Raw genomic sequence first — 57,065 nt, forward strand, 5'->3', positions numbered from 1 at the left:
GAATCTTGATTTCATATGAAACCGGGCTTCTTTTGGACATTACAAAAACTCCCATCATGGTAGAAGTAGAGTTTTGTTTTTTCTACTGTCTACTGTGATGGGAGCATATCAGACCACATGTGGTCTGTTTTTTTTGTGTTATAGGAAGTGGATCAAAAGGTCCGCTGTTGCTTACGAATCATCTGAAAGAAGAGCGAGATCGTTCTTTTCTCACTTGTCGTTAAAATTATTTTCACGGAGGTATTGATTTTTGCATAACTTACGTTAAAATAAAATTAACATGAAAAATATTTTAACGTTAGGGAGTGGAAAGCCATGAACGATAGCACAGCAGTTGGCAAACAAGGTATAGGTGAATTAATACGAATCAGGCCGTATATGCAGTTTATGCTTAGTAAAGTTGTATCCAGATTTGGTGACTCCATTGATTCGATTGCATACAGCTGGATGGTATATATGCTGACCGGTTCGAAAGTGCTGATGGGTACGCTGCTGGCGGTGAATTTCTTGCCCAATATCCTCCTGGGTCTGTTCGCCGGTGCTTTGGTTGATCGCATGTCTCCCAAAAAAGTGATTGTGATTACCAATACTGGTCGCGGGTTGTTCGTGGGTATTACAGCCCTGTTGTTCGGACTGGGGCAACTCGAAGTGTGGCATCTGTTTGTCATCACGATTCTGAATTCTTTGCTGGAATGTTTCACTGTTCCTGCTGAAGTGTCCAGTGTGCCCAGATTGCTTCCCCAATCGATGCTGCTCTCCGGTAATGCCATGTCGTCTTCCGCAACCAGAGTGGCAGAGCTCGCAGGACTTGCAGTGGCCGGTGCACTCATTGCTACAATAGGCATTGCCTGGACGATCCTGATTGATGCTGGTTTGTTTGCACTAAGTGCTTTCATTATGAGCAGAGTAGGCTACCCTGAAGTCTTAACATCTGCTAACAATGAAAATAAAACATCAAATGAAATAGATTCTCTTCCATCCCCAAAAAGTAGTATATTCTCCGAAATGGCTGAAGCTTTTCATTTTCTCCGTAAACATGCCTTATTGTTAATCGTCTCCATCCTGTTTGCCTTCGTTAATTTCTGCCTGATGCCGTTCAATGTTCTCCGTACACCCTATGTCATTGAAACGCTGCATGCAGGTGCGTGGGGATTAAGTCTGCTCAGTGGGTTGATGGTGGGAGGTATGTTGCTTAGTGGTGTATGGTTGACACAAAGGGGAGCGAATTATCGTAAAAGTGTGCTGGTCATCAGTGGGGTAGTCATGTTGGGCCTCAGTTATGCGATGACGGCACTCCCGGCGTATATGACGTCCTTCCAATTGCCGGTTGCCGCTACCTTTTGTTTGCTGATGGGGATGGGCATTCCACTGGCTACGACACCGCTGGCTACCTATCTTATGGAGGTTACCCCTTCCGAAATGCTGGGTAGAGTATATGCCCTTCAGAGTATGCTTGTCTTGAGTGTCGCACCACTTGGGAGTTTGGCTTCGGGAGCGCTTGCAGATTGGATGACCATGCCTGTTCTTTTTATCGTCTTTGGTATTATGCTTGCCATGTCAGCAGGTATGCTGCTTCTAAGCAAAAGTTTTCGAACGGCTTTGTAAAGTACATTCAGAAGCGATTATTATCCGATTTTATGTAGCATGTCAGCTCCGGCTTGTTTTGACCGAAGCCCTGATGCAGCGGTATAATAGAGGCATCGATGGGCAACAGGTACCCCGGAAATGAGGATACAGGGATGCAGCACAAAGTTCTTTCCACAATTGAAGAAATTAAAATCTACTCCGATCCGTATCGGATACAGATTATGAATATGTTTAATAAGCAGGGCAGGGCCTCTACGGTCAAAGAGATCGCCGATCAGATGGGTGAGGTGCCCGCCAAAGTGCACTATCATGTGAAAAAGTTGGAGAAAATTGGTCTGCTCACTATCGTTTCCACACGTGAGATTAATGGGATTATTGCGAAATACTACGAACCATTCACCGGAGAGATCCATCTTCGTCACGAAGATGAAGACAAGGAAAACTCACCATTGAAACAGGTGTTTCGGTCCGAAACGCTCAAGTTATTGAATGAGATGTTCGAACAGAGTCGTCAGCGATTCATGCATCAGGCGGAAAACGAAGATCGGATGTTTCTCTCGGACATCACGCTGTATGCAACCCGTGAGGAAGTAGAGCAGTTGTATAAAAATATCATTAAACTCTGTGAACCCTATACAGCGAAAGAGAACCATCAAGGGGAACATGAGGTCTTTCAGTTATTTTCTGCTCTCTCTAAACCGTTAGAGAAAATACCTGCATCTAAGACAGATGCAAAAGAGAAAAAGAAAGCGACGACCGGTAAGGCCAAATCAACTCCCAAAGTGTCCCGATCTGTTTCTAAACGGCAGGAATCTGCATCATCTGGTAGTGAGTCAGAAGAATAAAGGGACAGAATATGTGTGTTCAGCGTTATCGCTGGAAGCAAGTAACGGCAAATGTGAGAGAATGCTTTGGAGAAAACTAGAAAAAGCCGCCAATGGCGGCTTTTTAATGCGTGACAAGAAAGGCTAACAGTGGAGCATCCTAATGAATCGAATTCAATTTTGACGCTTACCGTTTCAGTTCATAACGATGTTACATATTCTCATCATAGTCTTTCACATCACGTTTGGCTGCGGTTGCGGGGGAGTTGGATGTACCATATTCTTCGACTGCTTCCCAAGCATCCGCGTTGTCGAATTTGCCGGCGTTCTGCTGTCTTCCTTCTCCAGCACCACTTGGAGGCATGGTCATTACTTCTTCTTCAACGGGCCGATCGTTGTTGATCTCCCGGTTAGGCGTGTCGTCAATACAGTAAGCCGTATATGGGATTGCCTCAAGTCGTTCGAAAGGAATATCTTCTCCGCACGTTACACAGGTTCCGTATGTACCTTGTTCCATACGTTCCAATGCGTCGGTCACTTGATTGAATTCGTCTGTTAATGTATCGTCGATCGCCAGATCACGGCTGCGTTCAAATGTTTCCGTACCGGCATCGGCCGGATGATTATCATAGGAGGACAGCTCACCGGTTGAATCTTTCAGTGACTCGACTGGAGCACCGTCTTCCATGCTGGATTCAAAATGACGCTGCAAGTTTTCACGTTGCTCCAAAAGGGCGTTTTTCAGTATTTGATGTTGATCTTTAGTTAATGTACTCATAAGGACATGCTCCTTTCCCGTTGTGGGGTGTAGTGTGTCTTTACCCGAATTGGAAGAAAAGCAATCATTTTCGTGAGGAATAGGGCTGTATCGTTTTATATCTGACGGATTATGTGTTATAAAAAATAGAGAGAGAAATTGCCGTGTGTTCTTCCCAGGAAATAGAACTACGGCTTGGCTTATAATGGAGGTTGTCAATATGGATGAACATATGAAACGAAGATTGGATAAACAAAGACAATTGTTCAAACAATTGGGTGTGCAGCTAGATGCGTTATCGATTCATGAAAAACAATTTAATTATAAACTTCGTGGTTATGATCCGGATGAGGTAGATGCTTATCTTGATCTGGTCATCAAAGATTACGAACGTTTCTATGCCAATATTGCAGATCTGATGGACAAATGGCAAGAACAGCAGTTAACGATCCGGGATCTTAAGTCGTCCGCGAAACCGGTGGAAGATCCAACCAAGATTGATCGTAAACAGCTGGATGATATTGTGAAGCAACTGGAATACAGTGTGCGACAACTCAAGATCAGAGCACGTCCCGAACAGGATCTGTTCTCTGAATAACGTTAGTATGTCTTTGATGATATTAAATAAAGGTGGTTAATCATGAGTACTCATTTTTCGGTCAGTGTGCATTGTCTGTTGTTATTGTCACTCAGCGCGCCTGAACGAATCACGTCTGCACATATCGCAGGTAGCGTGAATACCAACCCTGTCGTCGTCAGACGTATTCTGGGCGGGCTGAAAAAGGCAGGATTAGTGAACTCTTCTCCTGGAACAAGAGGCTTCTATCTGGCGAAGCCATCAAGTGAAATCACATTAGCCATGATCTATCAGGCTGCCAAGGATGAAGGGCCACTGTTCCCGATTCATGGTAATTGTAACCCGGATTGTGAGGTGGGCTTGCATATTGACAGCCTGCTGACTAATCTGTATCAGGTTGCCGAGGCCAAGGTAGAGCAGTTCTTCGCATCCATTACGCTTGAAGATATGGAGCGTTCCAGTTCCCAGATGCAAGCTGTCTCATCGCAGACAGAGTAAATTGTAGTAAACCGTAAAGGAAAGGTGGGTTGTTATATGAAAATTGTAGTCATCTCCGACACGCATTGTTCACGAAAATCACGCAAGTTACCTGCGCGGCTTCTTGATGTACTGCCGAGTGCCAATCTCATTCTTCATGCTGGTGACTGGTCGGATTGGAGTGTACACCCATTGCTTAGTGAGTATGCACCGGTTGAAGGGGTAGCAGGTAATACGGACCCGTCTGAAATCGCTGAAAAACTCGGGTATTCCCGCATTGTTGAAGTAGAGGGACTTCGTCTGGGTCTTGTTCATGGTCATCAAGGATCAAAGGGTACGGAGCAGAATGCGATTCATACCTTTGCAGGCCAACGGGTGGATGCTGTGATCTATGGACATTCACACATTCCGGTGATGCATACCGTAGACAACATGTTGGTATTTAATCCTGGATCGCCTACGGATCGGCGTTTTCAGAAACAATATTCATTCGGGATTATGACGATCGATCAGGGTAAAATACAGGCTGAGCATGTGTTCTTTGACCGGGATTAGAGAAATTTGCGGGTTGCTAACTATAAACGTTTAAAAGGCATCTTTGAACAGAAGCGGATTCTGTTTCAGGGGTGTCTTTTTGGCTTTATGGTCATTTCATCTCTTGGGAGTTATCTCTGAATGGGGAATATGCTCTGTTCGTTATCTGTCATTCATCTGTTGGCGTTTTCCCCTATGGTCACGTTCAATGTGGTGATACAATGCCTTTACGACATGAAATGAATACGTTTACATAAGGAGATGAACATAGATGAAATTGTCTGTATTCACCGTAGCTACCCCAGATTTGAATGCAGAAGAGTTGGCATCAGCTGCAGCAGCAGCCGGGATCGATGGAATCGAGTGGCGTTTTCGCGGAGTTCCTGAAGAAGCGATATCCGAGGAACCTTCTTACTGGAGAAATAATCGCTGCTCGGTAGATCCAAGTCGCTGGCAGGAACAGATTCCTGTTTTCCGTGAAGCGGCGGTAAGCCAAGGTAGAAGATCCATTGCACTTGTACCGTATCTGAACTGTGGAGATCTGTCTGCTACAGAGCAGGCGTTTCAGGCTGCGGCTGGCTTAGGAGCATCTATGATGCGTGTAGGGGTTCCCGGATATGATCGCAAGACCAGCTATCCTGAGTTGTATCGTAAAGCCGTTCATTATCTGAGTGAAGTACAGGACCTAGCCAAACAGTATAAGATCAAGGCCCTTGTAGAGACGCATCATCAGACAATAGCACCGACCGCATCGTTGTCCTATCGGCTTGTGCAATCGCTCGACCCGCAGCATGTGGGTGTATTGTACGATCCAGGCAACATGGTGCATGAAGGATATGAGAATCATCGAATGGGACTTGAGTTGCTGGGGCCTTATCTGGCTCATGTACATGTAAAAAATGCCGGGTGGTTTGAAGCAGAAGCGAATGATTCGCAAAAGGCTAATGTGACTGAACATAGCAACGGAATGGCTCTGAATACATCCTGGAAATGTCACTGGACACCGTTGACTGAAGGCATGGTGGATTGGGTGCAGATGTTCCGGGATCTGAAAGCCGTCGGATATGACGGATACTACGGAATTGAGGACTTTAGTGGTGCTTTGGACTCCAAGGCGATGTTACAGCATTTTGCAGATGTATTCACTGAAATTAAGCGTCGTGTGGAAGAGGGGGAGCAGGCATGAGTATCGTACGAGTAGCCGTGATTGGTATTGGAAATATGGGAGCATCACATGCCAGAACATTGGTGGCCGGAGAGGTACCTGGCGCAGAACTGGTCGCCGTATGTGATGTAAGAAGAGAGATGGAAAGCTGGGTGTCCAGTCATCTTCCAGCTACGGTCACCTATTGGCAGGATGCAGAGCAGATGATGTCTTCGGGTACGATTGATGGGGTTATTATTGCAACGCCGCACTATGACCATCCAGAGCAGGCCATTCAGGCTTTCCAGCATGGCTTGCATGTCATGATCGAGAAGCCAGCTGGTGTGTATACGAAGCAGGTACGCAAGATGAATGAAGCGGCCGCAGCCAGCGGTAAAGTCTTTTCCATGATGTACAACCAGCGGACCAACCCACTCTACATTAAGCTGAGAGACTTAATCGCTTCGGGAGAACTGGGCGAGGTACGGCGTACCAATTGGATTATTACGAACTGGTATCGATCCCAGAGTTATTATGATTCCGGCGGTTGGCGTGCGACATGGGCAGGGGAAGGCGGCGGTGTGTTGATTAACCAGGACCCGCATCAACTGGATCTGTGGCAGTGGACCATTGGCATGATGCCGGTACGAATGCGTGCTTTCTGTTCGTTTGGCAAGTATCGGAACATTGAAGTGGAAGATGATGTAACGGCTTATGTGGAGTATGAAAATGGAGCAACAGGTGTCTTCGTAACGACTACTGGAGAAGCACCAGGTACCAATCGATTCGAGGTCAACGGAGACCGAGGTAAAATCGTCATTGAAGATGGCAAACTTACTTTCTGGCGACTTCGGGAATCTGAGCCTGAATTCAATCAGCGGTTCACCGGGGGTTTTGGACAGCCAGAATGTTGGAAATGTGAGGTTCCGATTACGGGTGTGGAGACGGGTCACCCTGGCCTAATTCGCAACTGGGTGGATGCAATTCGTACAGGCGCACCACTTATTGCTCCCGGTGAGGATGGTATACACGGATTAACATTGTCGAATGCGATGTTGCTGTCCACCTGGACGGATAACTGGGTGGATCTGCCGATCGATGAGGATCTGTTCTACGAACATCTGCAGGAACGCATTGCTGGTTCAACGACGAAGAAAGACAAGGCATTCAGTGGCAGTCAACCTGCTGATCTGAGTCAGACGTTTAAATAGGAACTAATTGAATAAATTTGGATCGAATCTGATTCGACTAAGAGGGTTAACTATTTTACAAAAAGGATGGGATGACATGGCTAAAGACGGGATGTTTTATGCACCGAAAAGTGTCACAAAAGAGGTCGTATGTGGTCCGGGTGAGTTCACCATTGCTGCTGTTGCACTGGATCATGGACACATCTACGGCATGGTTGGGGGATTGTTGGAGGCTGGAGCTACCCTCAAGTGGGTGTATGATCCGGACCCGGCGAAGGTAGAGGCATTTCGGAAGCAGTTCCCACAGGCTCAAGTTGCTGGATCTGAAGCAGAGGTGCTTGCAGATGATGAGGTGTTATTGGTGGCAAGTGCAGCGATCACTTCAGATCGTGCGCCGCTTGGCATGAGAGTTCTGGCCGCAGGCAAGGATTATTTTACAGACAAAGCCCCATTTACCACGCTGGAGCAATTAAAGCTGGCACGAGAAGAAGTGAAGCGAACGGGCAAAAAGTACATGGTGTATTACAGTGAACGACTGCATGTAGAAAGTGCGATCTATGCGGGGCAGCTCATTGAACAAGGGGCAATCGGCAAAGTAGTGCAAGTTATGGGTACAGGCCCGCATCGCTTAAATGCCGGAGGAAGACCCGACTGGTTCTTCAAGCATGAGCAGTATGGCGGCATTCTCTGTGATATCGGGAGTCACCAGATCGAACAATTTCTGACGTTTGCATCATGTACGGACGCTGAGGTAGGGTTCAGTCGTGTGCATAACTTCAATCACCCACAGTTCCCGGAACTGGAAGACTTCGGCGAAGCTTCTCTGATTGGTGACAACGGAGCGTCCGGTTACTTCCGAGTGGACTGGTTCACACCGGATGGTCTGGGCACATGGGGCGATGGGCGTACAGTTATTCTGGGAACGGACGGTTATATCGAGCTGCGGAAGTATATCGATGTAGCGAGAGAACCGGAAGGAGATCAGGTCTATCTGGTAAACCATGAAGGCGAGTTTCGCTACAGCGTGAAGGGCAAGGTCGGTTATCCGTTCTTTGGTCAACTGATTCGCGATTGTCTGGATCGCACCGAGACAGCCATGACACAGGAACATGCATTCAAAGCGGCAGAACTCTGTCTGATTGCACAGCATAAAGCGATGAGCGAACGCGTGGTGTGGAGTAGCGGAGCGAAGTAAATGTTTTAGGTGAAGGGGAGCAAAGGTTGATTACTATAGATTATCCGTAAATCTTCTTTTGTTGAGTGAAGAAAGAGCAGCCCAAATGTTAAACTGCATCCAATAGGTTAGACTTTTCTAACGAATGGAGCGGTTTGCACTGGGGCTGCTTTTTTAAGTATGTTCGTGACTTCGCAGATGGATTAATATGGGTTATATTATATGTAGTTCGGATATTCGTTAAAAAGAGAGGTATTTACGAAGTTCGTAGATATGATGTTATGCGTAATATCTGGAAAATGAAAATTATATTAGAATGAGAGATACTTAATGAATGTATTTTCTATAGATATGCAGACAAGTAAATATGTCAATGTAGAACATCCTGTAATAACGATTGATGGAATTCCGTTTGATTTATATCTTCACAATTTGTATCCAGATAATTTATATTTAGGTTTAATTCCGACAATTACTGATTGGATTGGACTGAAGGAAGAAGCAGAGTTAGTACTAAGACGTTTTATTTCAGAAGAAGAGATTGTTATTTTACCAATATTAATGTGTCCAGATGATTGCGATTTAACATGTACACTAATTGTTGCTGAAGTTTTAAAATCAGATGATCAAGTGATTTGGAGACGGATTGGAGTGGATTCTAGTAATCTAGGAATACCATATAATTATGAGCTAGTCGGGAAAGAAGTTACCTGGTTAGATTTAGTGCCCGAAATGAAATTTAGCAAGGATAAATATATTGAGAATCTTAAAACCATTTATAAACCAATAGAATGATTTTAAGAGTATTTAGTATCTCGTAGAAGTCAGGTACTACGCATAACAAAATATTCACGCTTTGGCTCCGTTGGAGCCTTGGTCTGCGAGATGGATTTCGGAGAGTTATTTCAGCAGACAACCCTTTCGGGGTTCGTGAATACAGAAACGTTATACAACAATACTGCAGAATAGGCTTAGAGAGTTTAATCAAAGGAGACGGGATGATGAGTATTAAAGCAATATTTCTGGACTTTTATGGAACCTTGGTTCATGAGGATGACGATATCATCCCATTGATCTGTAAGGAAATACAAGAAAATAGTATGGAAGAATGCGAAGTAAGTGATATAGGGAGATACTGGTGGAAGATGTTTTCGAGTATGTTTAAAAACAGCTATGGTGAGACATTTAAATCCCAGCGCGAACTCGGGATCCTATCATTATCTGAGACGATTTCTAAATATAGATCAAACTGTGATGTAAATGAGATCATCCAGAAGCAATTCGATCACTGGAGTGAGCCTAAAATATTTAGTGATACAATTCCATTTCTAGAAACTCTTCAAGGATATGAAGTCTACATATTATCGAATATTGACACAGCCGATGTAAAAGCCGCAATAGCTTATCATGGGATAAAGGTAAATGAAATAATTACAAGTGAAGACGTTAAATCATATAAACCAAGACCAGAATTATTTATTGAAGCCCTAGAAAGACACAATCTGTCTCCTAAAGAGGTGTTACATATCGGGGATTCTTTAATGAGCGATGTCGGTGGAGCAGGTATTTTAGGAATAGCGACAGTCTGGTTAAATCGGTTAAATAAGATTGAAACAGATATTGCAGAACCCAACTTTATATGTAGAGATCTAAAAGAAGTAAGAGATATTATTAGTGGAATCGAAGAAGGTAGTATCGTCGTATAACAACGCATTTCTACTGCGGGCAACGCCCTTGATCGTTTAGAAGAATTTCAAAGAAGCGGTATCAGGCGATACATTCAACTGTCTATCGACCCGTTCCCTTCGGTCATTTAAGCCGCTTGAACGTCAGGAATGCACAAACGTTATATGTAATCCCTGCAAGAGCATGAAGATCAATTACCATGGGGTGAATTATATTATGGGATCCAGAATCATGCATTTGATTATCGGCCATAAAATTGCTGAGAGATTGAATATCGAAGACAGAACTTCGTTTTTGCTAGGCAGTATTGCTCCAGATGCGGTTGTTACAAAAGATGAATCTCATTTCTATAGAGGGGAACATCAGAACTTCACAAGACACATAGACTATCGAGAATTTTTAAATAAATATGAATCATATTCTAATAACCTGTATGTGCTGGGATATTTTGCACATTTAATTGCAGATGAGCAGTGGATGAAGGGATTTTATATGCCTTGGTTGAGGAATCAAATGGAAGCAGATGTTGGAGTGTATCCGCTGTATCATAATGATTTTAAATTACTGAACGGAAAGCTGTTAGAGTACTACGATTTTACTGATGAAATGAGGAATGCAATCAATAATAAAGCTGGTGAAGTCATTGATCTGGATGAGGTAAAGTCTCGTGATGTACTAGAATTCGTTCCTCATGTATTAGGAGATATGGAGTATGAAGAACAAGTAATAAATGAACCGCTGAATGTCTTTAGTTTTATACAGATCAAAGGATATATCGAAACATCAGTAAATGTGGGAATAATGAATTTAGAACAATTATTAAGAAAGAAGAATAGAGTAAATTAGCCGATTCAGAGAAGGCAGGGACAACATATAACATAATATTCACGCTGCGGGCATACGCCCTTGGCCCGACGTTCGCCGGACACCCGACATGCGTCGGGTCGTGAATACAGGAACGTTATCTAACATAAAACTATTACATTTTAGGAGCAAATAATGAATATCACTTTCTCGAAATGGGTGCAATATTTTCGAAGAAATAATCAAAACCTCAAATATATTCATTGGGATGACAACTATAAATTAACAACTAATGAAAGAGAAATAATCATTAAGTCAATTCAACAGTTTCAATTAGGAGAAAACTCTGAAGGTAAACATCTAATTAAACGTGCGCAAGAATATGTACATCAGACACAAGATCAGGATTACTATGAAGCGCTTATAGAATTCATTAAAGAAGAACAGAGACACGCTAAAGATCTAGGCAGATTTATGAAGGTACAGGGAATCCCACTCCTTCGTAAACATTGGGTGGACAATGTATTTAGAAGATTACGTCGATATGCAAGTCTAGAACAATCAGTCATTGTTCTATTAACTGCTGAGCTCATTGCTAAGTTGTACTATAAAGCCTTGCAAAAATCTACTAAGTCTGAAGTATTAATAGATTTATGTAATCAGATTTTAAGTGATGAGGAGAAACATGTTCAGTTTCAATCCGAAACACTTCATAAATTTGCTCATAATAGAAACGTTCTCTTTAACAGAATAGTTTATATCCTTCGTAGAATCCTTTTTGAAGGAACGCTAATTATAGTGTGGTATCAACATAAGCCTGTATTTAAAGCTGGGGGATATAAACTCAAAAGTTACTACTATGAATGCCGTCATGAGTTTAACTTAACAAAGAAGATTATAGCTAATTCACAGTAGAGGTTTACGTCAGATAACATTATTCCATGCTTTAGGTCCTGACGCTCCCTCGGTCAGCCCGAAGGGAATTGGCAGGGAAGTGGAATCAGGCGGACGCATCCGCACCGACTAACCGCATCGCGGTCGCCCCAAACGTGGCTTAAGTCGGTGGGGCGTCGTGGATACAGTAACGTTATAGGAAATCAGCGTATAAAAATACAAAATAAATTATTCAAACTCTGAATAGGAGTGAAATCATGCTGGAAGCGGTTATTTTCGATATGGATGGTACACTATTTCAAACAAACAAAATCTTAGAGTTATCGTTAGAAGAAACGTTTTCTGTCTTGAGGTCTCGTAATGAATGGTCGAGTGAAACTCCAACTCAAAAATATCGTGAAATTATGGGAGTTCCTCTACCAGTAGTTTGGGAAACGTTATTACCGAACCATTCAAACGAAATCAGACGAATTGTAGACGAAATCTTCTTGGAGAAGTTAATTGCAAATATTAATAATGGCAATGGCGCCCTATATCCACATGTCAACGAAATCTTTGATTACTTGAAACATGAAGGCTATTTCATTTTTATTGCAAGTAATGGACTAAACGAATACCTCAATGCCATCGTTAACTGCTACAAATTAGATAAGTGGGTGGCAGAAACTTATAGCATCCAACAAATAGGAACTCAAAATAAGGATGACTTAGTCGGTCATATTCTTAAAAAACATCACATCAGCAATGCAACTGTAGTTGGGGACAGGATTTCTGATTTCAATGCCGCAAAAAACAATGGATTGAAGGCTTTTGGTTGTCGATTTGACTTTGCCCAAGAATGGGAGCTTAAACAAGCGGATTATATTATTGATGATTTACTTGAATTGAAAAGATATATTTAACATCATGGGTAGTGGAGTATTTGTGTAAGTATTTTCGAAGAAGACGCTGACGTCCTATAACATCATATTCAAGTAGCGGCTCCTCACGGAGCCTTGGCCTGCAAGGATTTCGGAGAGGAATTTCGGCAGACACCCCCTTCGGGGTTCATGAATACAGGAACGTTATGTCCCTAAGAGCTTTAAAACATAATGACACTTTTTGGAGGTTAATTGATGGGAGCATGGGGAACTGGAATTTTCGAGAACGATGATGTATTAGATTGGAAGGCAGATTTACTTGATTCTGATGACATCGAATTAATTGAAGAGACGATTGAAGAAGTATTAGAAGAAGATTATATTGAGTCAGATTTAGCTTCCAATGCTTTAGGCGCAATTGAGATCCTTGTAGCATTACAAGGTAATCCTGGGAAAGAAATTTTGAATAATCAAAGTAATACAGAGGATCTATATGACTGGATCGATAAACATAAAGGTAAAGGAAAAAAACTCATTTCAAAAGCTAAACGAGCAGTTAAGAAAATTAAGAAAGATTCAGAACTAAAAGAGCTATGGGAAGAATCAGAAGAATACCCAATCTGGTTAAATACAATAAATGACTTAGAAAATCGATTGTAAAGAAATTGATAGCTTTTCGAGAAGAGGGAACTTCACATAACAAAATATTCAAGCAGCGGCTCCGTTGGAGCCTTGGTCTGCTGGAAGGATTCCGATGAGGCAATTTCGGCAGACAACCCCTTTGGGGTTCATGAATAAAGAAACGTTAGCAGAAATCAGGGGAATGCTTAATTAAATTATAAAGATTAGATAAACTATTAGTTAAAGGACGGGGATTTCAATGAGTAGCTTGTTACTAACCTCTTGTGGTTTTTATACTGAAGATATTAAAAATCAATTTCTGGATTTTATTGATGGAGATATTTCTCAATTAAAAGTCTCAATTATTACAACAGCATCCCCTAGAAAAGAAACTAATAGATATGCACAAAGAGCAATGCAAGAGTTTAAGGACATGGGATTTCAGCATATCAATTTTGTAGATATTGAATTTGATGACCCGCATATTCTCAAGCATAGAGATGTTATATATATCAATGGTGGAAATCCATTTACATTATTGTATTACGCTAAGAAAAGTGGTGCTGATGAAATTATTAAAACACTGGCCGCACAGAATGTAATTATAGTTGGAGTAAGTGCTGGAACGTTATTATTGGGGCCGAATATTAACATTGTCGATTTCTTTACTCCACAGATGAACACAATGAATTTAACGGATTTTAAGGCATTAGGTGTAACCGACAAGCTTATTTTTCCTCACTATGATCGAGAGGACATATTTAAAGATAGTACTAATAAAACAATTGAAGAGAGAATAGTAGAATTTGAATCCAATGAGAACTGTAAGGTGACAAGGCTTAAAGATGAAGAATATATCTCAATCTTAATGAACCAAGCACATTGAAAGTTGTAAATTCATCGAAAGTAGCTCGGGAAGCCCCTGAAATTTGCTAACACCGTATTCAAGCTGCGGGGCTACGCCCCTTGGTCTGCCAGAGGGATTTCGAGGAAGTAGTATCCAGCAGACAACTCCTGTGAGGCTAAGTCTTCGACCCACTCGCTCCTGTAAGTCTCTCGGTTTCGTGAATACAACAACGTTAGCCGTAAGAAGTTCTTATTTTAGGAGGAGTCTATATGATATTAGAAAAAGTTATAAATAGAATTGCAATACAAAGTGAATATAAGGATTTGGTTGATAAGTATATAGATCATATACTTAACGAATTTATAGGTAAGATTCATAGCATTTATATGTGTGGCTCGATTCCAAAAGGAACAGCTAAACCTTTTAAGTCAGATGCAGACTTTACTATTGTATGTGCAAATCCCGAAGATATTGATTACGAAAGATTGTCAATGATTAAAGACAGGCTTTTGGAAGAATATCCATTCGTCACTAAGATGGATACGATCATTTGCTCGATTGATGATGTATTAAGTAGACCGAATGATTGGGGTTTTTGGATTAAGATCATTTGTGTTTGTATGCATGGGGAGGACATTGGTGAAAAAGTACCCCCGATCATAATTTCTCCAGAATTCATTTTAGACTTAAATACAGATACCAAGGAGGAAGTAGATCGTGTACATCGTTCACTTTCTAATGTTAGTGATCACTCAATGAAAACTAGATATATTAAAGGTTACTCTAAGAGATTAATTCGTGCATTATACTCTTTGGTTTTAGAAGATACAGGGGTATGGGAAGATGAAATCATTAAGATGAAGAATGCCATATTAAACTATTGTGAGATTAACTCCGCTTTAGTTGAGTATCTATATGCTTGTTACTTGGATAGTAGCAATGTACTTGTTGAAGAGTTTTTGAGAATTGCAGATGAAGTATATCGCTATTTTGAGAACGCTTTAAATACAATGGCTGCTTCCAGAAATTCATTTGGCTAACAATATATTAACGATCGTAATCACCTTGAGAAGCGAGTGACCACATCCGGCCCCTAAGCCCGTCGGGACATCGCCAATACAAAACGTTATCTGAAACTGGCAAGATTGAAAGGAGAAAATATGATACTTGGGTTGTATGAAGCACATTTACCAGTGAGTAACTTACATCAATCTATTGAATTTTATTCTAAATTAGGATTAGAGCTGGCCTGGAGAGATGAAGATACAGCGTTCTTCTGGATTGAAAAAGAAAAGAGTTGGGTCGGTCTATGGCAAGGTGAAGAGTATCTCACTTCTTATCATCCATCATTAAGGCATATAGATGGAAGCGCTTCAGCAGACACATTGAACTACGTTGGACGATGAATATAGAAACGTTAAGCGAAATAATTGCTAGTGGAAGGAGATTTAAATGCATATTAGAGGAATAATTCTTGAAGGATACTCAAATGCCGGGAAGACTTCAGTATTAAAAGCAATTAAACGTTATCAATCACAAGAAGAATCCTCAGAACGGAGCGTAGTTATTCTTGGAGAACATTATTCTCAAATTTTGAATAATAAACATGGAAAATATGTAAGTCTGACCCGAGAAGGACACATTGAGTTACTTAAAGAGCGGGTTGAAATGCTAAAGAAACTTAACGAATGGGCAATTCAACTTGGTCCTGCATCTAGAGGATCTAGGGGACTATTTTATGTTCTGGAGAGGTTTCACTTAAATCATAGAGCTGCATTTGTAGATTCGGATTTGGATGAGATAAATAAAATAGAAGAACAGCTTGAGTCTTTAAACGCTAGGTGTATTTTGCTTACAATCTCGCCCGAAGTCGTAGAAGAAAGAATTAAAAGTAGACAACCAGAAGAATGGATCTATAAAACAGAAGAAGAAGTAAGATCGTCGGTAAGTGAATTATTAAAAATCCAAAATGTATTAAGACATCAAGCTCAAATCTCAAGAGTGCCAACAATAGAAATCAATACAGATGGTAAGGATTGGGATGAGTATGTAAGGGTAATCATGGAGGGCAACGACATCGCCTAACCAGATGTTCAAGCATCGTCGCTAGTGCTCCTCGGTCTGGTAGAAGCTATAAGCAGAAGAATGTATCTAGCCAGACGTATCAGGTATTCGCCGGTCGTCGTGAACACAAAATGTTAGATGAAATCAGTTGAAATCAAAATCAATATCAATATGAGGTGCGTAATGGATCGTAAGATTATTCAAACCGCAAAAGAGATTGCAATAAGAATTATTCGCGAAGGAGGTCTAATCTCTAGAGAGAAGTTTGATAACTTTGTTGAACTGAGATCTAAAGATGAATTTGGGGATGTGGTTACTGAAGTAGATCATATCTGTGAAGAAATCATCATCAAACAAATACAAGACGTATTTCCAAATCATCAGATACACAGTGAAGAGGCAGGGCTTATCGGAACTAAGCACGATTGGTTATGGTTAATTGATCCTTTAGATGGAACTAATAATTTTGCGATTGGTTTACCTGTTTTTTCGATATCAATTACCTTAATGTACAAAAGAGAGCCTGTGCTTGGAGTGGTCTATGAACCTCTAACAGAACGTTTATTTGTATCTGTTATTGGTGAAGGGACAAGCTGCAATAATCGACGAATACAAATTAAGAGTAACCCGAATATTTTCAAAGGAAATATAGGTTGGATTCAAGGTCACAGAGTACAAAACGACCTACAAGCAGTAAAACTAAGACAATACATTGATATTAGATTTAAGCGAATGTTAAGATTATGGGCTCCAACGCTTCAATGGTGTATGTTGGCCAAAGGAGATATTGATGGAATTGTTCTGTACAATTCTGAAGGTGATGACTTGTATTCAGGTATCTTAATGGTTAAGGAAGCAGGGGGACTTGTTATAGATTTTGATGGAAATAAGTTTAATGGAATGAAAGAAGAACCTTATTTAATTGCATGTCACCCAGACCACAAAGCAGAATTATTGCAAATTGTAAGAGAAGGATTGAGTTAACGCTAGAAGCAACTGATTTCATCTAACATTATACGCTTCGGAGCTTGACAGCTCCTCGGTCTGCGAGAAGCAATCGGCAGGGAAGAGAATCAGCGGACACATCCGTACGACTAACCGCATCGCGGCCGCTCCAATTGGCGCTTAAGTTGGTGGGAGGGTCGTGGATACAGTAACGTTATAAGACAATCTCTAATTATATTTATGTTGGCTAATTGCATAGAAGCAGGAGGACATATTAATGATTAGAACAGTTTCACTTTGTGTTATCCGAAGAGGGGAAGAACTACTGTTAGAAGAGTTTTTTGATGAGGATCTAGGCATAACTTATTATCGACCTATAGGGGGAACCGTTGAATATGGAGAAAGTAGCAAAATCACCGTAATTCGTGAAGTCAAAGAAGAAATTGATGCAGATATTTCAGAACCTATCTTGATTGGTATAATTGAGAATATATTCAACTACCAGGATCAAATTGGGCATGAAAATGATTTTATTTATGAGGCTGAGCTTATGAATAGATCACTTTACGATTTGGAAGAAATAGATGGTATAGAAGGAAGTAAACCCTATAAAGCAGTATGGAAACCACTAAATTATTTTAAGGGGAATTTGACAGTAAAACTGGTACCAGATGGGTTACTAGAGTTGCTTCAAGACGGAACAGATGGAAGATATATTAAACACTTAAGTAAACGATAGCTTGAGGGATTTGAAGAAGGTGGGGCGTATAACAACGTATTAACGCTGCGTGCTAACACCTTAGGCCCGGCCGAAGTTATGATCAGGGAAGTAAACAGCCGGACAACCCTGCGAGCCTAAGTCTTGCGACCCGTTCCCTTCGGTAACTTAAGGCTCTCGGGTTCGTAGATACAGGAATGTTATCGGAAATATTCTTAAATACTTTATTTTTTGGAGGCATCGAAAGGGTGAGTAAAAAAACAATAATTATTGAAGATTACAACAATGAATGGTCTGAAATGTTTTCTGATCTGAAATCCATCATAGAACAAAGACTCGGGGATCTAGTACTTAGAATTGAGCACGTTGGTAGTACCGCAGTACCTGGACTAGCGGCAAAACCTATTTTAGATATTGATGTAGTAATTGATTCTATGGACTTGCTTCCAGATGTAATTCAAGGATTAGAAAGTTTAGGTTACTATCATGAAGGGAATTTGGGTGTTGAGAACAGAGAAGCTTTTGCAAGAAAAGATGCAAATGTTCCTTATAGTATAGTAAAACTACAGAAACCTGAACATCATTTATATGTTTGTAATAAAGAGAGCAAAGAGTTATTAAGACATATATCCTTCAGAGATGCATTAATTAGCAATCCCGAATTTGTAGTCGAATATGCCAATCTAAAGAAAGAACTTGCTATTAAATATAGAGAAAATCGCCAGTCTTATACGGATGGGAAGACCGAATTCGTATATAAAGTACTTAATGAATGTGGAAAGAATTTGTAGGTAGTTCAATGGGACTAAGACATCCGATAACAAATTATTCACGCTGCGGGGCTAACGCCCCCTGGTCTGCCAGAGATATTTCGAGGAAGTCGTATCAGACAGACAACTCCTACGATGCTAAGTCTTCGACCCAGTCGCTGATGCCCTTTAAGCCTCTCGGGTTTGTGAATACAACAACGTTATTGGAAATCTCACAAAGGATATGAAAACGTGAATACTAAAGATTTTAGAAAGCTAATCAGGGTGTATTTTGCTCCAAAACTACATGAGGTTGGGTTTATTGGAACCGATCATCATTTTGTTAATACAACTGATAATCACTTTATTTATACTCTGGTGATTCAGGCAGATAAATCCGGTGGATCTTGTGTTATGGAGATGGGGGTGCATCTAGATTTCCTCCCTAATTCTATTGGTGAACTTAAGTCTTCAAATGAAATCACGACCTATGATTGTGAATTCAGAAAACGTCTTAATAAAAAAGAAAATTGGTTTAAGAGATTTTTTACAGTGGAGCGTGAAAGATGGTTTCAATACGGAGAAACAGAGGAGGATGCAATAGTTACTATAAATGAAATGAAACAGTTATTTTTGGATCAAGGAATGAGTTATTTTTCTCAATTCAATGATTTTCCTAGGGTGATTACATCAATTTCATTAGCTGAGATAATAGCTAGATCTAAGAAGATTGAAGATTTTGGAGCTCCACTTGATTTAAGGTTGGCTTTGTTAATTGCTCGAACGCATAAATTTCTAGGTAATGATAGGGACTCGAAAGAATATGCTCAATGGGGATTAAATAATATTGGGAAAGAAAAAGGACTCATTAAGGACTTTGAGGGCATAGTTCGAGGGAGTTTGTGAGACATCATCTAACATCATATCCGTGCTTCGGAGCCTAACGGCTCCTCGGTCCCGAAGGGGAATGGCAGTGAAGTGTATTAAGCGGACACATCCTTACCGACTAACCGCATCGTGGCCGCTCCCATTGGTCGCTTAAGTCGGTGGGACGTTGTGGATACAGTAACGTTCGCGCCATTAAAGGAGATTAATTTATGAAAGGTAAGATACTCTTATTATTATTTATTACGGTTGTGTTTTCATCTTGCCAAAATAGTAGTCAGTTGACCACCTTGAACAATGAAACTAAATCAATAATGAATTCTGAACTGCCTCCTGATGTAGTGAGTACAGGTAATCGAACAGAATCGAAAGAAATAACTGAAGGTCAATCAGATGCTTCTAACAATGAAGTGTTATCCATGAGCATTGGGAACTATGAATTGACTGGAGATTTTTATGATGAAATGCTTCGAAATCCTATAGATTATGATTATGAAGTGGAATTTGATGAGGCTCAAAATTCAAAAGAGATTATTACTACAATGGGATGGGGGCGTTGGAAAGCAAATATACCGAGATTTGGGATAAAGAGATGAATCAAATATATAAAAAGCTGCGTTCTAAGTTGGATAGAGAACCAAGAGAAGCACTAATCGAATCACAGAAAGAATGGTTACAGTATCACTTAAGGGAAACAAAATTTGTAGAGAAGACATTTATTAATAATGGTTACCTAGGATCACAAGGATCGGTAAGCCTAGGCATGGTTATACGGGAGAGAATTAGGGAAAGAACAATGCAATTATTTGAATATCGATATTTGTTAGATGGTGAAGTTGAGTTTTTATACCAAAGCAAAAAATAGAGTTGAAATCTGGATCAAAAGTTTTAGATGATGCTTCGAAGTGAGTAACGGCAGCACATAACAATGTATTCAAGCTGTGGGATGGATTACGAAGAGGAATTTCAGCAGACAACCCTTCGGGTTCATGAATACAGGAACGTTAAAACGAAGAAATTATATTGGGAGTTGATTCATTGAAGTATTCAACTGTAGTTCTTGACTTGGACGGAACATTATTAAATTCAAAAAAAGAAGTATCTAAGAGAAACTTAGATGCTGTCTTATCTTGTTATCAAAAAGGAATGAGAATAATATTCGCAACAGCTCGACCGCCCAGGGCGGTTAATTGGTTTCTTCCACAAGAACTAGTAGATATCGGGGCATTTGTATATTACAACGGAGCTCAAGTGATATGTAAGGAAACTAAGATAGAAATTAATGAATCAATCCCTGCTAATGTAACTACAGAAATTCTTGATTACTGTTTGAAGTGTGACCCTCAAATTGAGCTGACGATGGAAGTGAAAGATGAGTGGTTTAGTTTAAGAGAGCTTGATTATATTACCTCAATGAACACACAATCAAACCCCATAGTAAAACCCTTAAAAGAATTAAAACAATATGATGCTACGAAGATACTCCTTTCTGGCAATAATCACAGTTCTGGATTGTTTGAAAAATTCGAGGGTAGAGTGAATATACTAATTACGGATAATAATCAATTAATACAAATCATGCCTCTTCTGGCATCTAAGGAAATGGCAATTACTAAGCTCTGTGAATTGTATAATGTAGAATTGGATTCCGTTATTGCATTTGGTGATGACCATAATGATGTAGGCCTCTTTAAGAAGGTAGGATATTCTGTTGCTATGGGGAATGCGATTAGAGAATTGAAGGAAATTGCTGATGAAATAACCGCTAATAATGATGACAACGGTGTAGCTGTAAGTTTAGAAAAATTTTCAAGCAGAAAGAGGAGAAGTCGGTGATAGAAATTTCTCAATTAGCACCATCAAAACCGATTAAAATTATTATAGGTGCTTCTTCACAAAGTTATAAAGGATGGGTACAAACACAAGAAAAAGATCTAAACTTATTAAGAGCAGAAGATTGGGAACAAAGCTTCAAAGATCGGAGAATTGATGCCATACTATCAGAACATGTTTGGGAGCATTTGACTTATGAAGAAGGCATTCAAGCTGCAAAGATTTGCTACAAATATTTGAATAGGGGAGGCTATATTCGTTGCGCAGTTCCTGATGGATATTTTCCAAATGATGAGTATCAGACCATCGTAAAGGTGGGTGGGCCAGGGCCATTAGAGCATCCTGCAGCAGGTCATAAGATAGTACATAACTATAAAACAATAACGAATATGTTTAAGGAAGCTGGCTTTGAAGTAGAGTTATTAGAGTATTGTGATGAAGAAGGAAAATTTCATTTTAAAGATTGGAATCCAGAGAATGGATTTATCTATAGGTCTAAAAGATTCGACCATCGCAACCAGAAAGGGAGCTTAGGATTTGTATCATTAATTGTAGACGCAAAAAAGGCATAATATATAGAGTATTTCGAAGAAGACAGGGACATCATCTAGTACATTATTCACCCTACGAATATTCGTCCTGGGTTCGGCATTCAGTGGACACCCACATGCAATGGGTCGTGAATACAAAAACGTTAGATGATATCTTGAATTAAATAATAATATCCAGTAATTTGCTCCAGGAGGCTGAAAAACATTGGGAATTAAAAAGACTAAGATCATTGCTATTGCAGCAGTATCAGGGGGAGGGAAAACCACTATTACATCACGTCTAACCCAAGTGCTAAATAATTCAACGACCTTATATTTCGATGTTATGACTTAGAAGGTCCCGACGATATTATTAACTGGGTTGAGCGAGGCGCTGACTGTAATGAGTGGAACCTAGAGCCACTAATTTTTGATTTGAGGAATCTTATTACTTCAGAACATTTGGAATTTATACTGTTGGATTATCCCTTTGCGAGATTACACGACAAATTGAAAAACATTGATCTGACTATTTTCATAGATACACCTCTTGATATAGCAATGGCAAGAAGAATATTAAGAGATTATAGTAACAAGAATGCAGAAGCTATTTTAGATGATTTAAGTCATTATTTATCTGGCGGGAGAAGCGGATATGAAAGTATGTTGAAGACAATAAAACCGAATTCGGATTTGATTATTGATGGTTTACTACCTACAGAAGAAATAGTTAACATCATATGTGATAGGATAAAGAGCTGATATCAAATATATTCGAGCATGCCAAAAGAATCATCTCACAATCTATCTACGCAGCGTCACTGATACTCCTTTATGCTGTCCGTGGATCTGCGAAGGAGCGGAATAAGACAGGTAACCCTGCACTACCTAATTACGTTGCGGCTACCCCTTTGTCTGTTTAAGGCAGTGAGGACTCGTGGATGCACGAACGTTGTGAAATCACAGTAATATCATACGATAGCATTTCAAGGAGGAATATATGAAGACGACCATCTACATGGTTAGACATGCTGAATCACCTTACAATGAAGGAAACGAAATTACTAGAGGACTCACCGCTAAGGGCAAGGACGATGTTGAAAAAGTTACAGAGATACTTAAAGAAGAAGGAATAGATGTTATTATATCCAGCCCGTATAACCGGGCAATCCTTAGCGTTGAGGGATTGGCACATTACTTGGAATTAGATATCAAAACATTTGAAGATCTTAGGGAAAGGTTTTTTGCTGAAGAAATTATTGAAAGTGCGGATTTAATGTCAGTTATTAGAGACAAATTTAATGATTTTGATTATTCTTTACCTGGCGGGGAGTCTAATGCTGATTGTCAGAATAGATCGATATCAGTGATTAAAAACATATTAAAAGAACACGCTGGGGAAAAAATAGCTATTGGAACACATGGACTTGTAATGACTTTGATGATGAATTATTTTGATTCAAGTTACGGTTTGAATTTTTTAGAATTAAAGAAACCAGATATTTATAAATTGTGTTTTAAAAATTTTGAATTAAAAGATGTAATAAGACTGTGGAATGAATAGAGATATTGTCAGGGAGACGATAGCAACAGGACACATTTTTATGGTTAACGAGATGTGGAAAGGAAGAAGAATATGAATATTAGAACAATCAACACGAATGGAATCGAGATTGCTTACGTCACTAGTAGTGACAAGTTAATCAATGATGTTCAGTCCGCTTTAGATCTTCTGGCGACGGTTAGTTATCGAGCGGATAGTAATCATATTATTATAAACAAATCTGAAGTATGTGATGAATTCTTTGATTTGATAACACGTCTTGCCGGAGAAGTCCTTCAAAAGTTCATTAACTACCAGACCAAGATTGCAATCATTGGTGATTTCTCGAGTTATTCGAGTAAGAGTCTTAAGGATTTTATATATGAAAGCAATGATGGTAAAGATATATTCTTCCTGCCCAATGAAGATCTGGCTATTGAAAAACTGAGCAAGTCTTAAGCTAATTCACACGATGTATTCTGAAAGCGTTCTTAGAATGATCCATGATCATGAACGATTAAAACAAAGTGAGGTGCAGCATGAGTTATAAAGCTATTCTCATAGACCAATTAAATGCCTGTTATCATGACAAGAGCTGGTTTATACCGCTTCATGATATTTTGACAGACCTCAATGCTGCGGAAGCCGCTTATGTAAAGAATGAGGGGGAGCATTCCATTTGGGCGATCGTCAATCATCTTATTTTCTGGAATGAGAAGTGGCTTGAGAGATATATTGCCGAACAGGTCGATGGGCAGAATTCAGTGAATAATGAGGATACATTCGACATAGATACGTCTAACTTGAATGATGTGGAGTGGAGCAAGACATTACATAGACTGAAAACCGTCTTTAGTGATTGGAACAGGGCACTCGTAGATAGCGAAGAACATAAATTGACCCGTGAAATCCCTTCCTACTTCAATGCGCCATGGTGGGGAGTTGTATCAAATCTATGTATTCATAATGCCTATCATATTGGCCAGATTATGCTGCTCAAAAAATCAATGAAACACACGTAATACACGCTGTATTACATTTATAAAATTATACTTAAGCAAAGGAAGATGGCTATCATGGAAAAAGGAAAAATTATATTTTTGAACGGTGTGACCAGCTCTGGTAAAACTTCAATTGTAGAGGCGATGCAATCATACGATGATCCGTTTTTCTATGTTGTGGCTAATGATTTATTTGAAAATACGATCGGTGATAAACATCTTCAGACGGACTACTGGAAGTATCTGAGTGAAGCGATTGTAATGATGTATCATACGGCAAAAGTATTTTCAGACCATGGCAAGCATGTACTGATCGATGGCATACTTGTGGAAAGACCAGAGCTCGCGCCGCATTATGAACAAGTCAAACAGATTTTTGAAGGGTATCCACTGGATATCGTTGAGTTATATTGCCCCCTCGACATCTGTCGTCAGCGTAACATTGAGCGTGGTGATCGCAGAGAAGATCAATCGGATGAGCAGCATCGAATCATGGCCAAACACATCTACTATAGCTACTCGATTGATACAAGTATGAACACACCGGAAGAATGTGCAGAGAGGATTATTGCAGCGCTGTTCAAGCCCCATCATGAACCATTGAACAATATGTAAAGATGATACAACGAAGCCGGACATTCATGAGCATGGTACAGCTTCCTGTCTATCTAAGAGAACATATCGAGCAGTGAATCATTTCAAAAAAGGAAGAAGGGAGAATGTAATCATGACCAAAGAGATTGAACATTTGCTTCAAACTTTTGAAGAATGGGCGTTGTTTGTCAAGACGATGAATCATCTCGAGGAGAAGACCTGGAATTCCTGCATGGAAGAAGGGAAATGGACGATAAAATCCATCGTCAGCCATGTGATGTTATGGGACCGATATTTTTACAAGGAAGCGATTGAGAAGATTGCTCTGAAGCAAACAGTTACGTTGAAACACATGAATTTTGAAGAGTTTAATCGCAAAGCTATTGAGTATGGGAACCGCACTGAGACGTCCGAAATCGTAAATAAGGCTATCACGTACCGCCATAAAATTATGAATGACATTCGAGGGTTATCGGAAGATGGGCTTCATCAGACGTATTTGGACGCCGATGGGAACGTATTTTATATTCCCCAATATCTTAAAGATTTTATTTGGCATGACCAGCATCATATGGAACCGTTGAAGAAATATCTTGCCAACCTTGAAGCGTAAAGGATTTAGCAGGCAGGAGACGGCACGGAATGCAGCATGTGGCTTGCTTTGAATATAATATGTATCCCAAACCAGGGAGGGATTGTAGTGAGTACTCATACAATTGAATTAACTCAGGATAATCTGATTGGTTCATTTACCAATGAGGTGACTCCCATTTTTGAGCGTGAAATCTGGTGACTCTATTCGTTTTCAGACGCTGGATGCGGGCTGGGGAATAGGTGTGAGTTATGAGGAACGCATGAAACCTTCTGATCGACAAGGTGAAAAAGATGGAGGTCATGCATTAATCGGTCTGATCTATATCGATGAGGCGAAGCAAGGACAAACGTTGGAGATTGTTTTCAATGAGATCGTACCCGGGAGTTACGGGTTTACTTCCGCTGGCGGATATCCGAACTGGCAGAATCAGAAGTTACATCTAACAGAGGTTGAAGAACTGTCGCTGAATTGGACACTTGATCGTCAAACGATGAGTGGAACCTGTGAAATACACGGGAAGTCCTTTAAGGTGTCTCTCTCGCCGTTCATGGGAGTAGTGGGAATGCCACCAGAGTCAGGAGGAATTCATACGACTTGGCCGCCTCGCTATTGTGGAGGAAACATCGACTGCAAGGAACTGGTGCAGGGAAGTATTATATTTACCTATCCCCGTAGACGGAGGTTATCTCGCGATTGGTGATGGTCATGCACGGCAGGGAGACGGTGAAGTCAGCTGTCAGGCCATTGAATGTCTGATGAAAGTGGTGGATGTCACGCTTAATGTGATTGATGATATGATTTTGACCAATCCTCGTGCACATACGCCATCCGGCTGGATTACCTTCGGTTTTCATGAAGATCTGAATGAGGCTACGGTTCAAGCATTAGACGGGATGCTCAATCTGATGGGTGAGTTGTACGGACTAGATCGAGTGGAGGCGATTGCACTTGGAAGCGCGGTAATTGACCTGCGTATCACCCAAATTGTGAATGGCGTGAAGGGTGTGCATGCTGTCCTTCCACATGATGCTTTTAAGTAACTTGAGGCCTGTTATACGTCGTATTAGATGAACTTGGGGGTCGATAAAATGAAAGGCAGACCACAGATCGTTTTAGATATCGCAGGTGTTTTGTTAAGTAATATGTCGTTGACGTGCTGGAAAGATATGAGTCAGGAAACCAACCTATCGGCAGAATCTTTGAAAGTACATTTTGCAGGAATCAAACGAAACCTCTGGACAGGAATGATGAGGGAAGAAGAGTTCTGGCAATCGTTGAAGGAGATGTATCCCGAATTATCAATAAGCCGAGCGAAAGACATTTTATACAATTCAATTGTTCCCTTACCAGCCGCTCAATATCTTGAGCGATGGAGTGAGTCCGCCGATATCCATCTGGTCAGCAATCATTGTAAGGAATGGATTGAGCCGAATCTGGGCCGTTTAAGCTCATTTACCAAAAGTGTAACCATCTCTAATCAAGTGGGTTTATGCAAACCTGAGATTGAGATATACCAACGGGTCGAAACCTTCCTGGCAGCTGGAGAAGAGGTTCTATTTATAGATGATCAAGAGAAAAATTTACATTCGGCTAAGCTACTCGGTTGGAAGACTTTACTGGCTGACGAAGAAGGAGATTGGGTTAATGAAGTTGAGTCATTACTAGGGAAGTTCATCAATGAATAACAAGTATACATGTAGTTCGTCTACGAATTACACTCCAAATTGCTTTAGATGATGATCTAAATGTTTATAGATGCCTATACCCCATTGCTCAGGAGTTAATCTTCCGAAAAAAGGATGGGGGTGAGAGGAGCATTTTTCTGGACCACCACGTTGAAAAGTTGCAATCTTTTGTTTCAGTTTCTCTTTTTCTACCCTAAACTCTCTATTGTCTTCTATGATAATTGTTGGGATGGTCGACATATTATGCGGTAATGGCTTTTCATTATAAAACATCGATTTGGCAAACCTGCCAACGAACCTCCCCAGCAATCCTCTAGGTGGAAAAGCATTCCCCATGGGAATGTCTTGAAATGCCGAGCAGTGAGCCAGCATTTGAGCAGCCTGCATCCTTCCCCATTCAGGTTTGGTATTCGCTCGGAGTCGATCAATACGCTCCACGACTTCTTCAGCATGCGTTTTATTGTAGATACTTTTCATAAGAACACCCCAATCATCATTTTGGAAAACATTGAACCGAGGAAAAAGCGCCTATTTTACAAACTTATCACTAAATTGTGTTATTTCCTTTTCTAAAATTCGTCCAACATGGCCAAGAGCATTCGCTATCTCTTCTAATTGGTTGGGATCAAGATGGGCCAAAATATACTGGTTCCATTCAGCATACTGTGCATAGATCGCTTCCAGCACATGTTCTCCTTTCACGGTTAGTTCAAGTAATTTGGTTCGTCGGTCAGTGGGATGATCGTTGTAGACTGCGAGTCCTTCATTGGCTAGTACATCTGCAATTCGCTGCACGCTTTGACGGGCTAGTCCCAGATCACGGGCAATTTTGGCCACCGTTGGTGTGCCATGTCCAATGCGACCAAGTATCTGCCATTTGGCACTGCTTAGATCCAGTGGGCGTGTAATCATGTCTCCTGAACGCATTAATAGCCCATTGATGTGGAAGATATGAAGAGAAAACTTACCCAGAGGATCTTCTATATTTTGGTTATATTTCATATGTTTATCTTAATTTGTTGACAGCATGCTGTCAATTTATTTTTATTATCATCTATCATTGGTGGATGGAAGGTTTTTAGAGTTAAAAACAAGAATAAAAGGAGATGGAAAGTTTCACTAAGTTAAATAAATCAAATAGGTCTTAGGTTTATAATAGATCAAATGGACGTAACGATCTGTATTAAAAAGGAGACGAACTGTGTATGACAAAATTTTATGTCCGTAAAGCTGTTCAAACAGATGCGAGAGCTTTAGTAGAGTTGAATTACCTATTCAATGCAGTTCGGCGAAATGTAGATGAGGTACAACAAGAACTACTACATACAAGAGAAACAATCGTAGTTGCAGTAATGGAAGAGCAGGTGGTTGGATTTGCCTGTGGGCAAGTTGTTAAGTCGTTTTGTTACAAGGAATCTATGGCTGAAATAACCGAAATGTATATTTTAGAATCTGCACGCAGGAACGGATTGGCTGTTCGGATGATCGCGCTGCTGGAGAACATATTCAAGAACGCTGGTGTAAAAAGTGTCAAAATTCTTACGGGACAAGAGAATATGCAAGCGATCAACACATATGAAAAGGCAGGGTATTGCAAGGAAGACGATTTAGTATTGGATAAGAAACTGGAAAATATATAAACACAGCTGACTTGCGAGGTTTTGAAATGGAGGTTAAGGAAACGTTTATCATAGTAATATATGATATGACATAAAAAAAGGAAGGGGCAGATATACATGATTACATTTCAATATTTTGAACCAAAAGATTTTGATCAACTGATCGAATGGAGTGGGGATGAAGCATTTCTGCTCCAGTGGGCTGGGCCTGGGTTCCAATATCCACTTTCCAGAGAACAGCTATCTGATTATTTGGATGGTGCGAATGATAAGAACTCTTCGAATAAGTTCATATATAAAGTGATGGATGAATCGACTCAGGAGATTGTGGGACATATTGCACTTGGGGGTATCGATCGATATAATCGCTCAGGGCGCATTGGTAAGGTGCTCCTTGGCAAGCCATATCAGGGTAAAGGCTATGGGAAGCAAATGATCGATGAGGCACTTCGAATTGGATTCGAAGAGGAGAATTTGCATCGGATCAGTCTTGGCGTTTTTGATTTTAATGTCTCAGCCATCCGATGTTATGAAAAAGCGGGCTTCGTGCAAGAAGGACTTATTCGCGATGCCAGAAGATATGAAGATACATTCTGGAATCTAATCGAGATGAGCATTTTAGAAGATGAATGGAAAAAAATAAGCCCCACTTAATGCAGAAGGAGCATACCCTTGCGAGTAAAAGCTCGACTCCATGGTTATGTTCTTAGATATGAAAAATTTGGAAAAGTGCGGTGAAACGATCTAGTAAAGGAAGTGATGAGATGATCATTATGATTAACGGAGCGTTTGGTTCCGGAAAAACTTCGGCAGCAGAAGCACTTCAGCCTTTGATTGCAAACAGCATGATCTATGATCCTGAAGAAATTGGTTATATGCTCAGAAAACTTCTCCCGGAGAATTGTAGAGAGGAGAGGGAACGGACGGATGATTTCCAAGATATCGAACTATGGAGAGTTCTAACGGTAAAGACGGCTAAAGAAGTAAAGCAGAAATACAACAAACACTTAATCATCCCCATGACCATCTATAAAGAGGAAAACTTTCATTACATCTGTAACGGGTTGAAAGAGATTGATCGGGACATTCACCATTTTTGCCTAACGGCTACAGAAGAGACGATTTATCAACGTTTGGCTAAACGCGGAGATGAATTTGGAGGCTGGCAGTATCAACAAGCACCAAAGTGTATTGAGGCTTTCAAGGATGATAAATTTCAAACCCGCATTGTTACCGATCATCTGGAGACCCGTGAAATCATAGATATCATATGGAAGAAGGTCCTATCCAAGTAACTACCATTTGTTTGTAATAGGAGGGTTTTATGATGATGATTGTACATGTACTCTTAAGAAAAGAGTGGGAAGTCGCGTTGATCAATGGGGACTCGGTACTTCATACATATGATTTTGAGCCTAATGAAGGAGGGGGATTTTCGCTACCTCCTGATTTAGAGAAAATGCGGTGAGTTAGGATTACTTGGATAGACGCTGGTATCGTTGAAGAAAATGAACAGAAGAGGATGGATCGTAATTGACGATAGTGACTTTTGAAGAGGTAACCGAGCAGCACCTCCCTGAAATTAGAGCGATTTATAACTATTATGTTTTGAATACAACGATTTCGTTTCATACGGAGGAATTAGATCTTGATCAGATTAAAACCTCTGTGATGAACAAGGATACACGGTATAAAACTTACGTAATCCTTGAAAACAATCAAATGATGGGCTATGTACTGATCACCCAATATAAGAGTAAACAGGCATATGACATTTGCGGAGAAGTCACTATATATCTAAAGCCCGACATTTTGGGAAAAGGCTTGGGAAAACAAGCATTAAGTTTTATTGAAAAGGTTGCAAAAGAACAAGGATTCCATACGTTAATTGCGACGATTTGTATGGAGAATACAAGAAGTAAATCATTATTCGAGAGAAATGGTTATGAACAATGTGCTCTATTTAAAGAGATCGGATATAAATTTGATAGAAAACTGGATATTGGAAGTTTCCAAAAGATATTGTAAGGAGAATACAGAATGAGTAAAAACCTATATATTATATCTGGACCCCCTGGAACTAATCATTTTACAGAAGAACAACTACCAGAAATAATAAGTGAAATTGTAAATAATGAGAAATATCGAGTGAAATAATCCTTCACTCTTCACTTGGTATACTTGATTATAAAAGAGACAGCGAAAAAGCTGTCTCTTTTATTCTTCTAAACCAATTTATGTACAACTTTATACAAACCTATCGAAGTTACTCTTCTTCATTTAGAAAAATAAAACCACTGTCAATAAGCCCCTGTAAATACTCGTCAAAGCTGTTTGCAATCACTACGTATTCGTCAGGATCGTGCAAAAAGCGAACAATTTGACCGTGTACACCTTCATCAGTAGGGTTAAAATCAATATAAAGTCTCGATGTTCCACCATTATTCATACAGTCTGAAAAGTGAATGATTTCCCTGGAAGAAGCCCCTCACGATTGATCTTAGAGTCAACGGCATACTCTTCATCTTCGTATTCTAAAAGATAAGAGACGTCTTCTTCATTTTTTGAACTTTCGAGCATTTGTTGGGTAGAGAGTAAGTAATATGGATATCTACCTTCTTCAACATCTGAGCCAAGAATACAAACCGTAATTTCTTTTCCTCCGTACTTCCTCCAATATGTACCATCAATATTTTCTAGTATACCGATGAGTGATTCTGGACAATTTGGATATTTTGATCTTAAAGTAGTTATATCTTCTTTTGTAGCACCGCTCGCTGTATTCAGTTCCTCAAGTTCTTCTGGTGATAATGCTGCTCTTAATCCATTTAAAAATTTGTTTACCAAATCCATTATGATGACCTCCCAATCATAAAATATAAACCAAATATACGCAGATAAAGTAAAGGTACTGCGTTGGTGTGAAAAATCTTTCCCCCTACAATATGTTCTGTATACTAAGATCAGTTTATCATTTTTCTCTAGTTTATTGGCAACTACAAGTATTAACTATCGGTCTGGTGATAAAGGTGCATGGGATTAACTGCTAAGGTTAGATAGACCCTCCCATGCTTTCGTAGTACAATTATGTAAGTAATTGGAATGCTTAGTTTTATAGTAACGATATAGAGGAGCGGAATACATTGTCATTACATATGTTCTTAGGAATTGGCCTTGCTTTATCATTATTGTTCCCCACAAATTCAGTTAATGCACCCTCGTCCGTTCAACTCATCCACTCTACCAATCATAGTAGTTATGCATCTTATGAAAAGACCTTTACAATGGACCCTGATAACGGTGAAGATGCGCATCTGTGGATTGAAAATACCAGTAAGAGCAATCTTTATATGAAAATTACCGTGGGTAATAACACTCCACTTGAAGTTCCGATTGATAAAGGAACTCAAAAAAAAGTGAATTTGGCTGTGGGGGTAACAACCGACTTCAAAGTTTATGTTTTCAGCAGTACAGGACATAAAGTTGATATAACGATCAGTGCACGGCAATTTTAATAAATATGATAGGCGTTTTATGAGAGTTTTGCTCACTAGCTCCATAACCAGGATGTGAGTGAGTGAAAATCTCCTATAATATTTGATATTTATGAATACGATTACATCATATGAAGGGGAAGATAATGATATATCGGAGAAAAACCTATACTATTGCGACTTCTTTTGTAGAAGAATTTAACGCTTTATTTAATGATATTTTGCTGCCATCACAGTTGAAATACGGATCAAGACTGATTGGGAGATGGCACACGCCTATCGATGATGAAACCAGTGAAATTTTTGCGATGTGGGAATACGATACCCTTGAACAATACGAAGAGATTGAGAAAAAGATACAATCAGATACAGAACACGTAAAGCGAGTTCAAGCGCGTTTTGATCAGATTGGAAGACATCGGTATAAAGAAGTATTTCGAGAAGAGATTAGACAAGCGTTTTTCACATCGACAGTAGATCGAGAACAAACGATTTTGAAGTGAAGTAAATGCATAAGGAGCTGAGAGAATGATGGAGACAGAAAAACTCATATTTCGGAAATATACCAAAAATGATTTCGATTTACTTTTTGATATGACAAGTAAGCCGAATATGATGAAATTTATAAGACATGGAGGACCTTGGACGAAGGAAGAAACCATGCAAAGTCTGGAAAAGTTCATCAACTGGAATAAAGACGATAAAGGGCTGTTCCTCGCATTCAATAAAGAGGATAACAAGTTAATTGGAACCTCTGGACTGATTCCTCAAATCATTGAAGGCACTGATGAGCTAGAAGTTGGTTACTGGGTTGTAGAGCAATACTGGGGAATGGGTTACGGATACGAACAAGCAAAAGCATGGAAAGAATACGGCATAGATCACTTGAAACAGAGACGATTGATATCTTTAATTCAACATGGCAATGTGGGTTCTAAGAAAGTCGCGCAAAAGAATGGCATGAAACACGAGAAGGATGTAGACATTATAGGGAAAAATGTAGCGGTTTACTCAATTGAGGTGAAGTGAATATGACTTTATTTCCTGAACTAGAAACCAAAAGATTGCTACTAAGAGAGATTAGACAGAGTGATTCCCAAGACATATTTCATATTTTTTCTTCAGATGAAGTTACAAGATTCTACGATGTAGAAAGTTTTACGAATACGAAACAAGCAGAAGATCTCATACAAAGGTGGAATGAACGATTCGAAAATGGTCAGGTTATCCGCTGGGGGATTGCTTTGAAGTCGGACAACAGAATTATTGGAACATGCGGATTTCATGGTTGGATGAAACAACATCATAAAGCTGTGTTGGGATATGAGTTAGCACCGGAGTTTTGGCGGCAGGGTTATATGACCGAGGTCACTCAAAAAATCGTTGAATACGGATTTGAGAACCTTGAATTAAACAGGATTGAAGCCTTTGTGGAGCCAGAGAACGCGGGATCAAGAACATTGCTTGAGAAAATTGGCTTCAGTGAAGAAGGCGTATTGAAAGAAAATTATTATTGGAAAAATCGATTTGTTGATAATGTCCTCTATGCATTTTTGAAGAAAGATTATAAGCCAAACGCTTGTAAGCCAGTAGACTGATGAACAAAGACGATAGGGCGCCAGGAGAGTGTATGAGAATTCGTATTATTGGATCTTGTGGGAGTGGGAAATCAACATTAGCCAAAGAATTATCTGATAAGTACGGTATTCCTTCTTATGAATTAGACAATCTCATATGGGACAGAAGTGCCGAAAATCTGAGATATCCTGAAAGCGTAAGGGATGACTCCATCCAATCTATTGTCAGTTCAGATGCTTGGATCATAGAAGGAGTGCAGTACAAAGATTGGACTTTAAAATCCATACAAGAAGCGGATTTGATTTTTGTATTAAATCCAAATGTTTTCATCAGAGATTATCGAATTATAAAGAGGTTTGTACTGTCCAGAGTTGGTTTGCAACCGTGGAATTACAAGCAGTCATTCAAGAATTTATGCCAGATGATTGTGAAGTGGAACCATCAATATAATATAGTTGCAGCCATAGATTTGATCAATGAAAACAGCAAGACAGCAATGATCACTAAAAATAAAAAACAAGTTATACAGTTGATTGAACATCATTTGGAAGTGGTAGTGAATGAGAGTGAAAAAGAACGTTACGGGTAATCAAGGAGTACCGAAAGAGGAGATATAGTGAGAGATATAAAAATTCAACCAGTCACACGAGAGAAGGTTTAAACATTGAATAGCATGAATCATGAGGATGAATTACTAATCGTATTTGATGATAATGAAGAAGACTATAAAAAAGTTTGTAATAACTTATATAACTATAATCTTAAAGAAACCAATGGGTTATTAACTAAACCTGGAAGAAGTATTAATTTGTTTTTGAGAGATAAGACAGGTAAGGCAGTCGGTGGGATTTTCTGTGCTACATATTGTGAGACGTTATATATCGACAACTTTTGGATAGATGAAGAACACAGAAAGAAAGGGTATGGAAAATATTTGATTATGAAAGCAGAAAGCATGGCTTCTCAATTAGGATGTAAGCTTTCACACACGAGTACATTTTCTTATCAATCTCCGGAATTCTATCAAAATATGGGCTATAACGTGTTTGGAATAATTGATGAATATCCTGATGGGATCATTCAATATTTTTTGAAGAAAAGATTATAGGACCAGTATATGGAAAAACAAAAGGATGGCAGAAAGTATGCGGAGCCATGGGAGGTATCTTTATCACTGAATTCTATGATCTCGAAAGAGAGATAAAAAGAAATAAAGCGGAGAGCTGTATTATATACCAAGAAAACTCAATTCAATATGAATATTATCGAAATCGAAAAACGAAAGATAAACAACATAAAGTGAATTCAATCACCAAAAGCATTCTTTCTGCATTGGTTGGAATAGCTATAGAACAGGGCTACATAGAGCATGAAGATATTCCAATTGTGAATTATTTTAACAATCTGGATGACACCAAAAAGGGGATTACGATTAAGCATCTATTAACGATGTCCTCAGGCCTGCACTATCCGGGGAATGAAGCGATGATTCCATCTAAGAATTGGACTAAATTTGTTCTTGAGCAGCCTGTTGAATTCCAACCTGGAATCCAAATGAAATATAATTGCGGGAGTTCGCATCTACTTAGCGCCATACTGCAGAGGGCGACTGGTATGAACACAGCGGAATTTGCTAAAAAGCACTTATTTGCACCACTAGGCATTAACGATTTCCATTGGTATCTGGATACGCAAGGGATTGCCATAGGTGGTTTTGGTTTGCGAATGAAGATCGAAGATATGTTGAAGTTTGGCATACTGTACGCTCAGAATGGAAGGTGGAATTCGAAACAACTCGTCCCTGCTGACTGGATTGCTAGAAGTGTAAGTCCTTCTCTTACTTCCGAAACCTTATATGGATACCACTGGCGCATAATGAAAAATAAGAAGGAAACAGAACACCCTGAAAATAAAACGTTTTATGCTATGGGTATGGGTGGCGGAAGAGGGCAATACATATTTGTTAACCAAGAAGGGGAATTGGTTGCGGTAATTACAACGATTATATCCGATGATAGCTTGTTACCACTTCAATGGTTTGACAATTATATATTGAAAGAATAGTTGTTTATAGGAGGGACAGCAATGACCATGATAACGTATAGAACGTTGACCCTTGAAGATGTGAACCAGTTACGGGAAATAGATCGTTCGGAACATATTGATCTCATATATGAAATGAGAGAGAGCGGATTGGTTGAGCTAGAACAAGATCATGAGTGCTCAAACTGGGATGCAAAGCTTTTGGAAGAGATTCAAAATCGATATGTCTATGAATTAGAACAAGGCGGCATGGCATATGGTGCTTTTGCTGGCGATCGATTAATCGGATTCGGAGTACTGGCACATCAATACAGAGGCAGAAGACGTAATCAACTACAGATTGACTTGATGTATGTCTCGCGCACCTACAGAAGACAAGGGGTTGGAAAACATATTCTGAGCCAGTTAAGTGAAGAGGCTAAGAAACGTGGAGCTCAGTATCTGTATATTTCCTCCACAGAGACGAGATCGGCGGTATCCTTTTACAGAAGCCAGGGAAGTCAGATTGCAAGCGAGATTGATCCAGAACTCTACGACAAAGAGCCGAAAGATATACACATGATAAAGGAGCTGGGCACATGACAACGGTTGGTATACTCGGAACCATTCATAATCCAGAACTGAGGGAGCGATATCATTGTTCTCTTTCACTTTACCAGGATGTGATTCATGAGTTTAAACCGGATATGATTTGCGGTGAAGTTCATCCACAGAGCTGGTTGAGGTATCTGAAGGATAAAAATGATAGAGGATACTGGGGAGAACCGGCCAGTGAGTATTGGGATTTGGTATTCCCTTTGTGTGAAGAGCAGGACATCACATTTGTCCCTATAGATTGGTATGAATTAGATGTGTGGAATGCCTTTGATCCATTTAACGGCTATTCGAGCGAGGAACGCAAAGAACTTGAACAACGGGATGATCATTGGTTTGCGGAGCAAATGGAGACGTCTCGGTTTGGCAAAATTCCTTTTAATTCAAAGGAATTCGATTGCGTAACCAAACAAAAATATGAATGGTTGCATCAGGTAAACCCGAAGGCACAGAACTTTCGCTGGGTTGTGCGTAATCAAATTATGATTCAAAGAGTCAAAAATACAACTGAAGCTCATCTAGGCAAAAGAATCCTCTGTATTATTGGAGCCGATCACAATTACATCTTCCAAGAAGAGCTGATGAAAGAACCTGTTGAATTGCTGTATCCATTACGGTGAACAAACCGTTGGTAGATTTCCAGATGAAACTTATGATTTAAGGAGCATTACATGCGCAAAAAAATACGTAAGATACTCAAGTACAGCATATTGAGTATGATTTTAATGGTCATAGTAGCTCTGATATTTCCCACATGGACACCCAAAATTAAAGGTGAAAACAGCATCAGCATGTTAGAGCAGGTCGAAATTAACGGTACAGGACATGAAGTCATGATTAGGGGGGGGGATCGGAGTAACCCTATCCTGATTTTTGTGCATGGTGGGCCTGGATGCTCTGAGATTCCTTACGTTAGGAAGTATCAACAGGAGCTTGAACAACACTTCACTGTGGTGCATTATGATCAACGTGGGAGTGGAAAGTCCTATCACTTTTCTGAAGATTACTCGAATCTGACAACAGATGTATTAGTAGATGATTTGTTAGCGTTAAGGAATTATGTAACTGAGGAGTTAGGTCAAGAGAAGGTTATATTAATCGGTCATTCATTTGGTACATACATTGGGATGAAAGCTGCGGCTAAAGCACCCACTCAGTTTCACGCTTATATCGGCATTGGACAGATGGCTAATACGCTTCAGAGCGAACTGGAAAGTTTGGAGTACACGTACGAACAAGCGAAACAAGCCGGTAATGCAGAGGACGTTAAAAAACTGGAGCTAGTTCGGGGCTCGATTGAGCAAGGAAAGGAACTTACCCTAGAATTCTTTTGCAAAAGTACGGTGGTGCAGCCAGACTCATCCATGAGAATAGCGATTATATTTCAGGATTCCTTTTCAATCCCGAATATAATGGGCTGGATATGATTCGCTTTTATACAGGGGTGCTGAGTTTACAAGAAATCTTACTGAGAGAAGCATTGGATCAAAATTTACCCGAAATTGTTGATCATCTTGAGATTCCTACCTATTTTGTGATGGGTAAATATGATTATATGACCACTGCGAATGCAGCACGTGATTATTTCGACGGATTCGATGCACCGATCAAAGAATTCGTTGTATTCAACGAATCGGCACATTACCCACAGTTTGAGGAAAAAGAAAAATTCGCTGATTGGTTACAAGAGTTATTCTAAGATGCCTTGAGAGGAGCAGATCCTATTGTTAGGTCAATTCATTGAGCTTGAAGAAGAGAGTGATGAGCGTTATCGGTGCTACATCCTGCAAAATGCAGTTCAAATATTTAATCATTCCATTCAGGATGATGATCTAAATGACGTCCGAATATATGTGTCCACAGATATGCAACCAAATTCGCTTGCTAATGAAATAAAGTCCTACGTTACATGGTTTTCAACTTGTGAGACTGTATTTCGAGAATATTATGAGAATGAACTTCATGAAAAGGTACATAAGGATTGGTTTAATGAAATTGAGGTGTACCGTGTAGATATCACATTTAACAGTATAGCGGATTATGGAGCAACAATTGCTTGCGGAGACAATATCCTGCATGATCACATCATGATTGTTGATTTTGATAGAGAGCGAATCCAAGCCATCAACTTAAATGGTTAAATGGAGGATTTTGTAACAAATACTCAAAAAACAGGAGAAAGATAGTGCTTTATTTTCCAAAAAATGTGTTATTATGTTGTGGGTAGACGAATATTTCTTTTGTTTGATCGATAGAGAGGAGGGTGTGGATTCTCGAATCATTCAATCTGTATAAATAGATTAACCGCACTGCTTGCAGAAAAAATAAGATAAGCGGAGGTATGGTTATGTTCAAAAAATGGAAGAAGTTTGGCATCAGTAGCTTGGCGCTTGTATTACTGGCTACGGTGGCCTTTACCGGATGGAGCGCTAAGGCGTCTGCAGCGGACGCTTCACAAATTGTGGCTGAGATGGGTGCAGGATGGAATCTGGGCAATCAGCTGGAAGCAGCGGTGAACGGCACACCGAATGAAACTGCATGGGGCAATCCTACAGTGACTCCAGAGTTGATCAAAAAGGTGAAAGCAGCAGGCTTCAAGTCCATTCGTATTCCCGTTTCCTATTTGAATAATATTGGAAGCGCTCCCAATTATACAATTAATGCGGCATGGCTGAATCGAATTCAGCAAGTGGTGGATTATGCGTACAATGAAGGCCTGTATGTCATTATCAATATTCATGGCGATGGGTACAATTCAGTCCAAGGTGGATGGCTGCTCGTGAATGGTGGCAATCAGACTGCCATTAAGGAAAAGTATAAAAAGGTGTGGCAGCAGATTGCCACCAAGTTTAGCAACTACAATGACCGTCTTATTTTCGAATCCATGAACGAAGTGTTCGATGGTAACTATGGTAACCCGAACTCTGCGTATTACGCTAATCTGAACGCCTATAATCAAATCTTCGTGGATACGGTTCGTCAGACTGGAGGGAACAACAGTGCCAGATGGCTGCTAATTCCGGGCTGGAACACCAATATTGACTTCACTGTGGGTAATTACGGCTTCGCGCTCCCGACAGATAATTTCAGATCTTCCGCCATTCCTAGTTCACAGAAGAGAATCATGATCTCGGCACACTATTATTCTCCATGGGATTTTGCAGGTGAGGAAAACGGTAATATCACGCAATGGGGGGCAACGGCTACGAATCCTTCCAAAAAGTCTACTTGGGGACAAGAAGATTATCTGGAATCGCAGTTCAAGTCCATGTACGATAAATTTGTGACTCAAGGCTATCCTGTAGTGATTGGTGAGTTCGGTTCCATTGATAAAACGTCCTATGATTCCAGCAACAATGTATATCGTGCTGCATATGCAAAAGCAGTTACAGCAAAAGCGAAGAAATACAAAATGGTTCCTGTTTATTGGGACAATGGACACAATGGTCAACATGGATTCGCATTATTTAACCGTTCGAACAATACCGTGACGCAGCAAAACATCATTAATGCAATCATGCAAGGTATGCAATAATAGACTGTCTATCCTTATCCGTGCAAACGGCGTATTCCCGCAAAAGGGACACGCCGTTTTTTTGCGCTATCCGGAAATGAGATGAACAACATTTGCCAATGCATTTTACATAAGCCATATACAGAATTCATTAAATACCACAATACCTTTTATATACTTAATTTGCTTGATATAGCGGACTAAAAGGACTAGGTGGTAGACAGAATGTTAAAAAAACGTGATTTGCAGGAATGCCATTCACTGTACAGCTTAATGATGGACCCCGCAGTTTTTCCCTACGTTCGTTATGCATGCCAATCGTATGAGGAATATCTATTCCTGACCAAACAATTAATGGCTGAAGAAGAACAAAAAACGGTGATTTCTCGAACGATTTTGAATGAAGCAGGCCAGCCCATTGGTACGATTGATCTATATCACATCGAGCACCAAAGAGGATTCTTAGCCACATGGATTGGATCGCCGTATTTTGGGAATGGGTATAGTCAAAAAGCGAAATCAGCCTTCTTCATTGAATTGTTTCTGGAACATGCGATTGAGACGGTATTTATGAAGATACGCAAGCAAAATGTAAGGTCCAGAAAAGCGGTAGAAAAACTGTCTTATGTGAAATTAGCTAATGATGTCTATCCCGATGTATATCAACGGATCAATGCCAAGGAGCAAATCTATGATCTGTATCATGTAGAACGGTCAGTCTTTTTTGAAAATAGTATGGATCTGCACCATGAAGTGGCTACGTAACATATTGTGAGAGCAGACAACAGCGCCGTCAGTGATGACGACGCTATTTGTTATGATGATACTAGAACAGGCCCGTTGATATAAAATGCAGGAATATGGAATAGAAAATCGAAAGACATTAAGTAGAGAAACTCATAAAATAGTGGACGGATCAAGAAGGAGGCATGAAATGAATAATATCAACAAGATCTTGGGTGTAATCCTCATGCTTGGCAGTGTGTTCATTTCGACAATGGAGAGAATTTCAATACGAGTATCTGTCGCTATAGTAGAAGCAGGATATGCTTCAGGAGGGACTAACGTACCCCAGTTTGCTCAGACGAACGAGCATCCAACAGGTTTACTCGTATACTTCATGTTCTTTGTTGGATTCATACTATTGGTTGCGGGATTCCCGGGGAGTTATAAGAAAAATCGTAATCATGGGCATAGCAAGGAAGTTTAGCTTGAGGAGGGATGAAAGTGTCCGAACAGGAGGAAGCGTTATCGGGAGGTAATGTGAATCAGGTTGTCAGAATAGGTGAGACGGTTCGCCGGTATGCCAAACCCAATCCATATGTGCATGAACTGCTTTTATATCTCGAAAAAGTTGGTTATAACCACGCTCCTCGATTTCTCGGAATAGATGAACAGGGGAGAGAAGTACTTTCTTACCTTGAAGGAATCGTTCCGGGCAATGACTATCCTGAGATAGAAGAGTATATGTGGTCAGACGAATCTTTAATGGGTGTTGCTAAATTGTTGAGAAGTTACCATGATGCGACTGTAGGATTTACAACCACATCAGAATCAACGAACAGATATCCAGGCGTAACTGAAGATGAAGTTGTATGTCATAATGATTTTGCGCCGTATAATATGGTGTACAGGGACGGCCGTCCTCAAGGAATGATTGATTTTGATATGGCAGGTCCGGGTCCTCGTCTGTGGGATATCGCCTATGCCTTGTATACGTCCGTTCCACTCGCAGATTTCTCACCAAAGATGGATGGAAAGGGTGTTATGCCTTACTCTAGCCAGGCGCATGGATCTGTTCGTAAAGAACGCATTACATTATTTATGAACACGTATGGACTGAGTGTGCCGACAGACCTGAGGGAATGGGTTATATCACGCATTCGTTTTATGTGTGAAACACTATCTGATCGTGCAGCTGCCGGGGAACAAGCTTTTATAAAAATGGTAGAAGAAGGTCATCTCGCACACTATGAGAAAGAGCTTATCTTTCTGGAAAAGCATTTTGAGGATTGGACTTAATTAAGGAGTGATCCCTTCAATGTACAAACTTAAAACAACAATAACAGACCAAAGTGTCATTGAATTCATTGAACAGATCGAGCATGCAAAGAAACGTGAAGACGCTTATCAATTATTGGATATCTTCACAGAGACGACAGGTTATGATGCAAAAATGTGGGGACCAAGTATTATTGGATTCGGTGCATATCATTACAGATATGAATCGGGTCACGAAGGAGATGCACCACTAGTGGGCTTCTCGCCACGAAAGGCGAAGATCAGTTTGTATTTTGCCACAGGGGATAGCGAGCGGGGAGAACTGTTGAAAGACTTTGGAAAACATACGACTGGGAAAGCATGTGTGTACATCAACAAGGTTGCGGATATTCATGTGGATGTGTTGAAAGCACTAATCGTGCAGTCTGTTGAGTTCTTAAAAGAAACCTATCCAGATCAATAACTCTGCACGCTACCAACAAGTACTGAATCACTGGAGAAAATAAACTGCGCCCCTCCATCACCATAAACGTTATAACGCTTAAACAGGCTGTCTTGAAGATCAAGACAACCTGTTTTTTTTGCTTGCAGTTCTCGTTCAGGAGTGGAGACTCTTATACATATGACATGTGTGATCCGTACTGTAAATATCCATCGTATATGTTGAGCAGGGCCATAATCAGCTATCCAAACCTAATCTCCTACCGTGTAGTTTCCCCGTACGCCCGAATCTCGATCAACTCCGCATACCTGCTGCCATTGGTGGAATCGATGATTACTCTAAGCGCCTGCACATACACAGGTGTATCCAAGGAATGGATGACTTTTCTTCTGCGGTTTTCCGATACGTTTATAATCTCGACCCACTCACCAGACTGATTCGATACTTCCACTCGATAATCGCGCACAAGTTCAGGCATGACGCGGAATGTGGTGTGATGGTGATGCAGATTAACCAGATCCTCGTTCACATCATCATTGAACGTCAAGTGCAGTTCAGCCAAGGTCTGTGGATCTTCCCACGACAGTTGAACCCATTCTGGTCTGCCAGACTGCATCGGCTGCGACATCCACTGCTGCGGGCCACCAAAGGGGCGATGGTAACCGTTGATCGTGTTGTCCGCTGAGTAGGCCGTGGTCTCAGAGAGGGTACGACAGCAGAAGGGTTGACGTGCCAACCCTTGCATGGACCATAATACGACAGGCTGATCCGTGGCGTGGTCCTCCAGATTTTTGGACACATGGTTTTCTTCCGTTTTGAAGAAGATCAGCACCCCGCAGTGTGCTTCTGTCGAATGGTAGAGTGAGACGGCTTTATTAGAGCGGATGATAATAAAAGCATTCTGCGGTTCTTCCGGTCGCCATTCAAGCGGAAGGTTCACCCACTGCGCGGTTCCCGCCGTAACGTTAACGGTTGCCGTGACTTGTAACGAATGCGGGACGTAATTCTCCTTACGTCCCGTATCCCACAGCTCCACCGTCAACGCGGTATCGCTGGATGCATCCAGCAGCAGCTCCAGGCCGCTGAGCATTGGATGCACAGGCAGCAGCAGGGCCACATCCGTACCTAGCGGGTACGTCTCACCAGGCTGCTCCAGAGCGATGCCCGTCAGCGTGCTGGAGGCTGTAGCCTTGGCACGCCGGGCCAGATCCAACTCATCGTGGCTGCGCACCCCGATGATGGATGCGTCCTGCCGCAGCAATGTCTGCTGCAGCACCGCAAGATGCCGCGCGTGCAGCTCGCGCGGCGACACCCCCATGGCCGCGCAGAGCGCCGCGCCTGTACCCGCGGCTTCGCCGATGACCGCGCATGTCGCCATGACGCGGGTTGTGCCGAAGGCGACATGCGATGCACTGATGTCGCGTCCGGCCATGAGCATATTCCGCACATTCGCGGAATACAGCGAGCGGAACGGCACGTGATATACGCCATCGGCATGCATATGCTTCGAACCGCTCGCTTCGGCGTACATGCCCTGCGGGGGATGCAGGTCGATGGACCAGCCGCCAAAGGCAACGGCATCCGGGAATTCCCGCTGGCCGATAATATCGTTCTGGGTGAGCACATAGTCACCCGTGAAGCGGCGGTACTCCCTTTTGCCAGGTAGCGAACCGATCCACTCCAGCGTCATCTGCTCTGCATCGAACTTGCCGGAATTCTTGATATAGTCCCAGATCCCATAGATCACGGACCACAGTTCATCACGGATCAGCTCATTGTCATGAACGGTGTCATGTTCACCGCCCCATTCAATCCACCAGTAATGACAACCGGAATCCCCGCTGCGAATGACCCGACGAATCGGAATGCTGGTCTGAGTGATATCCTTGGCAAAAGAAGGCGGGATATAACGGACAGGCGCACCAGCATCCTTGGTATAGAAGAGAAGTGTACTGCCGAGCGTGATCTGATCGGCTACCTCAGGTGCCCATTCTTCACCATATTCGCTGCGGGCTTCCCGGCCGAGCACAAACTTGGCACCAGCCAGAAAGCCAACAAGTCCATCGCCCGTACAGTCCAGATAGATCTGACTCTCAAATCGGATTTTGCGCTCAGAACCCATCATCCACCCGGTAACAGAGGTGATCATACGTTCCTCTCCATCTCCTGTGGCTTCTACTTCATGTACATCGGTATTCAGATACAGTCGAATGTTGGGTTCGGCTCGAACGGCTTCCAGAATGATCAAGTCCCAGAGATAGGGATTACCCTCCGGATTACGATACTGATTCTCTACAAACAATTCTCCCATGATGCCCGTCTCACGGGCATAGCGGTTAATCCCGTGGGCGGTAGCACCACAGACCCATACGCGTACTTCGCTGCTGGAATTGCCGCCGAGTACGGGGCGATTCTGCACCAGCGCGACCTGTTGGCCCAGTCGTGCCGCAGATATGGCTGCACACACACCAGCTAGCCCACCCCCGATGACGGTGATATCCGGTTTAACGAGTTCGTGCTTCATATGAACACCTCTCTCATTGAATATGGAGGAGCCTAAGCTCGTATTTCATATCTATAATTTCATATTAGTTCTATATATTTACTTTTCAAATACACTATATTATCATCGAGCATATACTTTATTTCATAACAAAGGCAGGTGTATCATGGACCTCATTAATCACATCTACTGGAAGAAGAAAGCTGAGTTTGCATTGGCAGAGGATATCTACGACGCTTGGGTGGTCTTTGCCGTTGAAGAGGGCGTATTTCGTTATGAGATTGGAGGGCATACAGGAGAGGCTGGTTTCGCTGATCTGGTGTTGTGTCCGCCCCACGTTCCTTTTCGCAGAGAGACCGTAACTCCGCTGACGTTTCACTATATACAGTTCCGTTGTAACTCCGCAGAGGATGAGGATCTTCTGCCGCCGATCGGAAAATCCCTGATTAATGATACGAAGCGGCTGGCTTCGACGTATGCTTATCTGCGACAGGCAAGCGAGGACAACGATGAGACTGGAGCAGAGTGGAAAACCCATCTGATGATGGACTTGTGGCAACTGTATCAATGGGAGCACAGACAGAGTAGATTGATGGAACGAAAGTTCACGGAAGACGCTCTGATGACTGAAGCGGCCGTGTTGTTGGAGGAGGGGGCAGGAGAGGCGGTCAGTCTCCGTGCAATGGCCGAACGTCTGGCGTTGAGTCCAGTTCAGCTTACCCGAAGGTTCCGGGAGGCTTTTCAAGAAACACCATCTGATTACCTGAAAGCGATCCGTCTCAAAAAGGCAAAAGCCTTGTTGGTGGATAGTCGTTTAACCCTAACGCAGATCGCGGAGAGATGTGGGTATGAGAACGGATTTTATCTGAGCCGCGTATTCTCGTCCACGGTGGGGATCAGCCCCTCGGAATACCGGAGACGACATCAAGTATGAAAAAAGGGTCCCATCCATCCATTTCTTTTTTACACGAATAGAACATATCTGTGCAATTCTCTTCAATGCAGACAACGGATATCACAAATCCATGCAAATCATTCGCCCCCGGCTGTAAATGGCAGGCAGGTGCTATAATGGGGTCATTAATTGTAGGGGAGCGAGCACTAAGGAATGAAGAAGCCAAATTGGAAGAGTTGGTTGCCACAGCGGCTCAGATACCGCCTGTTCGGTGCATTTGTGGTGTTGATTCTTTTGCCGTTCAGTGCATTAAATGTCTACAATTATCAGCAAATTGAATCGCTGGTCGAGCAGAAAATCAGTGAGCAGAGTCATGAGCAGCTAGTCCAGATGTATCGCTCTCTGGAGGACCAGATGAGCATTGCCTTCAAAACGCTCATTTTTCTGGAACAGGATTCCGCGGTAAGAAATGTGCTAACCTCCCCGGGCAGTCGTACGCCGCTTGAGAACAAGTCGCTGGTGGAAGAAAAGTTCAAGATGATCAACAACAGTTTCTTCCTATATAATCCTTCGGTGTACTTTACCTTGCTGGATTTTCATGATAGCGTTTACACTTCGTATTTGCCCAAAAAAGCACTAACGTATGGCCCCTATCTGGAACAATTCCGTGAGCGTCTGGGGGAAATAACCATTCCAAAAGGCGGTGCGGATTCACACTCGCTTCAACCGGAAGAACTCTTCTATCGCTGGGATGCACGGGATTCCAACCCTGTGCTCAGAGAGTTATCCTCCAGCCCATATCTCTTGTCGCTGTATGCTTATATGAAAGATAGCGGCGGCAAGCGATACGGGCTGGCACGAATTAGCATCGATTATTCCTACTGGTTCCAGACCATGCTGAAGGATTCACAGAGTAGCCAGGAGTATTATCTTATTACAGGGAGTGGGGAGACCATTGCCCGTTCATCCAAAACTGCCGCCCTCTCCCCTGAGGTTACGGCTGAAATAGCTCTCCATCCGGCAGAGGCTTATCTAACCGATCCAGCTTCGGATACGCTGATTAACTACGTGTACATCGAATCATTGGACTGGTATATGGTGAATCGGATTCCGCTCTCGATTCTCTTTACAGAGATATCTGAACTGAAACAGCGTTATTTTCTAACTTTTTTTGGGTTCACAGGGGCATTTGTACTCATGGCTTTTATGATCTCGGCGACGTTCACGCGCCCTTTGTCGCATCTACAGAAACAGATGAAGGAGGTCGTCCGCAAAAACCTCAAGATTCGCATTCCTGAGGGCCACAGCCGTGGCGAAGTGCTGGAACTGACCCGTACATTTAATACGATGCTGGACGATGCCAATCAGATGATTGCCAGACTCAAGACGGAGGAACGACAGAAGGAAGCGGTACATTTTCATATGCTCCTGGCTCAGATGAATCCGCACTTTCTCCTGAATACGTTGAATACAATGAAATGGAGTGCGATACGCAGCGGGAATGAGGAGATCTCCGAGATGTGTGTTTCCTTGGGTAAATTACTGGAGGTCAGCCTGAATTCACAGGTCGAATTGGTATACCTGAAGGATGAGATCGAGTTGGTTCAAGCTTATCTTCATATCCAGCGGATTCGTTACCGCGATAGTTTCGAGGTGACTTGTGAATTTGACGATAAGTTGGAGTTTGCGCTGGTGCCCAAGCTGAGCTTGCAGCCACTGGTGGAGAATGCCATTCACCACGGTGTTGGGCCACTGGAGCAGCTTGGGCAGATCCGTATCAGCATTTATAGGCAAGACACAGGAACACTGATGCTGGAGGTGGCAGACAACGGAATCGGAATGGAGGAATCCCGGCGTTTGCAAGTGACCCGGACGCGTCCGGAGATCGGTCTGTCCAACCTCAGGGAACGATTGCGGTTATTGTTCAAAGGTCAAAGTAAACTTGAAGTGATCGATACCAAACCTGGGACATTAGTGAGGTTCAGCATTCCTTTTTTATTGTCGACGCCTTATGTACAGAAGCGGTCTGACTAGCCGACTGGAGAGGGGAATCTGGCATGTGGAAAGTATTACTTGTAGAGGATGAGGTATTCGTACGAGAGTCGGTGCGAGAGATTATTTCGTGGGAAGAGCTGGGCTTCACGGTCATCGGAGAATCCGGTAATGGGACCGAAGCGCTGGCAATGATCATACGGGATACACCGGATCTGGTACTGACTGATATTGTCATGCCGGGTATGGATGGTCTTGAATTACTCAAACAGACCCGCCAAGCCGGGTTGAAAACCAAGTTTGTCATGCTCACCTGTATGGGGGAGTTCGAATATGTACGTCGTGCGATGGAATACGGAGCTTCCAATTATATTCTGAAGCTGTCGATGAGTGTGAATTCACTGCGTGATACACTTCGTAAAGTAAGTGCGGAACTTGGTGCTTCGGCGGAAGTCCGAACGGAGGCAGACCATCATGAAGTGCCATCTCCACCTCCGCTAATCACATCAACGCCGATTTCGGCTACTTCTCTTACGGTCTCTTCCGCGACAGCGTCTGAGACTGATCTTCTGTTCACGCCTGTTCGTGAGCCGGTTGTGAAGCACCCGGAGATTAGCAAAATTATCGAGTACATCGGGCAGCATTACGATCAGGACATTACCGTCAAATCCATGTCACGATATGTGATGATGGGAGAGAATTATGTGAGTGCTTTGTTTAAAAAGAAAACCGGCCATACCCTGATTCACTACTTGCATGGGGTACGGATGGAGAAAGCGGCTGAATACTTGCGTGAGACGGATCTTCCTGTACAGGAGATTGGTTACCGCGTGGGATTCGGAAGTGATAATTATTTCATCAAAATATTCAAGCGTTGGACCGGTTGCACGCCCAGCCAATATCGCCATCGTTCGTGACTCACAGGATGAGTAGAAGGAATATGTGTACGGAGTGCTCAGGCAAACACAATTAAATCCGTATTTTTGTTCAATTCGAATCATGGATATGTGTCTTATGAACCCAGCAAGGTCCCTGCTACGATGTAACGGAAGGTACACTTCAATTCAGGGAGGTCATGTGACCAGATGAGAATCAAAAAAGGATTAACGGGATTAATCGTAGGTGCGCTGATGCTGGGCTTGCTTGCCGGCTGTGTAGGTAAAAATGAGACGACCGGTGGAGATAACGGAGGTGGAGCGGCAGAGGGAAAAGTGAAGCTCACCATGTGGGGCGCTGTGCCGCCTGAGAATGGTCCACAGGAAGTGGTGGATACCTGGAATGCGGAGCATCCTGATATTCAGGTGGAATATGTGCGGTTTGTGAATGACGATGATGGCAACCTGAAGCTGGATACGGCGCTGTCCACCGGGCAGAACGTTGACCTGTACGTCAACTATACCCTTACAAATCTGGATAAACGCATCAAGGGCGGGACAGCACTGGATCTGGGTGAGTTCACTGATTACAACATTGATGAGAAGATGGGTGAAGATGCGGCTTCCTGGAAAGTGGACGGAAAATATTACGGGATGCCGACCAAGAAAAACGCTGCCTTCTTCGCTTTAAATATGAAAGCGCTTGATCAGGCCGGACTGAGTGTGCCGACAGCCTGGACATGGGATGAAGCCCGTGAATATGCACTCAAACTGAAGACGGCTGGCTTCAAGTACGGATTGGTGCAGCATACCGCTTCCTATGTAGACCCGCTCGATTCCGTTCTGGTGAAGAACGGTTATGTTAAGGCAGACGGCACTTCAAACCTCGATGATCCGCTCGTTACCAAATGGCTGGAGACGTTGAACGGAATGATGAAAGAGGACGCTACTACGCCTCCACTCGGTGAGCAGCTGACTTCCAAAATGCCGGTGGAAAACATGTTCCTTGGCGGTGAGTCTGCCATGATTAATATCGGCGAATGGCTGATCCGCACATCCAACAATATGACCGAGTTCCCGCGGGATTGGAAAATCGCCTTTGCCCCTGTACCGAGACTGGCTGCACAAGAAGCAGATATGGTGAAGAGTGGAGGACTCGGTGACTTTATTGCGATCAATTCCAAGTCGAAAAATAAAGAAGCCGCATGGGAGTTCCTGAAATGGTACGCCGATGGAGGAATGATGCCGATGGCTGCTGGTGGACGTTTGCCTTCCTCCAATGCGGTCGATCAACAGACTGCCATCGATCATCTGCTGGGTGATTATGCCGATTCCTATGACAAGGAGTCTCTGGAATTCGTGTTGTATGGTGATGAGACACCTACGTTTGTCCGCAGCATTGCGCAAGAGGTGGTCGACTTGCGTGCACAGGAGTATGAAAAGTTCTTCCTTGGTAACCAGACTGCCGAAGTTACGGTTCAGAACATGGTCAAACGCCATAATGACTGGCTGAAGCAGAATCAATAGATTGTAAGTGCTGCACCAAGAGCGAAGGTCGTCCCTTATGGGATGGCTTTTTCTATATAAGCAATAGAACAATTCCATGTTGTTTCCCCCCAAAAAAGGCACTGCCGAAATACATATATCTGTGATATCAGGTACAGGGTTATGTTCCTTAAATGTTAGAGGACATCTTGTTATGCTTAATTCCAGAACAGATGTTAAGGAGTGGGGGAGCATATGCATAAATCCTGGATGAAACGGCAGAGCAGGCTCGGGTATCTGTTTATTGGGCCCAATATGATTGGCGTGCTGTTGTTTTTTATTATACCAGCTGTCTATTCGTTCTATCTCATGTTCACCGATTACAAATTCATGAGCCCGGAGACGAATTTCGTCGGATTGGATAACATTCGCCGAATGATGAATGATGATCTGTTTGGGGTGGCGCTGCGAAATACATTTGTATTTCTGTTAGCGGTTCCTGTATCGATGGGGTTGGCTTTTATCGTGGCGGTGGCGCTGAACAAGTCGGTGTATTGGCAAAAAACGCTGCGTGCTCTCTATTTCATGCCCTATATCACCAGCGGCGTTGCCATCGCCTTTGTCTGGATGCTGTTATTCCAGCCAACGTCGGGGCCGATTAACGGTTTCTTGCGCGGGATCGGTATAACGAACCCACCGGGCTGGTTATCGACAACTGAATGGTCCATGTATGCGATTGATATCATCTGGATCTGGTTCATGCTGGGTTACAACATGATTATTTATCTGGCCGCCTTGCAGGAAATCCCGGAGGAATTGGTTGAGGCTGCACGGATTGATGGAGCCCGTCCTTGGCAGACGATACGCCAAGTGATCTGGCCGCTTGTGAGCCCGACTACCTTTTTGCTGCTGATTACCGGGCTGATTATGACCATCAAGAACTTTGGTATCATTCAAGCGATTACCCAGGGTGGGCCGGGGAACAGTACAACCGTCCTGTCGCTGTTTATCTACCAGAATGCCTTCCGCTACTACGAGATGGGATACGCTGCTGCCATTAGCTGGGCGCTCTTTGCCATTATTATGGTCTTCACTGTATTGCAATGGCTCGGTCAGAAACGTTGGGTTCACTACTAAGGAGGGGAGGGATCGTTATGGAAAAACGAAATGCCACGAGCGCAAAGCCCACAGCTCCGCATTCACCTATAGTTCGCATGGAGTCCTTGACCCAGATTCGAAAAATCATATTGACACTTCTGATGTCCGGTTTTGCCTTGCTGATGATTATGCCGTTCATCTGGATGATCAGCACATCGTTCAAATCTCCTGCGGACGTATTCACCTATCCCATCCAGTGGATACCCTCCAGCCTGAACTGGGAGCATCATATCAAGGTCTGGAGCGGAGCGGATACTTTTGCGACATATTATCTGAACTCGTTGAAAATATCGCTAATTAGCACGGTTGGAGCTGTATTTCTCTCAGCTTTTGCAGCCTACGGCTTCGCACGGATTCAATTCAAAGGTCGGGAGACATTGTTCCTGATCTATCTCTCGATGATGATGGTGCCTCCGCAGGTGCTCTTTGTACCGAAGTTCCTGATGTTTGAGTGGGTCGGCATATATAACACACATTGGGCATTGATTCTGCCCGGAATGTTCACGATCTTTGGGGTGTTTATGCTGCGGCAATTCTTCCTGTCGGTGCCTTCAGAGATCTCGGAAGCGGCGTTCATCGACGGTGCGGGTCACCTGCGCATATTCTTCAGGTTGATTCTGCCCTTGGCGAAGCCTGCACTGGCTACACTGGCCATTATTGATTTCTCTTGGCACTGGAATGACTATGAGAATGCCCTTGTGTTCCTGATCGACAAAGACCTGTACACCGTGCCGCTCGGACTGCAGAACTTTATTCTGGAGAATAATGTGGATTACAACGGCATGATGGCCGCTGCCACGGCAGGCATTATTCCGATGATCATCGTTTTCCTCGTGGGTCAGCATTATATTATCCAGGGCGTGGCCGGAAGTGCCGTGAAGGGCTGAAGCTGCTGTCACTGTGATCCCATAAAATAACCCTTTTGCTGAACGAAGAGATTTTCGCGGCAGGAGGGTTTTCTGTTTAGAAGCAGAGTAACTTATCTTCCCCAATACAATAGGGCTAACTTCGTATATAATATAAAATCATATGATTCTGTATGACTACATAACTATCGCGAGGTGCACTAGACTTATGCCAACCATCTATGACTTTACCGTAACCAGAACCAGTGGAGAGCGTTTCCCACTCTATCAATATGAAGGAAAGCCTGTGCTCATCGTAAACACTGCAAGTAAATGTAAGTATACGCACCAGTTCGATGACATGCAGAAGCTGTATGATCAGTACAAGGATCAAGGGCTTCAGATTATTGGTTTCCCGTGTAACCAGTTTGCAGAGCAAGAGCCAGGAAGCAGTTCGGAAGCGGAGTCCTTCTGTCAGATTAATTATGGTGTGAAATTTCCGATGTTCTCTAAGCTGGATGTGAATGGAGAAGCGGCGCACCCGCTCTACGACTTTTTGAAAAGATCAGGGCCTTTTACTGGCTTTGATGAAACAGATATACAGGCCAAATTATTGAAATTAATGGTGGCTGAAAAGGCACCGGAATGGTTACATGGCGATGCAATCAAATGGAATTTCACAAAATTCCTGATTGATGCAGAGGGTCGTGTGGTCAGACGCTTCGAACCTATCGACTCCATCGACGAGATTCAAGAGAGTATTAAACAGCTTCTATAATTTCACTTTCATATATCCTACAGGGGCATGACACAAATCGTTTCCCTCTTCCGAACAGGAGGTGCATGAATGTGCCGAGCATGATGCAATTTAGTGCTTCACTGGAGTATAGTTACCGATCCACCAGCACGTATAACCCAGGCAAGTCAGATGGATTCCATTCACATCCACATTATGAGATTTATTATTTTCATGATGGAGAATGTACCTATATCATAGGAGACCGGGTATATAACCTGGAGCCGGGTGATCTGGTGCTGATGCATGGCTTGACTCTTCATCGACCGCATCCGAAACCCGGCAGTGCTTATGAGCGAAGCACATTGCATTTTGATCCGTCTGCCATTCGCAGCAGCCTGCATCCGGATCGCATGGTTGAGGTGCTGAAGCCGTTTGAAGAACTTAGAAATTGCCGGGTCAATCTTACGGGAGATACCCGCTCTGAATTCGAAGCGCTATTACACGATCTTCATCGACTGTCTCAAAGTAAGAGCAGTTACAGGCAGGAGCGCATGAATGTGCGGCTGTGTGATCTGTTGTATTTTGTAGCTGAGATCTGTCAGGGCGATGTCGAAGAACACCTTCCATCATCGGAGAGGGAACGGCATGTGCAGCACATTATCCGTTATGTCGATACCCACTATATGAAAGACATTGGTCTGGATGATTTGGCACTGGAATTGCATTTGTCCAAACCATATTTGGCAGGTATGTTTAAGGAAATGACAGGTTTGACGATATTCAAATATCTGTATGACCGCCGTATCAATCAGGCGAAGCTTTTGTTTCAGTTCCAGCCTGAGATCACCGTGACAGAAGCAAGTCGATTGTCCGGTTTCAAACGTCTTTCGCATTTTAGTCGGATGTTCAAACAAAGTGTGGGATGTTCGCCTGATCTGTACCGTACCCAATTGCATCGCCAATCATAGAAGCCCTCTGTGAGCTGACCAGCTTGTCTGGTCGGCTCTTTTTGTTGATTTTCGTTTGAGGAGTGCATACCACTGTGTTTAGAGGACACGCAGAACAGGTAAAGAAAGGTAATGAACCCAGAGGAGGCGAATATGAATGAAACAGCGCACACCGGATCAGAATAACAACGATAACCATACAAAACGTTTCCAGGACAATCCCGAGCAGTATCAAACGGAGAAGAAAAGTTTGCTGGACATGCATGAGGAAGAACAGACTGTAGACCCGATTCCAATGGAAGACCTGAACATGGAAGCACAGGAAGAGAAGAATAAGGATCAGACGAAGAGTAACTCGTCTACGGAAGAAAAATACCGGGCTGATTATCGCAAGAATACGAACGAAGAATAGTCTCATTGCAGTTTTGAACAATAAAGGTTCAAGTGTTTTCGATGAATGTATATTTAGTGAAAATAAATTAGTTTGTTGACTAATGTATGTTACTATATTATAGTTACTATGTTGGCAAATGAAAAAGACTATTTTGGGAGGCGAATAAGAATGACTACTTTTTTTGATGCGTTGAAAAACAGAAGATCTTATTACGGAATCAGCAAGGAATCTACAATTTCGGATGCTAAAATCCAGGAAATCGTAGAAGAAGCGGTGAAATATACACCAACGTCCTTCAACTCACAAACATCCCGTGCGGTTGTATTGCTCGGTGAACAACATGATAAATTGTGGAATCACACAGAAGAAATTTTGCGTGAAGTGGTAGGCAATGAAGAAGCCTTCAAATCCACAGCAGAGAAAATGACTGGATTCCGCAGCGGATATGGTACGGTTCTCTTCTTCGAAGACAACAATGTGATCGCACAGCTTCAACAGAATTTTGCAGCTTATGCGGATAACTTCCCGATCTGGGCTAACCAATCCAACGGTATGTTGCAACTGGTGATCTGGACTGCTCTGGAACAAGAAGGTCTGGGTGCATCTTTGCAGCACTATAATCCGTTGATTGACGAGAAGTGAAGCAAGAATGGAACATTCCTGAGAACTGGAGATTGATCGCTCAGATGCCATTTGGTAAACCAACGGCAGCACCGGGTGAGAAAGAATTCCAACCGATTGAAGAGCGCGTAAAAGTACACAAGTAAGCTTCGCATTTCCCAACATTTAACCACATACGGCCTCGCTTCAATTTGATACGATGATAGTTGATCGTAATCCAATGAAGCGAGGCTTTTTGATGTGAATAATAGATTAAAAGACATAACGAACCAACGCATATGGAAAATGGCTTTATGCGGAATGTTAGCACTTGGATCGGTGGTTGGATACAGCAATACCATTCAAGCTGCAACCGTACAGCAACAGTTTCAGGATACTCGTACGAGTTATGCGAAGGATGCCATTACACATCTGGTGGACAAAGGTATTGCTGCAGGTACGTCAGAGACTACCTTTGAACCAAAGAAGGCCGTTACTCGTGCAGAGTTTGCGACGTTTGCGGTGAGATTGCTAGGTTTAAAGCCCGTTAAAAATAACATTAATCCTTATCAGGATATAAGCATGAATGCTTGGTATTACGGCAACGTTGCCGCCATGACGAATCTTTTTATTCTGGAGGGTAAGGGTCAGGGAACGTTCCAGCCTAATGCTTCCATTACGCGCGAAGAAGCGGCTGCCCTTCTTGTTCGCATGTTAAAACAACAACCCGTAGAGACCTCGCTCTTATCTTCAACGTATTTCGACGCAGCGGATATCTCGGACTGGGCACGTCCTTATGTGCAGACGGTATATCAACTTGGACTGATGCGAGGAAGTGGAGGCGTGTTCCGACCGCATGACCAGGTAACGCGGGAAGAAGCAGCCGTCATGCTCGATGCCATTTTACAAAAGAAAACATGGTCTGAACAGTTACAACGTGGGGATGAACTCGGTGTTCAGCTGGGTTGGCAATATAATTCCACCACAGCTGAATTCAAGAAGCAAGTGGAACAGTCTGAAGTGAATACGCTCGTCCCACGCTGGTTTTTCTTGAACAGCAGTATGAAAGTAACAGATCACGCGGACCCGGCATTAATCTCCTGGGCATCCGCTACCAACAGACAATTATGGCCATTGCTTGGCAATCGCTCCGACTCGGCCATGACCCATCAGATGTTATCGAGTTCAGTCAACCGAGCAGCAGTGATCTCACAGGTAGCCGCCTATGTCAAAACCTATAAACTGGACGGCATTAACGTGGACTTCGAGAATGTCGATCCTGTGGATCGTGAAGGGTTAACGGCATTTGTCACCTCCTTGACGGCAACGTTGCACGCACTGGGTGCAGTTGTGTCTGTAGATGTATCGCCAGATCTCGGTACAGATTGGACGGATGCATTTGATTATGCCAAACTGGGCGCTGTATCGGATTATATGGTGCTGATGGGATATGAGGAACACTGGAATGGTGATCCAAAAGCCGGTTCAGTGGCCTCTCTTCCATGGGTGGAAAAGGCTTTGGACACCATGCTCTCCGAAGTAGTACGTGCCAAAACAATTTTGGCCCTTCCGTTGTATACACGAGACTGGTCCTCAGTGAATCCGGCAGCTAGTTCTTGGGACATCACACTGGCAGAACAGGGAACGCGTGCGCATGCCACGGGATCTGTAAGACGCTGGGATGCGAGTCTGGTTCAATATATTATTGGTTACAACAGCAACGGTACACCAAGATATATATGGGCAGAGGATAGTCGTTCGTTATCGGCCAAAGTGTTAATGAGTGAGCAACGGCAGATTGCTGGACTGGCTTACTGGTACATGGGCGGCGAAACAGCTGATGTATGGAACGCCATTTCGAATGCATCGCGATTTGAATCGTATAACTTCTAAGCAATCATGAATCTTATAGGCCCAAACTCACCGTGATTCAGGCGGATGGTTTGGGTCTTTTTATTTTGGTATAAGATAAGGAGGACGAGGACGCGTTTAAGCTTGACTGAACGGTTTAATGTATATAAGGACAAAATATATATATATTGAGCTAAACATTTACACAATAACGGAGAGGACAGAAAGAGCCTGAAGAAGCGAAGTGTTCGCCTTTATCCCCGGATTTACCCTTTGTAAAAGGTATAAAAAAAATCTGGGGATAACAGCGATCGGAAGGTTGTTCTGTCATCGGAGTGACAAGTGTAAATATTCTTTAGTTCAATGTGTATAGTTCAG

67 protein-coding genes and 5 pseudogenes are annotated in these 57,065 nt (G+C 42.2%); 67 read left to right on the forward strand and 5 right to left on the reverse strand.

Translation table 11 applies throughout. The features are described from left to right. Positions 1–315: 315 nt before the first annotated feature. Both WFI24_RS06785 and WFI24_RS06790 read left to right on the forward strand, forming a co-directional pair. Positions 316–1,605 (forward strand): MFS transporter, encoded by a 1,290-nt coding sequence (locus WFI24_RS06785; protein WP_336759646.1) that lies wholly within the window; start codon positions 316–318, stop codon positions 1,603–1,605. A 134-nt stretch (positions 1,606–1,739) separates the two neighbouring features. Next, positions 1,740–2,432: an ArsR/SmtB family transcription factor gene (locus WFI24_RS06790; protein WP_336759647.1), complete on the forward strand. Its 693-nt coding sequence runs from the start codon at positions 1,740–1,742 to the stop codon at positions 2,430–2,432. Between the two features lie 190 nt (positions 2,433–2,622). Here the strand turns inward: WFI24_RS06790 and WFI24_RS06795 are convergent, their stop codons facing one another. Beyond that, the gene (locus WFI24_RS06795; RefSeq protein ID WP_336759648.1) at positions 2,623–3,189 is read right to left on the reverse strand and encodes a TraR/DksA C4-type zinc finger protein; all 567 of its coding nucleotides are present in this window, start codon (positions 3,187–3,189) and stop codon (positions 2,623–2,625) included. Between the two features lie 199 nt (positions 3,190–3,388). Between WFI24_RS06795 and WFI24_RS06800 the strand changes: the two genes are divergently transcribed. From WFI24_RS06800 to WFI24_RS06960, 33 genes and pseudogenes are all read left to right on the forward strand, one after another. Continuing rightward, positions 3,389–3,766: a DivIVA domain-containing protein gene (locus tag WFI24_RS06800; protein WP_024630343.1), complete on the forward strand. Its 378-nt coding sequence runs from the start codon at positions 3,389–3,391 to the stop codon at positions 3,764–3,766. A gap of 42 nt (positions 3,767–3,808) precedes the next feature. Next, entirely contained in the window at positions 3,809–4,243 is a 435-nt protein-coding gene (locus tag WFI24_RS06805; protein ID WP_145318648.1) for an Rrf2 family transcriptional regulator, read from the forward strand. Between the two features lie 36 nt (positions 4,244–4,279). Then, positions 4,280–4,777: a metallophosphoesterase family protein gene (locus WFI24_RS06810; RefSeq protein WP_336759649.1), complete on the forward strand. Its 498-nt coding sequence runs from the start codon at positions 4,280–4,282 to the stop codon at positions 4,775–4,777. A gap of 250 nt (positions 4,778–5,027) precedes the next feature. Further along, positions 5,028–5,942 (forward strand): sugar phosphate isomerase/epimerase family protein, encoded by a 915-nt coding sequence (locus WFI24_RS06815; RefSeq protein ID WP_336759650.1) that lies wholly within the window; start codon positions 5,028–5,030, stop codon positions 5,940–5,942. Further along, the gene (locus tag WFI24_RS06820; RefSeq protein ID WP_336759651.1) at positions 5,939–7,111 is read left to right on the forward strand and encodes a Gfo/Idh/MocA family protein; all 1,173 of its coding nucleotides are present in this window, start codon (positions 5,939–5,941) and stop codon (positions 7,109–7,111) included. Before WFI24_RS06815 ends, WFI24_RS06820 begins: the two co-directional genes overlap by 4 nt. A gap of 76 nt (positions 7,112–7,187) precedes the next feature. After that, positions 7,188–8,285, forward strand: a complete 1,098-nt coding sequence (locus WFI24_RS06825; RefSeq protein WP_253434029.1) for a Gfo/Idh/MocA family protein — start codon at positions 7,188–7,190, stop codon at positions 8,283–8,285. A 309-nt stretch (positions 8,286–8,594) separates the two neighbouring features. Continuing rightward, positions 8,595–9,059 carry a hypothetical protein gene (locus WFI24_RS06830; protein WP_336759652.1) on the forward strand — a complete coding sequence of 155 codons (465 nt, stop codon included), beginning with the start codon at positions 8,595–8,597 and terminating at the stop codon, positions 9,057–9,059. A gap of 203 nt (positions 9,060–9,262) precedes the next feature. Beyond that, the gene (locus WFI24_RS06835; protein WP_336759653.1) at positions 9,263–9,970 is read left to right on the forward strand and encodes an HAD family hydrolase; all 708 of its coding nucleotides are present in this window, start codon (positions 9,263–9,265) and stop codon (positions 9,968–9,970) included. Positions 9,971–10,166: 196 nt separating this feature from the next. Next, positions 10,167–10,796 carry a zinc dependent phospholipase C family protein gene (locus WFI24_RS06840; protein WP_336759654.1) on the forward strand — a complete coding sequence of 210 codons (630 nt, stop codon included), beginning with the start codon at positions 10,167–10,169 and terminating at the stop codon, positions 10,794–10,796. Between the two features lie 153 nt (positions 10,797–10,949). Beyond that, on the forward strand, positions 10,950–11,669 hold the full coding sequence (locus WFI24_RS06845) for a ferritin-like domain-containing protein (protein WP_336759655.1): 720 nt from the start codon (positions 10,950–10,952) through the stop codon (positions 11,667–11,669). Between the two features lie 236 nt (positions 11,670–11,905). After that, positions 11,906–12,550 (forward strand): HAD hydrolase-like protein, encoded by a 645-nt coding sequence (locus WFI24_RS06850; protein ID WP_336759656.1) that lies wholly within the window; start codon positions 11,906–11,908, stop codon positions 12,548–12,550. A 213-nt stretch (positions 12,551–12,763) separates the two neighbouring features. Next, positions 12,764–13,168 carry a DUF4259 domain-containing protein gene (locus tag WFI24_RS06855; protein WP_036609153.1) on the forward strand — a complete coding sequence of 135 codons (405 nt, stop codon included), beginning with the start codon at positions 12,764–12,766 and terminating at the stop codon, positions 13,166–13,168. Between the two features lie 220 nt (positions 13,169–13,388). Continuing rightward, entirely contained in the window at positions 13,389–14,015 is a 627-nt protein-coding gene (locus WFI24_RS06860; protein WP_336759657.1) for a Type 1 glutamine amidotransferase-like domain-containing protein, read from the forward strand. Between the two features lie 230 nt (positions 14,016–14,245). Next, the gene (locus WFI24_RS06865; RefSeq protein ID WP_336759658.1) at positions 14,246–15,016 is read left to right on the forward strand and encodes a nucleotidyltransferase domain-containing protein; all 771 of its coding nucleotides are present in this window, start codon (positions 14,246–14,248) and stop codon (positions 15,014–15,016) included. Between the two features lie 120 nt (positions 15,017–15,136). Next, positions 15,137–15,364 (forward strand): annotated as a pseudogene (locus WFI24_RS06870) (VOC family protein); the annotation flags it as partial. Positions 15,365–15,428: 64 nt separating this feature from the next. Continuing rightward, on the forward strand, positions 15,429–16,061 hold the full coding sequence (locus tag WFI24_RS06875; protein WP_336759659.1) for a hypothetical protein: 633 nt from the start codon (positions 15,429–15,431) through the stop codon (positions 16,059–16,061). 162 nt (positions 16,062–16,223) lie between these two features. After that, positions 16,224–17,024: an inositol monophosphatase family protein gene (locus tag WFI24_RS06880; RefSeq protein WP_336759660.1), complete on the forward strand. Its 801-nt coding sequence runs from the start codon at positions 16,224–16,226 to the stop codon at positions 17,022–17,024. Positions 17,025–17,262: 238 nt separating this feature from the next. Next, positions 17,263–17,724, forward strand: a complete 462-nt coding sequence (locus WFI24_RS06885; RefSeq protein WP_336759661.1) for an NUDIX hydrolase — start codon at positions 17,263–17,265, stop codon at positions 17,722–17,724. Positions 17,725–17,951: 227 nt separating this feature from the next. Beyond that, the gene (locus WFI24_RS06890) at positions 17,952–18,494 is read left to right on the forward strand and encodes a GrpB family protein (protein ID WP_336759662.1); all 543 of its coding nucleotides are present in this window, start codon (positions 17,952–17,954) and stop codon (positions 18,492–18,494) included. Between the two features lie 210 nt (positions 18,495–18,704). Beyond that, entirely contained in the window at positions 18,705–19,358 is a 654-nt protein-coding gene (locus WFI24_RS06895; RefSeq protein WP_336759663.1) for a DUF4304 domain-containing protein, read from the forward strand. Between the two features lie 191 nt (positions 19,359–19,549). After that, positions 19,550–19,933, forward strand: coding sequence for a hypothetical protein (locus WFI24_RS06900; protein ID WP_336759664.1), 384 nt, complete (start codon positions 19,550–19,552; stop codon positions 19,931–19,933). Next, positions 19,930–20,202 carry a lysozyme inhibitor LprI family protein gene (locus WFI24_RS06905; RefSeq protein ID WP_336760247.1) on the forward strand — a complete coding sequence of 91 codons (273 nt, stop codon included), beginning with the start codon at positions 19,930–19,932 and terminating at the stop codon, positions 20,200–20,202. The genes WFI24_RS06900 and WFI24_RS06905 overlap by 4 nt, the downstream gene beginning before the upstream one ends. A gap of 173 nt (positions 20,203–20,375) precedes the next feature. After that, a complete protein-coding gene (locus WFI24_RS06910; protein ID WP_336759665.1) occupies positions 20,376–21,173 on the forward strand; it encodes a Cof-type HAD-IIB family hydrolase in 798 nt (265 codons plus the stop codon). Beyond that, positions 21,170–21,742 carry a class I SAM-dependent methyltransferase gene (locus WFI24_RS06915; RefSeq protein WP_336759666.1) on the forward strand — a complete coding sequence of 191 codons (573 nt, stop codon included), beginning with the start codon at positions 21,170–21,172 and terminating at the stop codon, positions 21,740–21,742. Before WFI24_RS06910 ends, WFI24_RS06915 begins: the two co-directional genes overlap by 4 nt. A gap of 190 nt (positions 21,743–21,932) precedes the next feature. Further along, a pseudogene (locus tag WFI24_RS06920) lies at positions 21,933–22,462 on the forward strand (hypothetical protein). A gap of 238 nt (positions 22,463–22,700) precedes the next feature. After that, positions 22,701–23,264 (forward strand): histidine phosphatase family protein, encoded by a 564-nt coding sequence (locus tag WFI24_RS06925; protein WP_336759667.1) that lies wholly within the window; start codon positions 22,701–22,703, stop codon positions 23,262–23,264. 72 nt (positions 23,265–23,336) lie between these two features. After that, complete coding sequence (locus WFI24_RS06930; protein ID WP_336759668.1) at positions 23,337–23,702, forward strand: DUF4180 domain-containing protein; 366 nt, start codon at positions 23,337–23,339, stop codon at positions 23,700–23,702. A gap of 80 nt (positions 23,703–23,782) precedes the next feature. Continuing rightward, a complete protein-coding gene (locus tag WFI24_RS06935) occupies positions 23,783–24,265 on the forward strand; it encodes a DinB family protein (protein WP_336759669.1) in 483 nt (160 codons plus the stop codon). 54 nt (positions 24,266–24,319) lie between these two features. Continuing rightward, positions 24,320–24,859 carry a phosphotransferase-like protein gene (locus tag WFI24_RS06940; protein ID WP_336759670.1) on the forward strand — a complete coding sequence of 180 codons (540 nt, stop codon included), beginning with the start codon at positions 24,320–24,322 and terminating at the stop codon, positions 24,857–24,859. A gap of 112 nt (positions 24,860–24,971) precedes the next feature. Further along, positions 24,972–25,451, forward strand: a complete 480-nt coding sequence (locus tag WFI24_RS06945) for a DinB family protein (protein WP_336759671.1) — start codon at positions 24,972–24,974, stop codon at positions 25,449–25,451. 160 nt (positions 25,452–25,611) lie between these two features. Next, entirely contained in the window at positions 25,612–26,133 is a 522-nt protein-coding gene (locus WFI24_RS06950) for a hypothetical protein (protein ID WP_336759672.1), read from the forward strand. Next, on the forward strand, positions 26,045–26,473 hold the full coding sequence (locus WFI24_RS06955) for an acetamidase/formamidase family protein (protein WP_336759673.1): 429 nt from the start codon (positions 26,045–26,047) through the stop codon (positions 26,471–26,473). The genes WFI24_RS06950 and WFI24_RS06955 overlap by 89 nt, the downstream gene beginning before the upstream one ends. Positions 26,474–26,521: 48 nt before the next feature. Continuing rightward, positions 26,522–27,118, forward strand: a complete 597-nt coding sequence (locus WFI24_RS06960; protein ID WP_336759674.1) for an HAD-IA family hydrolase — start codon at positions 26,522–26,524, stop codon at positions 27,116–27,118. 27 nt (positions 27,119–27,145) lie between these two features. Here the strand turns inward: WFI24_RS06960 and WFI24_RS06965 are convergent, their stop codons facing one another. Together WFI24_RS06965 and WFI24_RS06970 are read right to left on the reverse strand one after the other, a co-directional pair. Further along, positions 27,146–27,595, reverse strand: coding sequence for a DUF1569 domain-containing protein (locus tag WFI24_RS06965; RefSeq protein ID WP_336759675.1), 450 nt, complete (start codon positions 27,593–27,595; stop codon positions 27,146–27,148). Positions 27,596–27,646: 51 nt separating this feature from the next. Continuing rightward, positions 27,647–28,030 (reverse strand): MarR family winged helix-turn-helix transcriptional regulator, encoded by a 384-nt coding sequence (locus tag WFI24_RS06970; protein WP_336759676.1) that lies wholly within the window; start codon positions 28,028–28,030, stop codon positions 27,647–27,649. A 293-nt stretch (positions 28,031–28,323) separates the two neighbouring features. Between WFI24_RS06970 and WFI24_RS06975 the strand changes: the two genes are divergently transcribed. From WFI24_RS06975 to WFI24_RS06995, 5 genes are all read left to right on the forward strand, one after another. Further along, positions 28,324–28,758, forward strand: a complete 435-nt coding sequence (locus tag WFI24_RS06975) for a GNAT family N-acetyltransferase (protein ID WP_336759677.1) — start codon at positions 28,324–28,326, stop codon at positions 28,756–28,758. A 96-nt stretch (positions 28,759–28,854) separates the two neighbouring features. Next, a complete protein-coding gene (locus WFI24_RS06980) occupies positions 28,855–29,391 on the forward strand; it encodes a GNAT family N-acetyltransferase (protein ID WP_336759678.1) in 537 nt (178 codons plus the stop codon). Positions 29,392–29,501: 110 nt separating this feature from the next. After that, positions 29,502–30,032 (forward strand): AAA family ATPase, encoded by a 531-nt coding sequence (locus WFI24_RS06985; RefSeq protein ID WP_336759679.1) that lies wholly within the window; start codon positions 29,502–29,504, stop codon positions 30,030–30,032. 29 nt (positions 30,033–30,061) lie between these two features. Next, positions 30,062–30,205, forward strand: a complete 144-nt coding sequence (locus WFI24_RS06990) for a hypothetical protein (RefSeq protein WP_336759680.1) — start codon at positions 30,062–30,064, stop codon at positions 30,203–30,205. A 74-nt stretch (positions 30,206–30,279) separates the two neighbouring features. Continuing rightward, a complete protein-coding gene (locus WFI24_RS06995) occupies positions 30,280–30,765 on the forward strand; it encodes a GNAT family N-acetyltransferase (protein WP_336760249.1) in 486 nt (161 codons plus the stop codon). A gap of 238 nt (positions 30,766–31,003) precedes the next feature. Here the strand turns inward: WFI24_RS06995 and WFI24_RS07000 are convergent. Continuing rightward, positions 31,004–31,590: pseudogene (locus WFI24_RS07000) on the reverse strand (SMI1/KNR4 family protein). A gap of 290 nt (positions 31,591–31,880) precedes the next feature. On the opposite strand from WFI24_RS07000, the gene WFI24_RS07005 reads away from it, so the two are divergent. From WFI24_RS07005 to WFI24_RS07080, 16 genes and pseudogenes are all read left to right on the forward strand, one after another. Beyond that, positions 31,881–32,252 (forward strand): hypothetical protein, encoded by a 372-nt coding sequence (locus WFI24_RS07005; protein WP_336759681.1) that lies wholly within the window; start codon positions 31,881–31,883, stop codon positions 32,250–32,252. 125 nt (positions 32,253–32,377) lie between these two features. Further along, the gene (locus WFI24_RS07010) at positions 32,378–32,734 is read left to right on the forward strand and encodes an NIPSNAP family protein (protein ID WP_221825102.1); all 357 of its coding nucleotides are present in this window, start codon (positions 32,378–32,380) and stop codon (positions 32,732–32,734) included. 25 nt (positions 32,735–32,759) lie between these two features. Continuing rightward, the gene (locus WFI24_RS07015; RefSeq protein WP_336759682.1) at positions 32,760–33,260 is read left to right on the forward strand and encodes a GNAT family N-acetyltransferase; all 501 of its coding nucleotides are present in this window, start codon (positions 32,760–32,762) and stop codon (positions 33,258–33,260) included. A gap of 2 nt (positions 33,261–33,262) precedes the next feature. Continuing rightward, entirely contained in the window at positions 33,263–33,829 is a 567-nt protein-coding gene (locus tag WFI24_RS07020; protein WP_336759683.1) for a GNAT family N-acetyltransferase, read from the forward strand. A 32-nt stretch (positions 33,830–33,861) separates the two neighbouring features. Beyond that, a complete protein-coding gene (locus WFI24_RS07025; protein WP_336759684.1) occupies positions 33,862–34,398 on the forward strand; it encodes a hypothetical protein in 537 nt (178 codons plus the stop codon). Positions 34,399–34,482: 84 nt separating this feature from the next. After that, positions 34,483–34,917 carry a GNAT family N-acetyltransferase gene (locus WFI24_RS07030; RefSeq protein WP_336760251.1) on the forward strand — a complete coding sequence of 145 codons (435 nt, stop codon included), beginning with the start codon at positions 34,483–34,485 and terminating at the stop codon, positions 34,915–34,917. 47 nt (positions 34,918–34,964) lie between these two features. Further along, positions 34,965–35,873, forward strand: a complete 909-nt coding sequence (locus WFI24_RS07035) for a serine hydrolase domain-containing protein (protein ID WP_336759685.1) — start codon at positions 34,965–34,967, stop codon at positions 35,871–35,873. A gap of 21 nt (positions 35,874–35,894) precedes the next feature. Next, positions 35,895–36,434: a GNAT family N-acetyltransferase gene (locus WFI24_RS07040; RefSeq protein ID WP_336759686.1), complete on the forward strand. Its 540-nt coding sequence runs from the start codon at positions 35,895–35,897 to the stop codon at positions 36,432–36,434. Continuing rightward, positions 36,431–37,066 (forward strand): hypothetical protein, encoded by a 636-nt coding sequence (locus WFI24_RS07045; RefSeq protein WP_336759687.1) that lies wholly within the window; start codon positions 36,431–36,433, stop codon positions 37,064–37,066. The genes WFI24_RS07040 and WFI24_RS07045 overlap by 4 nt, the downstream gene beginning before the upstream one ends. A 51-nt stretch (positions 37,067–37,117) precedes the next feature. After that, positions 37,118–38,145 (forward strand): annotated as a pseudogene (locus WFI24_RS07050) (alpha/beta fold hydrolase). Between the two features lie 25 nt (positions 38,146–38,170). Then, complete coding sequence (locus tag WFI24_RS07055; protein ID WP_336759688.1) at positions 38,171–38,587, forward strand: hypothetical protein; 417 nt, start codon at positions 38,171–38,173, stop codon at positions 38,585–38,587. A gap of 206 nt (positions 38,588–38,793) precedes the next feature. After that, positions 38,794–39,981 (forward strand): glycoside hydrolase family 5 protein, encoded by a 1,188-nt coding sequence (locus WFI24_RS07060; protein WP_336759689.1) that lies wholly within the window; start codon positions 38,794–38,796, stop codon positions 39,979–39,981. 204 nt (positions 39,982–40,185) lie between these two features. Beyond that, on the forward strand, positions 40,186–40,725 hold the full coding sequence (locus tag WFI24_RS07065; protein ID WP_336759690.1) for a GNAT family N-acetyltransferase: 540 nt from the start codon (positions 40,186–40,188) through the stop codon (positions 40,723–40,725). A gap of 169 nt (positions 40,726–40,894) precedes the next feature. After that, positions 40,895–41,170, forward strand: a complete 276-nt coding sequence (locus WFI24_RS07070; protein WP_336759691.1) for a hypothetical protein — start codon at positions 40,895–40,897, stop codon at positions 41,168–41,170. Positions 41,171–41,181: 11 nt separating this feature from the next. Next, entirely contained in the window at positions 41,182–41,982 is an 801-nt protein-coding gene (locus tag WFI24_RS07075; RefSeq protein ID WP_336759692.1) for an aminoglycoside phosphotransferase family protein, read from the forward strand. Between the two features lie 19 nt (positions 41,983–42,001). Beyond that, on the forward strand, positions 42,002–42,424 hold the full coding sequence (locus tag WFI24_RS07080) for a DUF1801 domain-containing protein (protein WP_336759693.1): 423 nt from the start codon (positions 42,002–42,004) through the stop codon (positions 42,422–42,424). A gap of 238 nt (positions 42,425–42,662) precedes the next feature. Here WFI24_RS07080 and WFI24_RS07085 read toward each other — a convergent pair whose 3' ends face one another. Continuing rightward, complete coding sequence (locus WFI24_RS07085; RefSeq protein ID WP_336759694.1) at positions 42,663–44,927, reverse strand: FAD-dependent oxidoreductase; 2,265 nt, start codon at positions 44,925–44,927, stop codon at positions 42,663–42,665. Between the two features lie 145 nt (positions 44,928–45,072). On the opposite strand from WFI24_RS07085, the gene WFI24_RS07090 reads away from it, so the two are divergent. The 11 genes and pseudogenes from WFI24_RS07090 (at position 45,073) to WFI24_RS07140 (ending at position 56,729) form a co-directional block, all read left to right on the forward strand. Next, the gene (locus WFI24_RS07090; RefSeq protein WP_336759695.1) at positions 45,073–45,840 is read left to right on the forward strand and encodes a helix-turn-helix domain-containing protein; all 768 of its coding nucleotides are present in this window, start codon (positions 45,073–45,075) and stop codon (positions 45,838–45,840) included. A 174-nt stretch (positions 45,841–46,014) separates the two neighbouring features. Further along, entirely contained in the window at positions 46,015–47,835 is a 1,821-nt protein-coding gene (locus tag WFI24_RS07095; RefSeq protein ID WP_336759696.1) for a cache domain-containing sensor histidine kinase, read from the forward strand. Positions 47,836–47,858: 23 nt separating this feature from the next. Beyond that, positions 47,859–48,710 carry a response regulator transcription factor gene (locus WFI24_RS07100; protein WP_336759697.1) on the forward strand — a complete coding sequence of 284 codons (852 nt, stop codon included), beginning with the start codon at positions 47,859–47,861 and terminating at the stop codon, positions 48,708–48,710. Between the two features lie 168 nt (positions 48,711–48,878). Beyond that, complete coding sequence (locus WFI24_RS07105) at positions 48,879–50,195, forward strand: ABC transporter substrate-binding protein (RefSeq protein WP_336759698.1); 1,317 nt, start codon at positions 48,879–48,881, stop codon at positions 50,193–50,195. Between the two features lie 213 nt (positions 50,196–50,408). Beyond that, positions 50,409–51,290 (forward strand): carbohydrate ABC transporter permease, encoded by an 882-nt coding sequence (locus WFI24_RS07110; protein ID WP_336759699.1) that lies wholly within the window; start codon positions 50,409–50,411, stop codon positions 51,288–51,290. Between the two features lie 77 nt (positions 51,291–51,367). Then, entirely contained in the window at positions 51,368–52,198 is an 831-nt protein-coding gene (locus WFI24_RS07115) for a carbohydrate ABC transporter permease (protein ID WP_076249967.1), read from the forward strand. 187 nt (positions 52,199–52,385) lie between these two features. Continuing rightward, positions 52,386–52,934, forward strand: coding sequence for a glutathione peroxidase (locus WFI24_RS07120; RefSeq protein WP_124114201.1), 549 nt, complete (start codon positions 52,386–52,388; stop codon positions 52,932–52,934). Positions 52,935–52,999: 65 nt separating this feature from the next. Then, a complete protein-coding gene (locus WFI24_RS07125) occupies positions 53,000–53,863 on the forward strand; it encodes an AraC family transcriptional regulator (protein ID WP_336759700.1) in 864 nt (287 codons plus the stop codon). A gap of 136 nt (positions 53,864–53,999) precedes the next feature. Then, entirely contained in the window at positions 54,000–54,254 is a 255-nt protein-coding gene (locus WFI24_RS07130; RefSeq protein ID WP_336759701.1) for a hypothetical protein, read from the forward strand. A 150-nt stretch (positions 54,255–54,404) separates the two neighbouring features. Next, a pseudogene (locus tag WFI24_RS07135) lies at positions 54,405–55,003 on the forward strand (nitroreductase family protein). Between the two features lie 94 nt (positions 55,004–55,097). Beyond that, positions 55,098–56,729, forward strand: a complete 1,632-nt coding sequence (locus WFI24_RS07140) for an S-layer homology domain-containing protein (RefSeq protein ID WP_336759702.1) — start codon at positions 55,098–55,100, stop codon at positions 56,727–56,729. Positions 56,730–57,065: the final 336 nt, after the last annotated feature.

Source organism: Paenibacillus sp. USHLN196, from assembly GCF_037144955.1.
In the GTDB taxonomy this organism is placed as follows: domain Bacteria; phylum Bacillota; class Bacilli; order Paenibacillales; family Paenibacillaceae; genus Paenibacillus; species Paenibacillus xylanexedens_C.

Bases quoted from the DNA above. Each gene is read 5' to 3' on its own strand.
- WFI24_RS07030 (WP_336760251.1), top strand. From the start codon at position 34,483: ATGAATCATGAGGATGAATTACTAATCGTATTTGATGATAATGAAGAA.
- WFI24_RS07015 (WP_336759682.1), top strand. From the start codon at position 32,760: ATGATGGAGACAGAAAAACTCATATTTCGGAAATATACCAAAAATGAT.
- WFI24_RS06985 (WP_336759679.1), top strand. From the start codon at position 29,502: ATGATCATTATGATTAACGGAGCGTTTGGTTCCGGAAAAACTTCGGCA.
- WFI24_RS07095 (WP_336759696.1), top strand. From the start codon at position 46,015: ATGAAGAAGCCAAATTGGAAGAGTTGGTTGCCACAGCGGCTCAGATAC.
- WFI24_RS06940 (WP_336759670.1), top strand. From the start codon at position 24,320: ATGGAAAAAGGAAAAATTATATTTTTGAACGGTGTGACCAGCTCTGGT.
- WFI24_RS07085 (WP_336759694.1), bottom strand. From the start codon at position 44,927: ATGAAGCACGAACTCGTTAAACCGGATATCACCGTCATCGGGGGTGGG.
- WFI24_RS06930 (WP_336759668.1), top strand. From the start codon at position 23,337: ATGAATATTAGAACAATCAACACGAATGGAATCGAGATTGCTTACGTC.
- WFI24_RS06815 (WP_336759650.1), top strand. From the start codon at position 5,028: ATGAAATTGTCTGTATTCACCGTAGCTACCCCAGATTTGAATGCAGAA.
- WFI24_RS06935 (WP_336759669.1), top strand. From the start codon at position 23,783: ATGAGTTATAAAGCTATTCTCATAGACCAATTAAATGCCTGTTATCAT.
- WFI24_RS07045 (WP_336759687.1), top strand. From the start codon at position 36,431: ATGACAACGGTTGGTATACTCGGAACCATTCATAATCCAGAACTGAGG.
- WFI24_RS06855 (WP_036609153.1), top strand. From the start codon at position 12,764: ATGGGAGCATGGGGAACTGGAATTTTCGAGAACGATGATGTATTAGAT.
- WFI24_RS07115 (WP_076249967.1), top strand. From the start codon at position 51,368: ATGGAGTCCTTGACCCAGATTCGAAAAATCATATTGACACTTCTGATG.
- WFI24_RS07110 (WP_336759699.1), top strand. From the start codon at position 50,409: ATGCATAAATCCTGGATGAAACGGCAGAGCAGGCTCGGGTATCTGTTT.
- WFI24_RS07100 (WP_336759697.1), top strand. From the start codon at position 47,859: ATGTGGAAAGTATTACTTGTAGAGGATGAGGTATTCGTACGAGAGTCG.
- WFI24_RS06905 (WP_336760247.1), top strand. From the start codon at position 19,930: ATGAATCAAATATATAAAAAGCTGCGTTCTAAGTTGGATAGAGAACCA.
- WFI24_RS06925 (WP_336759667.1), top strand. From the start codon at position 22,701: ATGAAGACGACCATCTACATGGTTAGACATGCTGAATCACCTTACAAT.
- WFI24_RS06850 (WP_336759656.1), top strand. From the start codon at position 11,906: ATGCTGGAAGCGGTTATTTTCGATATGGATGGTACACTATTTCAAACA.
- WFI24_RS06805 (WP_145318648.1), top strand. From the start codon at position 3,809: ATGAGTACTCATTTTTCGGTCAGTGTGCATTGTCTGTTGTTATTGTCA.
- WFI24_RS06795 (WP_336759648.1), bottom strand. From the start codon at position 3,189: ATGAGTACATTAACTAAAGATCAACATCAAATACTGAAAAACGCCCTT.
- WFI24_RS07010 (WP_221825102.1), top strand. From the start codon at position 32,378: ATGATATATCGGAGAAAAACCTATACTATTGCGACTTCTTTTGTAGAA.
- WFI24_RS07070 (WP_336759691.1), top strand. From the start codon at position 40,895: ATGAATAATATCAACAAGATCTTGGGTGTAATCCTCATGCTTGGCAGT.
- WFI24_RS06960 (WP_336759674.1), top strand. From the start codon at position 26,522: ATGAAAGGCAGACCACAGATCGTTTTAGATATCGCAGGTGTTTTGTTA.
- WFI24_RS07025 (WP_336759684.1), top strand. From the start codon at position 33,862: ATGAGAATTCGTATTATTGGATCTTGTGGGAGTGGGAAATCAACATTA.
- WFI24_RS06790 (WP_336759647.1), top strand. From the start codon at position 1,740: ATGCAGCACAAAGTTCTTTCCACAATTGAAGAAATTAAAATCTACTCC.
- WFI24_RS07020 (WP_336759683.1), top strand. From the start codon at position 33,263: ATGACTTTATTTCCTGAACTAGAAACCAAAAGATTGCTACTAAGAGAG.
- WFI24_RS06900 (WP_336759664.1), top strand. From the start codon at position 19,550: ATGAAAGGTAAGATACTCTTATTATTATTTATTACGGTTGTGTTTTCA.
- WFI24_RS06845 (WP_336759655.1), top strand. From the start codon at position 10,950: ATGAATATCACTTTCTCGAAATGGGTGCAATATTTTCGAAGAAATAAT.
- WFI24_RS07130 (WP_336759701.1), top strand. From the start codon at position 54,000: ATGAAACAGCGCACACCGGATCAGAATAACAACGATAACCATACAAAA.
- WFI24_RS06835 (WP_336759653.1), top strand. From the start codon at position 9,263: ATGATGAGTATTAAAGCAATATTTCTGGACTTTTATGGAACCTTGGTT.
- WFI24_RS06785 (WP_336759646.1), top strand. From the start codon at position 316: ATGAACGATAGCACAGCAGTTGGCAAACAAGGTATAGGTGAATTAATA.
- WFI24_RS06865 (WP_336759658.1), top strand. From the start codon at position 14,246: ATGATATTAGAAAAAGTTATAAATAGAATTGCAATACAAAGTGAATAT.
- WFI24_RS06840 (WP_336759654.1), top strand. From the start codon at position 10,167: ATGGGATCCAGAATCATGCATTTGATTATCGGCCATAAAATTGCTGAG.
- WFI24_RS07120 (WP_124114201.1), top strand. From the start codon at position 52,386: ATGCCAACCATCTATGACTTTACCGTAACCAGAACCAGTGGAGAGCGT.
- WFI24_RS06975 (WP_336759677.1), top strand. From the start codon at position 28,324: ATGACAAAATTTTATGTCCGTAAAGCTGTTCAAACAGATGCGAGAGCT.
- WFI24_RS06810 (WP_336759649.1), top strand. From the start codon at position 4,280: ATGAAAATTGTAGTCATCTCCGACACGCATTGTTCACGAAAATCACGC.
- WFI24_RS07075 (WP_336759692.1), top strand. From the start codon at position 41,182: ATGAAAGTGTCCGAACAGGAGGAAGCGTTATCGGGAGGTAATGTGAAT.
- WFI24_RS07125 (WP_336759700.1), top strand. From the start codon at position 53,000: ATGAATGTGCCGAGCATGATGCAATTTAGTGCTTCACTGGAGTATAGT.
- WFI24_RS06980 (WP_336759678.1), top strand. From the start codon at position 28,855: ATGATTACATTTCAATATTTTGAACCAAAAGATTTTGATCAACTGATC.
- WFI24_RS06800 (WP_024630343.1), top strand. From the start codon at position 3,389: ATGGATGAACATATGAAACGAAGATTGGATAAACAAAGACAATTGTTC.
- WFI24_RS06830 (WP_336759652.1), top strand. From the start codon at position 8,595: ATGAATGTATTTTCTATAGATATGCAGACAAGTAAATATGTCAATGTA.
- WFI24_RS06875 (WP_336759659.1), top strand. From the start codon at position 15,429: ATGCATATTAGAGGAATAATTCTTGAAGGATACTCAAATGCCGGGAAG.
- WFI24_RS07080 (WP_336759693.1), top strand. From the start codon at position 42,002: ATGTACAAACTTAAAACAACAATAACAGACCAAAGTGTCATTGAATTC.
- WFI24_RS06990 (WP_336759680.1), top strand. From the start codon at position 30,062: ATGATGATGATTGTACATGTACTCTTAAGAAAAGAGTGGGAAGTCGCG.
- WFI24_RS06820 (WP_336759651.1), top strand. From the start codon at position 5,939: ATGAGTATCGTACGAGTAGCCGTGATTGGTATTGGAAATATGGGAGCA.
- WFI24_RS06885 (WP_336759661.1), top strand. From the start codon at position 17,263: ATGATTAGAACAGTTTCACTTTGTGTTATCCGAAGAGGGGAAGAACTA.
- WFI24_RS06880 (WP_336759660.1), top strand. From the start codon at position 16,224: ATGGATCGTAAGATTATTCAAACCGCAAAAGAGATTGCAATAAGAATT.
- WFI24_RS07090 (WP_336759695.1), top strand. From the start codon at position 45,073: ATGGACCTCATTAATCACATCTACTGGAAGAAGAAAGCTGAGTTTGCA.
- WFI24_RS06825 (WP_253434029.1), top strand. From the start codon at position 7,188: ATGGCTAAAGACGGGATGTTTTATGCACCGAAAAGTGTCACAAAAGAG.
- WFI24_RS07105 (WP_336759698.1), top strand. From the start codon at position 48,879: ATGAGAATCAAAAAAGGATTAACGGGATTAATCGTAGGTGCGCTGATG.
- WFI24_RS07060 (WP_336759689.1), top strand. From the start codon at position 38,794: ATGTTCAAAAAATGGAAGAAGTTTGGCATCAGTAGCTTGGCGCTTGTA.
- WFI24_RS06970 (WP_336759676.1), bottom strand. From the start codon at position 28,030: ATGATTACACGCCCACTGGATCTAAGCAGTGCCAAATGGCAGATACTT.
- WFI24_RS07040 (WP_336759686.1), top strand. From the start codon at position 35,895: ATGACCATGATAACGTATAGAACGTTGACCCTTGAAGATGTGAACCAG.
- WFI24_RS06860 (WP_336759657.1), top strand. From the start codon at position 13,389: ATGAGTAGCTTGTTACTAACCTCTTGTGGTTTTTATACTGAAGATATT.
- WFI24_RS07065 (WP_336759690.1), top strand. From the start codon at position 40,186: ATGTTAAAAAAACGTGATTTGCAGGAATGCCATTCACTGTACAGCTTA.
- WFI24_RS06965 (WP_336759675.1), bottom strand. From the start codon at position 27,595: ATGAAAAGTATCTACAATAAAACGCATGCTGAAGAAGTCGTGGAGCGT.
- WFI24_RS07035 (WP_336759685.1), top strand. From the start codon at position 34,965: ATGGGAGGTATCTTTATCACTGAATTCTATGATCTCGAAAGAGAGATA.
- WFI24_RS06945 (WP_336759671.1), top strand. From the start codon at position 24,972: ATGACCAAAGAGATTGAACATTTGCTTCAAACTTTTGAAGAATGGGCG.